Annotated in this window: 56 protein-coding genes (2 of these 56 cut by a window edge); 25 read left to right on the forward strand and 31 right to left on the reverse strand. The window is 43.1% G+C overall.

Features of this window, described 5'->3' with window-relative positions:
- From FAM09_RS07505 to FAM09_RS07515, 3 genes are all read left to right on the forward strand, one after another.
- Positions 1-859, forward strand: the 3' portion of a protein-coding gene (locus tag FAM09_RS07505; protein WP_136576426.1) for a chromate transporter. Its footprint begins 407 nt before the window's first position; the window shows 859 of its 1266 coding nt (coding positions 408-1266); its start codon lies beyond the left edge, outside the window; it ends in the stop codon at positions 857-859.
- A gap of 177 nt (positions 860-1036) precedes the next feature.
- Positions 1037-2326, forward strand: coding sequence for an NfeD family protein (locus FAM09_RS07510; RefSeq protein WP_136576551.1), 1290 nt, complete (start codon positions 1037-1039; stop codon positions 2324-2326).
- A gap of 12 nt (positions 2327-2338) precedes the next feature.
- Positions 2339-3109 (forward strand): slipin family protein, encoded by a 771-nt coding sequence (locus FAM09_RS07515; RefSeq protein WP_136576427.1) that lies wholly within the window; start codon positions 2339-2341, stop codon positions 3107-3109.
- Position 3110: 1 nt separating this feature from the next.
- On the opposite strand, the gene FAM09_RS31390 is transcribed toward FAM09_RS07515, so the two are convergent.
- Entirely contained in the window at positions 3111-3233 is a 123-nt protein-coding gene (locus FAM09_RS31390; RefSeq protein ID WP_262711645.1) for a hypothetical protein, read from the reverse strand.
- Between the two features lie 90 nt (positions 3234-3323).
- Between FAM09_RS31390 and FAM09_RS07520 the strand changes: the two genes are divergently transcribed.
- Positions 3324-5984, forward strand: a complete 2661-nt coding sequence (locus FAM09_RS07520; protein ID WP_136576428.1) for an MGH1-like glycoside hydrolase domain-containing protein — start codon at positions 3324-3326, stop codon at positions 5982-5984.
- Between the two features lie 23 nt (positions 5985-6007).
- Here the strand turns inward: FAM09_RS07520 and FAM09_RS07525 are convergent, their stop codons facing one another.
- On the reverse strand, positions 6008-6226 hold the full coding sequence (locus FAM09_RS07525) for a hypothetical protein (protein ID WP_136576429.1): 219 nt from the start codon (positions 6224-6226) through the stop codon (positions 6008-6010).
- 22 nt (positions 6227-6248) lie between these two features.
- On the opposite strand from FAM09_RS07525, the gene FAM09_RS07530 reads away from it, so the two are divergent.
- Complete coding sequence (locus tag FAM09_RS07530; RefSeq protein WP_136576430.1) at positions 6249-7121, forward strand: phosphatase PAP2 family protein; 873 nt, start codon at positions 6249-6251, stop codon at positions 7119-7121.
- A 45-nt stretch (positions 7122-7166) separates the two neighbouring features.
- On the opposite strand, the gene FAM09_RS07535 is transcribed toward FAM09_RS07530, so the two are convergent.
- Positions 7167-7685: a GNAT family N-acetyltransferase gene (locus FAM09_RS07535; protein WP_136576431.1), complete on the reverse strand. Its 519-nt coding sequence runs from the start codon at positions 7683-7685 to the stop codon at positions 7167-7169.
- A gap of 194 nt (positions 7686-7879) precedes the next feature.
- Entirely contained in the window at positions 7880-8413 is a 534-nt protein-coding gene (locus FAM09_RS07540) for a hypothetical protein (protein ID WP_243751615.1), read from the reverse strand.
- On the opposite strand from FAM09_RS07540, the gene FAM09_RS07545 reads away from it, so the two are divergent.
- Together FAM09_RS07545 and nagA are read left to right on the forward strand one after the other, a co-directional pair.
- Complete coding sequence (locus tag FAM09_RS07545; protein WP_136576432.1) at positions 8412-9287, forward strand: nitrilase family protein; 876 nt, start codon at positions 8412-8414, stop codon at positions 9285-9287. The two genes, FAM09_RS07540 and FAM09_RS07545, sit on opposite strands and share 2 nt — an antisense overlap.
- A gap of 146 nt (positions 9288-9433) precedes the next feature.
- Positions 9434-10531: an N-acetylglucosamine-6-phosphate deacetylase gene (nagA, locus tag FAM09_RS07550; protein ID WP_136576433.1), complete on the forward strand. Its 1098-nt coding sequence runs from the start codon at positions 9434-9436 to the stop codon at positions 10529-10531.
- Here nagA and FAM09_RS07555 read toward each other — a convergent pair.
- The 3 genes from FAM09_RS07555 to FAM09_RS07565 form a co-directional block, all read right to left on the reverse strand.
- Complete coding sequence (locus FAM09_RS07555; RefSeq protein ID WP_136576434.1) at positions 10522-12042, reverse strand: S41 family peptidase; 1521 nt, start codon at positions 12040-12042, stop codon at positions 10522-10524. The two genes, nagA and FAM09_RS07555, sit on opposite strands and share 10 nt — an antisense overlap.
- Before the next feature lie 12 nt (positions 12043-12054).
- Positions 12055-13089, reverse strand: coding sequence for a thiamine-phosphate kinase (gene thiL / locus FAM09_RS07560; RefSeq protein WP_136576435.1), 1035 nt, complete (start codon positions 13087-13089; stop codon positions 12055-12057).
- Positions 13090-13288: 199 nt separating this feature from the next.
- Positions 13289-14065 carry an inositol monophosphatase family protein gene (locus FAM09_RS07565; protein WP_136576436.1) on the reverse strand — a complete coding sequence of 259 codons (777 nt, stop codon included), beginning with the start codon at positions 14063-14065 and terminating at the stop codon, positions 13289-13291.
- Between the two features lie 142 nt (positions 14066-14207).
- Here FAM09_RS07565 and FAM09_RS07570 point away from each other — a divergent pair, with 142 nt between their 5' ends.
- The 6 genes from FAM09_RS07570 to mtgA all read left to right on the forward strand — a co-directional run bounded on the left by FAM09_RS07570 (position 14208) and on the right by mtgA (position 19814).
- Positions 14208-15383 carry a glycosyltransferase family 2 protein gene (locus tag FAM09_RS07570; RefSeq protein WP_136576437.1) on the forward strand — a complete coding sequence of 392 codons (1176 nt, stop codon included), beginning with the start codon at positions 14208-14210 and terminating at the stop codon, positions 15381-15383.
- A gap of 143 nt (positions 15384-15526) precedes the next feature.
- A complete protein-coding gene (locus FAM09_RS07575) occupies positions 15527-15865 on the forward strand; it encodes a hypothetical protein (RefSeq protein ID WP_136576438.1) in 339 nt (112 codons plus the stop codon).
- A 207-nt stretch (positions 15866-16072) separates the two neighbouring features.
- Positions 16073-17611 (forward strand): GH3 family domain-containing protein, encoded by a 1539-nt coding sequence (locus FAM09_RS07580; RefSeq protein ID WP_136576439.1) that lies wholly within the window; start codon positions 16073-16075, stop codon positions 17609-17611.
- Positions 17612-17731: 120 nt separating this feature from the next.
- The gene (locus FAM09_RS07585; RefSeq protein ID WP_136576440.1) at positions 17732-18370 is read left to right on the forward strand and encodes a LysE family translocator; all 639 of its coding nucleotides are present in this window, start codon (positions 17732-17734) and stop codon (positions 18368-18370) included.
- A gap of 84 nt (positions 18371-18454) precedes the next feature.
- Positions 18455-19030 carry a hypothetical protein gene (locus FAM09_RS07590; RefSeq protein WP_136576441.1) on the forward strand — a complete coding sequence of 192 codons (576 nt, stop codon included), beginning with the start codon at positions 18455-18457 and terminating at the stop codon, positions 19028-19030.
- A gap of 79 nt (positions 19031-19109) precedes the next feature.
- Complete coding sequence (gene mtgA, locus FAM09_RS07595; RefSeq protein ID WP_136576442.1) at positions 19110-19814, forward strand: monofunctional biosynthetic peptidoglycan transglycosylase; 705 nt, start codon at positions 19110-19112, stop codon at positions 19812-19814.
- Here the strand turns inward: mtgA and FAM09_RS07600 are convergent, their stop codons facing one another.
- The 3 genes from FAM09_RS07600 to pnuC form a co-directional block, all read right to left on the reverse strand.
- Positions 19815-21434 (reverse strand): ArnT family glycosyltransferase, encoded by a 1620-nt coding sequence (locus FAM09_RS07600; RefSeq protein WP_166437048.1) that lies wholly within the window; start codon positions 21432-21434, stop codon positions 19815-19817.
- 86 nt (positions 21435-21520) lie between these two features.
- Positions 21521-22048: an AAA family ATPase gene (locus tag FAM09_RS07605; RefSeq protein ID WP_136576444.1), complete on the reverse strand. Its 528-nt coding sequence runs from the start codon at positions 22046-22048 to the stop codon at positions 21521-21523.
- Positions 22045-22686 (reverse strand): nicotinamide riboside transporter PnuC, encoded by a 642-nt coding sequence (pnuC, locus tag FAM09_RS07610; RefSeq protein ID WP_136576445.1) that lies wholly within the window; start codon positions 22684-22686, stop codon positions 22045-22047. The genes FAM09_RS07605 and pnuC overlap by 4 nt, the downstream gene beginning before the upstream one ends.
- A 78-nt stretch (positions 22687-22764) precedes the next feature.
- Here pnuC and FAM09_RS07615 point away from each other — a divergent pair, with 78 nt between their 5' ends.
- Positions 22765-23565, forward strand: coding sequence for an SDR family NAD(P)-dependent oxidoreductase (locus FAM09_RS07615; protein WP_136576446.1), 801 nt, complete (start codon positions 22765-22767; stop codon positions 23563-23565).
- On the opposite strand, the gene FAM09_RS07620 is transcribed toward FAM09_RS07615, so the two are convergent.
- The 5 genes from FAM09_RS07620 to FAM09_RS07640 all read right to left on the reverse strand — a co-directional run bounded on the left by FAM09_RS07620 (position 23543) and on the right by FAM09_RS07640 (position 27414).
- Positions 23543-24097: an SRPBCC family protein gene (locus FAM09_RS07620; protein WP_136576447.1), complete on the reverse strand. Its 555-nt coding sequence runs from the start codon at positions 24095-24097 to the stop codon at positions 23543-23545. The genes FAM09_RS07615 and FAM09_RS07620 overlap by 23 nt on opposite strands.
- A gap of 77 nt (positions 24098-24174) precedes the next feature.
- A complete protein-coding gene (locus tag FAM09_RS07625; RefSeq protein WP_136576448.1) occupies positions 24175-25017 on the reverse strand; it encodes a hypothetical protein in 843 nt (280 codons plus the stop codon).
- Positions 25018-25280: 263 nt separating this feature from the next.
- Entirely contained in the window at positions 25281-25916 is a 636-nt protein-coding gene (locus FAM09_RS07630) for a hypothetical protein (protein WP_136576449.1), read from the reverse strand.
- Between the two features lie 341 nt (positions 25917-26257).
- Positions 26258-26854: a NifU family protein gene (locus tag FAM09_RS07635; RefSeq protein WP_136576450.1), complete on the reverse strand. Its 597-nt coding sequence runs from the start codon at positions 26852-26854 to the stop codon at positions 26258-26260.
- 167 nt (positions 26855-27021) lie between these two features.
- Complete coding sequence (locus FAM09_RS07640) at positions 27022-27414, reverse strand: MerC domain-containing protein (protein WP_136576451.1); 393 nt, start codon at positions 27412-27414, stop codon at positions 27022-27024.
- A gap of 127 nt (positions 27415-27541) precedes the next feature.
- Between FAM09_RS07640 and FAM09_RS07645 the strand changes: the two genes are divergently transcribed.
- The gene (locus FAM09_RS07645; protein WP_136576452.1) at positions 27542-28192 is read left to right on the forward strand and encodes an SCO family protein; all 651 of its coding nucleotides are present in this window, start codon (positions 27542-27544) and stop codon (positions 28190-28192) included.
- Positions 28193-28218: 26 nt separating this feature from the next.
- Entirely contained in the window at positions 28219-28635 is a 417-nt protein-coding gene (locus FAM09_RS07650; protein ID WP_136576453.1) for a Fur family transcriptional regulator, read from the forward strand.
- A gap of 444 nt (positions 28636-29079) precedes the next feature.
- Here FAM09_RS07650 and FAM09_RS07655 read toward each other — a convergent pair whose 3' ends face one another.
- Positions 29080-30810 carry a M3 family oligoendopeptidase gene (locus tag FAM09_RS07655; RefSeq protein ID WP_136576454.1) on the reverse strand — a complete coding sequence of 577 codons (1731 nt, stop codon included), beginning with the start codon at positions 30808-30810 and terminating at the stop codon, positions 29080-29082.
- Between the two features lie 87 nt (positions 30811-30897).
- Entirely contained in the window at positions 30898-31587 is a 690-nt protein-coding gene (locus FAM09_RS07660) for a DUF5606 family protein (protein ID WP_136576455.1), read from the reverse strand.
- Between the two features lie 236 nt (positions 31588-31823).
- Between FAM09_RS07660 and FAM09_RS07665 the strand changes: the two genes are divergently transcribed.
- On the forward strand, positions 31824-32246 hold the full coding sequence (locus tag FAM09_RS07665) for a hypothetical protein (RefSeq protein ID WP_136576456.1): 423 nt from the start codon (positions 31824-31826) through the stop codon (positions 32244-32246).
- A gap of 61 nt (positions 32247-32307) precedes the next feature.
- Here the strand turns inward: FAM09_RS07665 and FAM09_RS07670 are convergent, their stop codons facing one another.
- A complete protein-coding gene (locus FAM09_RS07670; RefSeq protein WP_136576457.1) occupies positions 32308-33063 on the reverse strand; it encodes a LytR/AlgR family response regulator transcription factor in 756 nt (251 codons plus the stop codon).
- A 21-nt stretch (positions 33064-33084) separates the two neighbouring features.
- Positions 33085-34032 carry a sensor histidine kinase gene (locus FAM09_RS07675; protein WP_136576458.1) on the reverse strand — a complete coding sequence of 316 codons (948 nt, stop codon included), beginning with the start codon at positions 34030-34032 and terminating at the stop codon, positions 33085-33087.
- Positions 34033-34321: 289 nt separating this feature from the next.
- On the opposite strand from FAM09_RS07675, the gene FAM09_RS07680 reads away from it, so the two are divergent.
- The 3 genes from FAM09_RS07680 to FAM09_RS07690 all read left to right on the forward strand — a co-directional run bounded on the left by FAM09_RS07680 (position 34322) and on the right by FAM09_RS07690 (position 35922).
- A complete protein-coding gene (locus FAM09_RS07680) occupies positions 34322-34756 on the forward strand; it encodes a DUF1761 domain-containing protein (protein WP_136576459.1) in 435 nt (144 codons plus the stop codon).
- 186 nt (positions 34757-34942) lie between these two features.
- Positions 34943-35338 carry a VOC family protein gene (locus FAM09_RS07685; protein WP_136576460.1) on the forward strand — a complete coding sequence of 132 codons (396 nt, stop codon included), beginning with the start codon at positions 34943-34945 and terminating at the stop codon, positions 35336-35338.
- Between the two features lie 83 nt (positions 35339-35421).
- Positions 35422-35922 (forward strand): SRPBCC family protein, encoded by a 501-nt coding sequence (locus FAM09_RS07690; RefSeq protein ID WP_136576461.1) that lies wholly within the window; start codon positions 35422-35424, stop codon positions 35920-35922.
- A 538-nt stretch (positions 35923-36460) separates the two neighbouring features.
- On the opposite strand, the gene FAM09_RS07695 is transcribed toward FAM09_RS07690, so the two are convergent.
- Positions 36461-37042, reverse strand: a complete 582-nt coding sequence (locus FAM09_RS07695) for a DUF1579 domain-containing protein (RefSeq protein WP_136576462.1) — start codon at positions 37040-37042, stop codon at positions 36461-36463.
- A 163-nt stretch (positions 37043-37205) separates the two neighbouring features.
- On the opposite strand from FAM09_RS07695, the gene FAM09_RS07700 reads away from it, so the two are divergent.
- Complete coding sequence (locus tag FAM09_RS07700; RefSeq protein ID WP_136576463.1) at positions 37206-37688, forward strand: DUF6265 family protein; 483 nt, start codon at positions 37206-37208, stop codon at positions 37686-37688.
- 16 nt (positions 37689-37704) lie between these two features.
- Here FAM09_RS07700 and FAM09_RS07705 read toward each other — a convergent pair whose 3' ends face one another.
- From FAM09_RS07705 to FAM09_RS07730, 6 genes are all read right to left on the reverse strand, one after another.
- The gene (locus FAM09_RS07705; RefSeq protein WP_136576464.1) at positions 37705-38796 is read right to left on the reverse strand and encodes an amidohydrolase family protein; all 1092 of its coding nucleotides are present in this window, start codon (positions 38794-38796) and stop codon (positions 37705-37707) included.
- 132 nt (positions 38797-38928) lie between these two features.
- Positions 38929-39882, reverse strand: coding sequence for a 1-phosphofructokinase family hexose kinase (locus FAM09_RS07710; RefSeq protein WP_136576465.1), 954 nt, complete (start codon positions 39880-39882; stop codon positions 38929-38931).
- Between the two features lie 26 nt (positions 39883-39908).
- The gene (locus FAM09_RS07715) at positions 39909-40550 is read right to left on the reverse strand and encodes a DsbA family protein (protein ID WP_136576466.1); all 642 of its coding nucleotides are present in this window, start codon (positions 40548-40550) and stop codon (positions 39909-39911) included.
- A gap of 110 nt (positions 40551-40660) precedes the next feature.
- Complete coding sequence (locus FAM09_RS07720; protein ID WP_136576467.1) at positions 40661-41170, reverse strand: hypothetical protein; 510 nt, start codon at positions 41168-41170, stop codon at positions 40661-40663.
- Positions 41171-41282: 112 nt separating this feature from the next.
- Complete coding sequence (locus FAM09_RS07725) at positions 41283-41864, reverse strand: GNAT family N-acetyltransferase (RefSeq protein WP_136576468.1); 582 nt, start codon at positions 41862-41864, stop codon at positions 41283-41285.
- A gap of 138 nt (positions 41865-42002) precedes the next feature.
- The gene (locus FAM09_RS07730; RefSeq protein WP_136576469.1) at positions 42003-44468 is read right to left on the reverse strand and encodes a hypothetical protein; all 2466 of its coding nucleotides are present in this window, start codon (positions 44466-44468) and stop codon (positions 42003-42005) included.
- A 385-nt stretch (positions 44469-44853) separates the two neighbouring features.
- Here FAM09_RS07730 and tmk point away from each other — a divergent pair, with 385 nt between their 5' ends.
- Entirely contained in the window at positions 44854-45486 is a 633-nt protein-coding gene (gene tmk, locus FAM09_RS07735; RefSeq protein WP_136576470.1) for a dTMP kinase, read from the forward strand.
- 55 nt (positions 45487-45541) lie between these two features.
- Here tmk and polA read toward each other — a convergent pair whose 3' ends face one another.
- The 4 genes from polA to FAM09_RS07755 all read right to left on the reverse strand — a co-directional run bounded on the left by polA (position 45542) and on the right by FAM09_RS07755 (position 51652).
- Positions 45542-48406 carry a DNA polymerase I gene (polA, locus tag FAM09_RS07740; protein ID WP_136576471.1) on the reverse strand — a complete coding sequence of 955 codons (2865 nt, stop codon included), beginning with the start codon at positions 48404-48406 and terminating at the stop codon, positions 45542-45544.
- A gap of 184 nt (positions 48407-48590) precedes the next feature.
- Positions 48591-48770, reverse strand: a complete 180-nt coding sequence (locus FAM09_RS07745) for a hypothetical protein (RefSeq protein WP_136576472.1) — start codon at positions 48768-48770, stop codon at positions 48591-48593.
- A gap of 115 nt (positions 48771-48885) precedes the next feature.
- Positions 48886-50925: an excinuclease ABC subunit UvrB gene (gene uvrB, locus FAM09_RS07750; protein WP_136576473.1), complete on the reverse strand. Its 2040-nt coding sequence runs from the start codon at positions 50923-50925 to the stop codon at positions 48886-48888.
- 274 nt (positions 50926-51199) lie between these two features.
- Positions 51200-51652, reverse strand: a complete 453-nt coding sequence (locus FAM09_RS07755; RefSeq protein ID WP_136576474.1) for a methylglyoxal synthase — start codon at positions 51650-51652, stop codon at positions 51200-51202.
- Between the two features lie 161 nt (positions 51653-51813).
- Between FAM09_RS07755 and FAM09_RS07760 the strand changes: the two genes are divergently transcribed.
- A complete protein-coding gene (locus FAM09_RS07760) occupies positions 51814-52440 on the forward strand; it encodes a T9SS type A sorting domain-containing protein (RefSeq protein ID WP_136576475.1) in 627 nt (208 codons plus the stop codon).
- 532 nt (positions 52441-52972) lie between these two features.
- Here the strand turns inward: FAM09_RS07760 and recA are convergent.
- On the reverse strand, positions 52973-53974 hold the full coding sequence (recA, locus tag FAM09_RS07765) for a recombinase RecA (RefSeq protein ID WP_136576476.1): 1002 nt from the start codon (positions 53972-53974) through the stop codon (positions 52973-52975).
- Between the two features lie 1170 nt (positions 53975-55144).
- Here recA and FAM09_RS07770 point away from each other — a divergent pair.
- Together FAM09_RS07770 and FAM09_RS07775 are read left to right on the forward strand one after the other, a co-directional pair.
- Positions 55145-56011, forward strand: coding sequence for an OmpA family protein (locus tag FAM09_RS07770; RefSeq protein ID WP_136576477.1), 867 nt, complete (start codon positions 55145-55147; stop codon positions 56009-56011).
- A gap of 289 nt (positions 56012-56300) precedes the next feature.
- Positions 56301-57671, forward strand: partial view of an ATP-binding protein gene (locus FAM09_RS07775; RefSeq protein ID WP_136576478.1) — the 5' portion only. Its footprint extends 996 nt past the window's final position; 1371 of the gene's 2367 nt are visible here — the first part of the coding sequence; it begins with the start codon at positions 56301-56303; the stop codon falls past the right edge of the window.

Consider the following 57671-nt stretch of genomic DNA (forward strand, 5'->3'; position numbering starts at 1 on the left):
TATTCATAATAATATTACCAGGATAATAATGATAGTGAGCACTATCACTACTTATTTCCTGTTTAAATCGCCCTGGATTTTTCCGGTGCTGTTGGTGGTTGGTGGTTTTGTTACCAACCTCAGTGATAAGCGCATTCCCGAAAAAGCGCAGTCCGTTAAAAAAATAAAATGGGGAAATATCTGGCTGTTTGCCATCATCTTTTTGCTCGCGGGGGTTGTGAGTGAATTGGCCAGAAAAAACGACTGGCCCAATCGCCGCCCATTGAACTTGTTTGAAAATACCTATCGTTTTGGCAGCCTGGTTTTTGGCGGTGGTCAGGTGCTGATCCCCATGATGTATGAGCAATATGTTGAACGTCCCAAGTCGCCGGTGGTAATCAGGAAAAACCTGAATAAAAAGGAAAATGTGATCAGCATCGAGCGTGATGATTTTTATACCGGCGCCGGAATTGTAAGGGCCATACCCGGTCCTGTATTTTCCATTGCTTCTTTTATGGGCGGCATGGCCATGAAAGACAAAGGCAATGCCTGGCAGGTATTGGGATGTATCATTGGGTCTATTGCCATTTTTTTGCCCAGCGCTTTACTGGTCTTGTTCTTTTTTCCGATCTGGTACAACCTGCAGCGCTATGTTGTTGTATACCGCGCTATGGAAGGCATCAATGCGGTAGTTGTAGGCATTATGGTAGCCGGCACTATCTATATGATGCGCGATATTTCTGTTATTGGCTTTCGTACCGTTAGTATGGTGAACTTGGGCGTTATACTGGGCACCTGGTTGCTGCTTACCTTCACCCGTCTTCCCTCTCCATTGATAGTATTGATCTGTTTCCTGCTCGGTTGGGCATTTCAGATATAAATAATGCAAAACGCAAAACATTAAACGCCGAACTCGAAATGCAGAAAAGCTCAAATATCGGCGTGAATCCCGAAATGCGGGAAAAAGCGTTCAGCCTTCAGCCTTCCGCGTTGAGCCAATCTGTTTTGCTATTCCCGGTCAATTTTAGTAAATTACAGAGAGAGCTGTTTGAATGGTATGAGGCGCATTCTACTATATTTTCTTTTGCTTCTGGCTGGTCCCTGGCCTTTGTATGCGCAAAAAGTACTATCTATAAAATTAGATGCTACCATTAACCCGGCTACTGCCGACTTTATTCATCGCGCCATTACAGTAGCGCAAAAAGAAGGATCAACCTGTTTACTCATTCATCTTAATACGCCCGGCGGATTGCTTAAAAGTACCCGCGTTATTGTAAGCGATATATTGGAATCGCCAATACCGGTTGTAGTATATGTTGCTCCCGGCGGCGCGCATGCCGGCTCTGCAGGTGTATTTATAACTATGGCTGCGCATATTGCGGCCATGGCCCCCGGCACTAATATTGGCGCTGCGCACCCGGTAAGTGCGCAAGGTCAAATGGATACCATTATGAGCACAAAGGCTACCAATGATGCCATTGCATTCATCAAGTCCATTGCAGCCAAACGCGGACGAAATGCTGAATGGGCTGCACAAGCGGTTCGCAACAGTGTTTCACTTACAGAGTCAGAAGCGTTGGAATATAATGTCATCAATTTAATTGCCTCCAATGAACAGGAGTTATTGAATAACATCGATGGGAAAAGCATTACAGTTAGCTCGGGAACCGTTGCCTTGAAAACGAAGAATGCTTCAGTGCGATCGCTCGATATGGGATTGGGTGAAAAGATCCTGAATATCCTCAGCGATCCCAATGTGGCGTACATCTTATTCCTGCTGGGTTTATATGGGCTAATATTTGAACTGTATAGTCCGGGCGCTATTTTCCCCGGCGTAATTGGCGGCATTTGTATCATCCTCGCCTTCTACACTATGCATACATTACCGGTGAACTATGCCGGCCTTGCCCTGATTGTTTTTGGTGTTATCTTATTTCTGCTCGAAATAAAAATAGTCAGTCATGGACTGCTTGGTATAGGAGGTGTCATTTCTTTATTGCTAGGCTCCATGATGCTCATTCGAACGGATGAAGCCTGGTCCATAGGCAGTCTTTCATGGAGCGTGATCATAACAGCGGTTGCTGTAACCTCGCTTTTCTTTCTGTTTGTGGTAGGCATGGGATTAAAAGCGCAGCGGGCCAAACCGGCCCTTGGGTTGGAAGCAATGATCGGCGAGATCGGCCAATCATTAAGTGAGTTGAATCCTGCAGGCACAGTGCGGATGCATGGCGAGATATGGAGAGCGATATCGGCATCCGGACTTATTCCTGAAGGGAAAAAAGTGGTTGTAACCGGGTTTTTGAATTTTACCCTGCAGGTTGAAGCATATAACGAACCATCCACATAAACCTCTTTTAATATGAATTCATTACCTATCTCGGCTTCGGCCATAGTCATAATACTATTCCTGATCTTTGTATTATCCAGCGCCATTCGCATTTTGCGCGAGTATGAACGGGGCGTTGTTTTCAGGTTAGGGCGACTGATTTCTGTTCGCGGGCCCGGCCTTATCTTATTAATACCTGTTATTGATAAAATGGTAAAAGTAAGTTTGCGCACCGTGGTAATGGACGTACCACCGCAGGACATCATCACTGAAGACAACGTATCAATAAAAGTAAACGCGGTGGTGTACTTCAGGGTGCTGCAGCCACAGAAAGCCATTGTAGAAGTTGAGAATTACCTGGTGGCCACTTCCCAGTTTTCACAAACCACTTTGCGGAGTGTACTGGGCCAATCGGAACTGGATGATCTGCTTTCACAACGGGAGAAGATCAACCAGAAGTTACAACAGATCATTGATACGCATACCGAGCCATGGGGAATAAAAGTATCGAATGTAGAAGTTAAGCAAATTGACCTGCCGCAGGAAATGCAGCGGGCAATGGCCAAGCAGGCAGAAGCAGAACGCGAGCGCCGGTCGAAGGTCATTGCTGCGGAAGGAGAATTCCAGGCTTCGCAACGCCTGGCAGATGCGGCCCATATTCTGAGTGAACAACCCAGCGCGCTTACCTTGCGATACCTGCAAACCCTTCGGGAAATTGCCACTGAAAATAATTCAACCACCATATTCCCCGTGCCTATTGACCTGTTAAAACCGTTTTTAAACGTGGAGAAAAGAAATGGCTAAACTAAGGGGTTATCAGTACGCCTGCATATTGATAAACCCTGGTGGCCACTACGTCTTTTATTAATTTTATACTACATTCCAGGGGGTATTCTTTTATTAAATGCCCCCTATACAGTAACTTCATAATGGTATTTATGACCATTAATCATTAATTGATGCTTACCGCCGGTCGCTTGCCAGCGTACTATTTATAAAAGCAGAAGAAAACAGGAACATGAGTGCAGAACATCAACGACTTGCGGTTAATTCCACCAGGAAGATTCCTTTGGAACAATGGGGACCGTATTTAAGTGAACGCCAATGGGGCACTGTTAGAGAAGATTTTAGTCCAAACAGCGATGCCTGGAATTATTTTACCCACGATCAGGCCCGCTTTCGCGCCTATCGCTGGGGGGAGGATGGTATTGCTGGTATTTCAGATTTTTTTCAAAACCTGTGCTTTGCCGTCACAGTTTGGAATGGCAAAGATGCTATATTGAAGGAACGACTTTTTGGCCTGGGTAATTACGAAGGCAATCATGGTGAGGATGTAAAAGAATTGTATTACTACCTCGACAATTTGCCTACGCACTACTATATGGAGTATTTGTATAAATACCCACAGCAAAAGTTTCCTTATGATGATCTGTTAGCAGTGAACAGGCAACGCTCCCGCACCGAGCCGGAGTATGAGATCCTGGATACCGGCATCTTCAACAACAATGAATATTTTGATGTACAGGTAACATATGCCAAGCATAATTCGCGGGATATTGTTATTAAGATCAATGTTCATAACCATCATACCAAGTCAGCGGAAATAACAGTGTTGCCTACCCTATGGTTTTACAATCGCTGGAGCCACGATGCTTCCAAGAAAAAGCCATCCATTGCATGGCGCGATAAAACTTCGGTAAAGGCTACACATCACAGGCTTGACACTTATTATTTATATTTTCAACCACCGCGCGATGCGCTGTTTACTGAAAATGAAACCAACTTCGAAAAAGTAAACGGCAAACCTAATTTATCTCCTTTCACCAAGGATGCATTTCACGACGCCATTATAAAGGGCGAGAATATTACGGCTTTGCGTCAAAAGAAATCGGGAACCAAGTTTGCGCCTGTTTACAAGTTACGCATACAGGGTGGCCGGTCAGAGGCCATTTATTTACGCCTCAGCAATAAAATAATAGATGTTCCTTTTCACAATGGCTTTGAAGACATCTTTGCACAGCGTAAAGAAGAAGCTGACGCCTTTTATGCAAAAGTGTTATCTAATACGAAAAATGCCGGCCTGGCAAAAATTCAACGCAGGGCGTTGGCGGGTTTGTTGTGGAGCAAGCAATATTATCATTTTGATATAGAGCGCTGGCTTACGACCAGTGATCAGATAACACCCGTAAATCCATCCCGGTTAACAGGACGGAATCACGACTGGAAGCACCTCAAGAACCAGGACATTATTTGCATGCCCGATAAATGGGAGTATCCCTGGTATGCGGCCTGGGACCTGGCTTTTCAGTGTATTCCCATGGCCATGGTTGATCCCGTATTTGCCAAGCACCAGCTTACCTTAATAATGCGGGAATGGTATATGAAACCCGATGGGCAATTACCGGCCTATGAATGGAACTTCAGTGATGTGAACCCGCCGGTACAGGCCTGGGCGGCGTTGGAAGTATACCGAATAGAAAAAAAGCAAACCGGCAAAGGCGATATCCCGTTTCTGAAACGCATCTTCCAAAAGCTCATCATCAATTTTACCTGGTGGATCAACCGTAAGGATTCGAACGGTAACAACATGTTCCAGGGAGGCTTCCTCGGCCTGGATAACATCGGGGTATTTAACCGCAGTCACCTGGTGCATGGTGATATGGAGTTAGAACAAGCCGATGGAACGAGCTGGATGGGCATGTATGCGTTGAACATGATGGATATGGCATTGGAAATTGCCATGCACGATATTTCGTTTGAAGATACGGCGACAAAATTCTTTGAGCATTTTGTAATGATTGCCGAAGCGCTGAATGAACAGGGCATGTGGAACCAGGAAGACAAGTTCTTTTATGATACCTTGTCTATTGCCGGTTCTGAACCTTTGCATTTGCGCATCTTCTCTATTGTAGGGCTAACATCGCTTTTCGCGGTATCAACTATTGAAAAGCGCATCCTCGATAAGCTGGATGATTTCAGAAAACGGATCACCTGGTTTGAAAACTACCGGAAGAAGAATAATAAGTTCTGGCCCAATGAAGAAAGAAGTGACGGTAAAACCATTTTATTATCACTGGTGCCAAAAGAGCGGGTCGTGTTCTTATTGCAACGGTTGTTAGATGAAACGCAATTCCTATCACCATGGGGTATACGCGCATTGTCGAAATACCATGAAAAAAATCCGTTTTCGGTAACTATCCGCGGTATCGAGTATAAGATACAATATGAACCCGGCGATTCCACTTCTGATATGTTCGGCGGCAACTCAAACTGGCGCGGTCCGTTGTGGATGCCTATCAATTATATCATCATTCAATCTATTCGTCACTTTGGTGAGTTTTATGGAAATGAACTGGAAGTAGAATGTCCCATTGGTTCAGGAAACAAAATGAACCTGGTACAGGTAGCCGAAGAATTGACCCGGCGGTTGATCATGTTGTTTCAACCAAACCAGCATGGCAAACGGCCTGCACACGGTGCATACAGTTGGTTTTATCAACGCTCCGAAAATGCAGATCTCGTTTTGTTCTACGAATATTTTCATGGCGAAACCGGTGCGGGCTTAGGCGCTAACCATCAAACCGGCTGGACGGCACTGATAGCCGAGCTGGTACATTCTTTATCGGAAAAACAATTTATAACTGAAGAGCCTTCGCCTGCGCAGGTTCAGAAATTATAATACATCAAATAGTTTCCAACAGCTCAATTCTGGAATAGAAAATATAATGCCGGATGATCAACATCATCCGGCAATTTTTTGGGGTTGGCCTGTCGGGTTTGCCATTGCATCTTGTATAGCAAACAAACAAATAAACACCTTACAGGTCTTTCATTTTCAAGGCTGCTCAATGCTTCCACGCTGATGGCATTCCCCACACTGCCCATGGCATAAACATTGCAAAACTGTAAGAGTACAGACATATTTTAACATAAAAGGATAGCTATGAAGAAAGTATATGTAGTTGTTCCGGCTTTCCTTTTTGTCTTCGCATCAGTATGTGCACAGAACGATTCTGCTAGCCTACCAGGCGATACAATTCCCATAATGCAGCCGGACATAAAAAAAGAAAAACCGAGAGAGGTGTATAAGTTGAACCCGGGCGTTGATATACCGGTTACCGCTACGGGAACTATATGGTCGTTATATGCGTTCACAAAAATTTACAGTAAAGATCCTTCTAACAGTGAAACCATATCGGCGCTGAAAAAAACCGATGTAAATGGTTTCGACCGTTGGGCAATACGGCCATATTCGAAAAAGTTAGATGATATAAGTTATATCCCTTTTTATGGATCGATGCCATTGCCTATTCTTTTTTTGTTCGATAACCGAATGAGAAAAGATATCGCCAAGTTGTCGTTCCTGTACCTGGAAGCCATGTCGATAACAGGATTACTCTATACCGGATCAACCTACTTTACCAATAGGTACCGGCCATATGTATACAGTGAAGAAACGCCGTTAGATTATCGTACCCGGGGTGGCGGTAAGAATTCGTTTTATGCAGGGCACGTAGCATTGGTTGCCACCTCTACTTTTTTTATGGCCCAGGTGTATGCCGATTATCATCCTGAATCAAAATTCAAATGGGTTTTTTATGGAATTGCTACCGCAGCTACAGGCGCAACAGCCTGGTGGCGTCTCCGGGGCGGGCAACACTTTCCTTCTGATATTATATTGGGACTAACGCAAGGTACACTCACCGGCCTGCTGGTTCCAAAGCTTCATAAAACCAGATTGATAAAAAATCCGAATCTGTCTATAATACCATTTACCGGGCAAACGCATGGATTGGCTGTAAGATACAAGCTATAAGCAAGAGGTTACTGATAGAATAAAAGCAACTGCACAGAGGTAATATTACATTACAGAAAACTCTATAGGATACTCTACAATCCCCGACACATTGGATAATGCGTTGGGGATTAATTCCAGTGCCATAAATACTTCGGCAGGCGCTTCAAAGGGCGGTTTAATATTCCACCGGTTCGCTGGCAAAAAACCAAACTTTGGAAAATAATATTCATGTCCAAAAACGAATACATCAGTAAAACCCAGATCTGCTGCTTTTTGTAACCCGTAAGTGATCAACTTGGCTCCTATGCCTCGTTTTTGATAATCGGAATGAACTACCATTGAGGTTAATCCCAAACTTAAATGCCGGTAGTCGCCGTTGGAGATGGTAATTTGGGAAAATAAAATATATCCGATTAATTCATCATCTGAGAAAGCCACCAGTGATAATTGAGGAATGAAATTTGAACCCTGGCGAACATGATCCACCAGTTTGGCTTCATTGTCTTGCCCAAATACCAGTTTATTGAGCTCATAGATCTCATCTATGTCGGCCGGTTGTTCAGGCCGGATTGAAATGTTCATTGTAATACCATTTCATAAGTTATAATACAAATTACGAACCACATATTTGAAAGGTGTAGTACCAAACAACTATGTCATATTATTTATAAGATAACGTAAGTAAATTATTAGTTGTATACGAAAGTTGAAGATTTTGTTAATGGTTAGTGAATGCATTTATAACCAGATATAAAAGAACAGGCAGCACCAAAGGTTTATACTTCTAAATCAGCTATTTCTTTGGCATAATCGTATTGAAGATCTTCATGCAGGGTTAACAGCGTCTTATTTATTTTTTGCACCTGGCCTTTATACAAATTGGCAATGATGGGGTTCTTTTGAATGGGGATGCCTGCTTCCTTTATAGATTGGCAAAAATAGATCAGCAACTCTACGGTAACCTGTGCGGAACCTGTATACCTGATATGTGTATTGATATTCCTTAAAATTTTGCGCAACGTTTTTTTAACGTAATACAAATTGCTTTTATTGATCTCTGCAAATTGTTCATCTACTTCTTTTTTGATCGATTGCACATAGCCTTGCTGATCGTGGGCTTCAAAAAGCAGGTACGTTAATAGCTCCTTGTTTTCCTTTTTATATTTTGCCAGCCGCAAACATAATTCAGTCAGTTCGGCGGCATGGGTGTTCAACAATTCCTGTTTTAACTCATGAATGGTGGCGCTTCTCATAGGCACAAAAATAGCAGAAGCAATTTTAATTACCTTTACTACACTAATTCTAATCATGTCTACACTTACCATTACTACTATACAAAGCAATTTGCATTGGGAAAACAAAGCCGCCAATTTGCAAATGTTTGAAGAAAAGATCCGGCAGTTGCAGCGAACCGAAGTGGTCATACTGCCCGAAATGTTCAGCACCGGTTTCAGTATGCAGGCCGAAAAGCTGGCGGAAAAAATGGACGGCACAACTATCGCGTGGATGAAGAAACTGTCGGCCGAAAAAAAGATCATTCTTACCGGCAGTTTGATCATTGAGGAAGAAGGGAATTACTATAATCGCCTGGTATGGATGTTGCCTAACGGACAATACGGGTATTACGATAAACGCCATTTGTTTGCTTATGCCCAGGAAGACAAACATTATACACCCGGCAATAAACGCCTGATCGCTTCTGTAAAAGGTTGGAAGATCAACCTGCTGGTGTGTTACGATCTTCGTTTCCCGGTTTGGAGCCGGCAAAAGCCGGCTGCCTCTTCACTGGCCGACCTGGTAGCGTCGGAAATGGAGGCGCATGATCTGCCAATGGCGCCACCAGAGGAAGTAGGGTCATCGGTTACCGATCTTACGCCCGAGTTCGATGTGCTTGTATATGTTGCCAACTGGCCCGAACGTCGAAACCATGCGTGGAAGACCTTGTTACAGGCAAGGGCCATAGAAAACCAATGTTATGTTGTTGGGGTGAACCGCGTAGGAAATGATGGAACGGGGCTTAATTATAGCGGGGATAGTATGATCGTTGATGCCTTGGGCACTGTTGTATATACCAAAGCCAACGAAGAAGATATTTTTACGATAACCCTGCAAAAGGAAGCATTGGAAGAAGTTCGCAATAAATTACCCTTCCTGAAAGATGCGGACCGGTTTATAATTGCGTGAAACGGCAGCGGGCCTCACTAAATAGGCAAAAGCACCATTAAGATGGTTCGAATTGCAAGATTGTTGTATCTCTGAAATTCGAACAACGATCATTTCACTCAGCACTCCAGCAATCAAACCATCTACCCATCAAACAATCACAAATCATGTTAACGGCATACACCAACGGAAAGATCTTTACAGGAAATTCAATAGAAAACAACAAAGCAGTACTAACAGATAATGAGGTTATCGTTGATGTGATAGACGCTGATAAAATTCCTACGCAGTATAGAACGGAAGACCTGGACGGATTTACCCTCGCTCCTGCTTTTATTGACATGCAGATCTACGGCGGTAACGGAAAATTATTCTCCCAGGAAATAAGTGTTGAATCGTTAAAGGCAACTTATGATTACTGCCTGCATGGCGGCTGCACCCATTTTATGATCACCATGGCCACCAATTCCATTGAAAAATTCCTGCAGGGGTTTGAGGTGGTTCGTGCTTACTGGCAGGAGGGTGGAAAAGGGTTACTGGGCCTGCACCTGGAAGGACCTTATATTAATCCAACAAAAAGAGGCGCTCACCTGGCGAACTGCATAAAGGTGCCTTCCAAAGAAGAAGTGACCCTATTGCTGAAAAAAGGCGAAGGCGTATTTAAAATGATGACGCTAGCGCCTGAGCAATGTGATGATGCAATTATTGAACTACTTCAAAAGCATAACATCTTAATTTCAGCGGGGCACACCAATGCTACCTACCAGCAGGCAATGACCGCTTTTAATAAAGGAATACCTGCCGCCACCCATTTGTTCAATGCCATGTCGCCCTTGCAACATCGCGAACCCGGGGTGGTGGGCGCTATCATGAATCATCCGTTGGTAATGAGCAGCATTGTTTGTGATGGGGTTCATGTGGATTATGCTGCTGTACATATCGCCAAGCAGGTTTTGCAACAACGCCTGTTCTTTATTACGGATGCGGTGGCCGAAACAACGTCGGGCGAATATCAGCACCTGTTCCGTGGCGACCGGTATGCCTTGCCGGATGGAACTTTGTCGGGATCGGCGCTAACAATGTTGCAATGCGTTAAAAATGCGGTTACCCATGTTGGTGTTTCCCTGGAAGAAGCATTGCGAATGGCATCTGCTTATCCGGCGAAATTGGTTCCCTATAAAAAGTTGGGTAAAATAGAGAAAGGCTACCAGGCCGATTTTGTTGTGTTTGATGATCTGTTGGAATTACAGCGGGTTTATTGTTGAGCCACCCCAATTTTATGCATGATCATCCCCCGTATAACGGCCTTTTTAGGATCAATTCCCCGGCGAATGGTTTCGCGGGTTGGCGACACCTGGATATCGGGCAAAATACCGCGGCCTTCTTTAACGAGGTTCTTATCCATTACCAGTCTGAACTTGGGGAGCCGGAAGCGTACCTTGGTATTGGGTAACGTAACATCGGGGATCATCCAGGCCGAATTGCCATAAGCGCCACCGCCCGTTTCTTCCCCAATTACTTTCACGTTATGCTGGCCTTGCAATACTTTTACAAACAAGGTGGTTGCTGAAAAAGAATTGCCGCCGGTAACGAGGTAAATATCACCATTGAAGTGATGCCGTTTTTTTGGACGGAAATAATGCCGTTCGAAATAACCGAAATGATAGAGGCCATCCTTCTTTTTATGCGTTACAAATTGCATAAGCGACCAGTAGAACGGTTGCCAGGAAATGTATTTATGATACCGGCTGCTTCTGCGAACTGCGTATAATGAATCGGCCAGTTTAAATTTTTTATCAGCTAAATACCGCGTTAATAAAGTAGAAATGCCGGCATCGCCGCCGCCGTTGGTGCGCACATCAACTACCAGGTGTTGAATATTGCGGCGTTGCAATTCGCGAAATGACTTACGGAAAAAAGACCGTAATTTATTACCCCTTCCAAATGTATGCACCGTCATATAGGCCGAAGACAGCGTGGTGTCGATCTGCACATAACGAGAGCTAAGAGAAAGCCGAACCTGCGGCACTTCTTTTGGCGGTTTTGGCGCCTGGCCGCCAGCTTTGACAATCTTTTCCAACGAATCCTTCTTCTTAGCGGCGGGATCGAACACCGGTACATCAACCGTTTTTTCTATGCCTGTGCTATCCAGGTATGTTACCGTGATCTGATCTTTCAACCCCAATACATTCCGGTACAGGCTGCCGAAAGCGCCGCTGTTACTGAGCGACTGGTATCTGCCGTTAATGCTATTGCCATCGCCGGAGATATAGTTCATGAAAGTATCTGTGAGCTGGCGAACGCTGTAACCATCGATGGCGGTAACCAGCGTGCCGAATTTTAATATAGAATCCTTTCTGTTAATGTTAGCCGTAACCGCCAAAGAGTCGCTCCAAACCTTGAAGCTCAGGGGAAACATTTTGATCCTGGCAGTATCGAGGTACCTGCCGTATTGTTTTGAATATTTTACAGCCGTATGCCCACAATGAACCTTACTTACAACATAGGAAAGAATGTTCCGGAACTGCAGTTCGGTCATGGAGTCGGAGATGCGGCGAAATCCATCATCAAAATAATAATCCATGCTGTCTTTGGTCGTGAACCAATACAGGCTGGGGTGCGATTCCTCCAGCACGCTCCGGAATACCCCATAATCCTGCTGTAATTGCTTTTGCGTGTATTTATGCTGGGGATCAAAGGTCTTGCGTGATGCAGAGCAACCTATAAGGCAGGTAATTACAATAATAAAAGCAAAGTAGGATATCTTCTGCATCATGCTAGCACAGGTTTATTTTTTGAAGGCGTTCCAGCCCTGGGCTGTAATAGGATGTACCTGCCCGCCTTTGGTATTGATTTTCACCCCTTCAGCAGCATCGGTCATATAGCCAATGACGCTAATCTGTTCATTTAAAACGATCTTTTCGTAATCTGATTGTGACATAGTGAACAGTAATTCATAATCTTCGCCGCCACTTAACGCACAGGCAGTTGGGTCTATTTCAAACTTGAAGGCCGCCTTGCGCATTTCTTCTGCAATGGGTATTTTTTCCTCATACAATACGCATCCCAGTTCGCTTTGTTCGCAAATGTGAAGTACTTCTGAGCTAAGCCCATCGCTGATGTCCATCATACTGGTGGGAACAATATTTTGGGCTTCCAGGAACTCAACAATGTCTTTGCGGGCCTCTGGTTTTAATAGCCGGCCGATCACATAGCTTTCGCCTTCAAGGTCAGGCTGTACCTGGGGGTGTTCAAGATATATTTGCTTTTCGCGCTCCAGGAACAACAGTCCCACGTAGGCCGCGCCCAGATCGCCACTGCAGCACAGCAGGTCGCCTTTTTTGGCGGTATTCCTTCTAACATATTTTCCGGGCGTTACTTCACCTACGGCAGTAACAGAAATAACAAATCCTTTTTGTGAAGAACTGGTGTCGCCACCTACCAGGTCGACCCCATATTTTTCGCAGGCGGCATAAATGCCTTCATAAAACTCGCTGAGCGCTTCTACACTAAACCGGTTACTGAAGCCAATGCTAACAGTGATCTGCGTAGGGGTGGCATTCATTGCATAAATGTCGCTCAGGTTCACCACCACACTTTTATATCCCAGGTGTTTCAGCGGGGTATACATGAGGTCGAAATGAATGCCCTCGATCAGCAGATCGGTGCTGATAACGGTTTGTTTACCAAAATGATCAATAACCGCAGCGTCATCGCCTACACCAAGAATGGTAGAGGCGTTTTGTATTTCTATATTTCTGGTAAGGTGCTCTATCAATCCAAATTCACCCAGGGAACTTATTTCTGTTCTGCTTTCACTCATGGTTCAATTATGATAATATCATTTTAAAGTAAAATAGCAATACCTGCCACGTTGTTAGAACGGGCAGGTTGATAAAGCTATAAAGTTATTTAAATTATCCGGTAGGTACCGGGGCCAATAGGCAATTGACAATAGACAATTGGCAAGGGAGTCTGAAATTCGAGTTGCCTATTGCCAATTGTTTTCTTTGCCAATTGTCTTACGCCTTGTCATTTACCCAATTTAACATATCGTCATGGATTTTTCCGTTCGTTGCGGCGATATGTGGTTGATAGGGAGAATAAGGCTTGCCTTCGAAATCGGTTACTTTACCACCTGCTTCTTCTACAATTAAAAATCCGGCGGCGCTGTCCCAGGCCTGTAATTTATGTTCATAAAAACCATCGAACCGGCCGGCGGCAACCCAGCAAAGGTCCATAGCTGCAGAACCCAGGCGACGAACCGGGATCCCTGCTCTGATGAAGCGGGAGAATGCTTCCAGCGGACCATTGGGTTTATTAATATAAGTATAAGGGAAGCCGGTTACCAGGCATGATTTTCTGATATCGCTTTCGGCACTTACATGAATAAGCTCGCCATTGAGCGACGCGCCCTTTCCTTTTTCAGCGAAATAATATTCTTTAATAAAGGGATTAAGCACGGCGCCCATCAACATGGTGCCATTGTGCTCGAGGCCAATAGACACGCAGCAAATAGGAATACCATGGGCGTAGTTTACAGTACCATCAATAGGATCGATGATCCATTTGTACTGACTGTCCATGATGATCTCGCCCGATTCTTCACTCATGATGTAGTGATCGGGGAACGATTGCTTAATAGTTTCAAAGATGGCTTTTTCAGAAGCATGGTCCGCTTCGGTAACCAGGTTATTGATACCTTCTTTATTGCTGATCAGCAGATTTTTTGAGTTAAAATAATGCTGCATTACCTTGGCGCCCGCTTCTGTGGCGTTTATTAAAGTTTCTTTTAACATGGCGCAAAGATAAGGGAGTAGGATCCAAGGCTCAAGAACCAGGGCACAAGTCTTGAAATTCAGAGGTTACGATAAAATTCAGGAATCCTGCGTTTTCAACCCTTGTACCTTGAACCTTGTATTCTTGTACCTTGTATCTTGCATGCTTATGCTGCTGACGGTCATTATTGTAAACTATAATGTGAAATACTTTCTGGAGCAATGCTTGTGCTCGGTAAGGAAAGCAATTGGGGAAATGACCGTAGCTACCGGCGAGCGGAATGTGGAAGTGTATGTTATAGACAACAATTCAACTGATGGCAGCATTGAATACCTGCAAAATCGCTTTCCATTTGTTCAGTTTATTAAGAACAGCGTGAACCAGGGCTTTTCAAAGGCCAATAACCAGGGTATACAGAAAGCAAAAGGAAAGTACATCCTGTTTTTGAATCCCGATACCATTTTACCGGAAGATGCTTTTACAAAGTGTATTGCATTTATGGAATCAACTGCCGATGCGGGAGCGTTAGGCGTTCCAATGATCGACGGTACGGGGCAGTATTTAAAAGAATCGAAAAGAGGGTTCCCTTCATTGTGGGTATCGTTTTGTAAAATGAGCGGGTTAACGCGTTGGTTTCCCACCTCAAAACTTTTTGCCCGCTATTACTTAGGGCATTTGAACAACCAGGAAACTAATAAAGTAGATATTTTGTCCGGCGCCTTTATGATGGTGCAAAAAGCCGTACTGGATAAAACCGGTGGCTTCGACGAACAGTTTTTTATGTATGGCGAAGACATTGACCTTAGTTACCGGTTGCAGCAATCAGGGCATCAGAACTATTATTTTTCCGATTGCACCATCATTCATTTCAAAGGCGAAAGCACCCGTAAAGACAGCAAGTATGTTAGATTGTTTTACAAAGCGATGGTGCAGTTTGTACAAAAACATTTTCATGGTGAACTGGCCTGGTTATATACCGGATTACTGGAAGCCGTGATCTGGTTACGGGCTGCCATCACTGTTGTAAGCAGGGAGCATGGCGAACGAACGATCAAATATGAAGGAACGCCCGCTTTTTACCTGGCAGGTGATGATAAAAGCGGTAATGAGGTACGTTCTGTATTAACTACTTTTCCTAATTATTCCATCATCGCTATTCCTGAAGATGCAAAGGAATGGATCTTCTGTGAAGGATCTTCTTATTCCTTCAAACAGATCATCGAACAGCTAAAAACCTGTCCCGACTGGTTAAAACCTTTTATACATGCCAGCGGTACCTATACCATTGTAGGAAGCCATTCAAAAGACCAGCGCGGCTATGCGATTGTTATGGAATAGCCTTCTCCGTTACATCATCAAAGTTTATTATATAGTAAATGTTATTATTTACGGGCCACTACTAATTTCAACAAAATTTTTACACGGTAATTGATATGTTTGGCGGGAAACCATTTTTCTTATCAAGCTTAAACTTTTACCGTATGAACCTGCTAAAGAAGTTACCGCTGTTTTTATTACCCTTGTTGTTATTGACCGCCTGCAGAAAAAATAAATTAGAAACAACAGGCACTTTAAAAATCGATTTTCAAAATGGAATTCCTTCGTGCTATTCCATTTATACAGAAGCCTCGTATTATAGTTCAATACGTACCCCTTTGTACCAGGCCGGTTATCGTCCGGCAGCCATTGAGGTCGTATTTGATGGCAACACCGTAACTTTTAAAGGGTTGAATTATGGTAATTATGTACTTTCTGCCTGCTCATATGGAACTTTGGCTGTACAGGTTGTGGCAGGAGGTACCAGAACGTACAAGTTTTAGATTCATTTGGGAACATCATTGTCAACACCTTAAAAACGACACCCTTCAAATCAATTCTACAAATAAATGAATTTCAAAAAGTCGTCCTAACGGGCGGCTTTTATTCTTTTTTAACTTGCCGTACACCCTAATCTTTGCAAAATGTGCAATATATCATGCCAAAAACCTTTAATTTTGGTAATGCCTGACCAAACGGGCAATTATTGAATGGCCCTAATTGATATCTCTTTACCCCGGTCGGTTGCAAGAGCGTTGAGATTGCCTGCCAGGTCACCCAGGCGGCAACAGATCAGGGTGTTGAAGAAATTGCTGAAGAAAGCCCGGTTTACCGAATTCGGTCAAAAATACCGGTTCGATGAAATTCTATTGAGTAAGCACGCCGGGAAGAAATTCCAGCAACTCGTTCCAACCTACGATTATAATAAGATCTATTCTGAATGGTGGCATAAAACCCTGGAAGGTAAAAGGGACATTTGCTGGCCTGGAAAGATCAAATATTTCGCCCTTAGCTCCGGCACCTCCGAGTCTGCGAGTAAATATATACCCATTACCAATGATCTGATGCGGGGTAACCGCATAGTCATGATCAAGCAATTACTTTCCTTACGTACCTATCACGATATTCCGGTAAAAAGTATTGGCAAAGGTTGGTTAATGCTGGGCGGCAGTACCGACCTGCAAAAAGGCCCCGGCTACTATGCCGGCGACCTCAGTGGCATTACCGCCAAAAAAGTGCCTTTCTGGTTTTCGCCTTTTTATAAACCTGGAAAAAAGATTGCCCGTACCCGTGACTGGAACAGTAAGATTGAAGCTATTGTAGAAGAAGCGCCGAATTGGGATATCGGCTTTGTGGTGGGCGTTCCGGCCTGGATACAAATGTGCATGGAAAAGATCATTGAGCGCTATCAACTCAATTCCATCCACGACATGTGGCCGAACCTGGCTTTTTTCGTTCATGGCGGCGTTTCCTTCGAGCCCTATAAACATGGGTTTAATAAACTGGTGGCTAAACCGCTTACGTTTATTGAAACTTATCTTGCTTCGGAGGGATTCATTGCTTATCAGGACCGCCAGCAATCACAAGGCATGCGGCTGGCCCTGAACGATCATATCTTCTTCGAGTTTGTGCCTTTCAACAGCGATAATTTCGACGCTGATGGTAACCTGGTAGAAAATCCTGAAGCTTTAATGATCCACCAGGTGGAAGAAGGGAAGGACTATGCAATTTTATTAAGTACCACTGCGGGCGCATGGCGCTATTTGATTGGCGATACCGTTCGCTTTGTTGATAAAGAACGTTGTGAAATAATCATTACAGGTCGAACCAAACACTTTTTGAGCCTCGTGGGTGAGCACCTGAGTGTTGATAATATGAATAAGGCCATAAAGCTGGCCAGTGAAGAGTTGAATGTAAATATTCCCGAATACACGGTGGCCGGTATTCCCCATGGATTGAACTTCGCTCATGAATGGTGGATAGCCTGTGACGATGCCGTAGATGCGGAGGTATTGCGTGAGAAAATCGACAGCAGTTTGAAAGAACTGAACGACGACTATGCGGTAGAAAGAAAAAGCGCATTGAAGGAAGTTTACCTGAATGTGCTACCTGTTTCAAAATTTATGGAGTTTATGCATTTGAAAGGAAAGATCGGTGGGCAGCATAAATTTCCACGTGTTATGAAGGGTAAGATGTTTGAAGACTGGGCAAAATTCATAGAGACAGGAACTATTTCGCAACCCGCGTAATATTTTTGATTTTGGGTTAATCTCGAAACCCCGAAATCTTCCAAATCTCGAAATCCCCAATATGTTTTCCTACCTTGCGTACACATATATTAAAATTGGAAGATTTATAAGGGTATCAGCATGTGGCAAGCCATAATAAGTGGATTAACACTGGGATGTATTCTTGCGCTCTCTGTAGGGCCTGTAATATTTACCATCATAAAGCAGAGTTTAAATAACGGTCATACCGGGGGCCTCACTTTCGTAGCCGGGGTATGGTTAAGTGATATTATATTAGTAGTGATCAGTAATGCCTTTTCGGCCTTTGTTGGTGAATTACTCGAATACAAAAATATAATCGGATATATCGGTAGCGTATTTCTGGTAGGCGTTGGTATTTATTATTTGTTCTTTAAGAAAGTGACCCTTCGTACCGATGCCGATGGCAATGCCATAAAGTTTAAGGGGCTGGAAATATTGAAGATCCTGTCGAGCGGCTTTTTTCTGAATACCTTAAATCCCAGTGTATTTATCTTCTGGCTGGGCACTGCAACTGCATTTTCCAAATACAGCTTTAACCAGCGGATCCTGATCTTTTCTATTTGCCTGGCCTTTAATATTGCCGCAGATATCTTAAAAGTGGTGTTGGCCGGAAAATTACGTACCAAGCTTACCTTGCATAACATTTCATTAATTAATAAGATCTCAGGTGTTATACTGGCTGGCTTTGGAATAGCCCTTTTTTATGGCACCTATTTTTTATCGGATAAGATCAGGTAAGTGTTACCTTTTACTATTCTTCCAGGCTGTCTTTAACAAATCATTAGTTAAATAACAAAAAGGCACTGTGTAACTTGTTGGCGAATGAAGCAAGCTATACTTTTTATATTACTGGTATCAATAGCGGAAGTAACCTTATCACAATCTTCAGATTTTATTGTTTTAAAAAAGCGCAACAACCGAACGATAAAAACCTATTATCCCGGCGCTTTTATTTCAGCCGTCACATATAATGGTTTTTCTATAAATGGATTCATTAAAGATATCCGGAACGACACCCTGATCATTTTGCAACAGGAACGCCGGTTAATGCCTACTGATTTTGGCGCTACGCTGGATACGTTGTCTTATACTGTAGGCGTCGATTACCATACTATAAAATCTTTTCATTATACCAGTCAATATACCTGGGGAAGAAAAAGAGGGTTTGTTGAGATCAACCTTCCCCGCCTGATGAAGGTGGGCGGTATCGGGTTTCTCATCCTTGAATTGGTGAATACTGCGTACAGAAAAGAATCCATAACGGCTAACAAGAAAATGCTTCCTCTGGGCATAGCGGCCGGCGTTGCGGCTGCAGGCATCTTCATGTCGTATCAGCAAAACCGAAGCGATAAAGCCGGAGGAAAATATAAGGTGGTATATGTGAAAAATACTAAATAGGAAAATATAGTCACCCTATACAACGTTAAGGGAACAGCAATCAAAATTGTATCTTGCAGGCCAAAGCAGTTCCCTACTCATGTCAACTAAAACGAAAGAAAAAGCCCTTCGCATCTGGCGTATTGTTAAACGGACTTTACTCTTTCTATTTCTATTCCAGTTATTTTATATTCTCCTGTTGAAATGGGTTGATCCGCCGTTTACCTTAACCCAGTTGGGCAGCTTGTTTACCGGTTATGGGTTGAAAAGGGATTATGTGGATATGAAAGATGTTTCCTCATATGCCCGCTTATCTTTTATTGCTGCTGAAGACCAGTTATTCCCCGACCACAATGGGTTCGACTGGAAGAGCATTAATAAAGCGATGGAATACAATAAAAAGAAACCCAATCGTGTAAAAGGGGCTTCCACCATCAGCCAGCAGGTGGCCAAAAATGTTTTCCTGTGGCAGGGCCGAAGCTGGCTTCGTAAAGGCCTGGAAGTGTATTTCACCTTTATGATAGAATTGTTGTGGGACAAGAACCGCATCATGGAAATGTACCTGAACGTTTCTGAAATGGGGCCCGGCATTTTTGGGATTGAAGCCGCTGCCCAGAATTACTTTAAAAAGCCTGCTAAAAAACTCAACCGGCAGGAAGCGGCCATGATTGCAGCCTGCATGCCCAATCCAAAGAAATTTACTGTAAAGCCATTATCGCGGCACGTAGCATCGCGCTATCCCTGGGTAATGAAGCAAATGGCCTTTCTGCAAAACGATCCCGATATTCAACGGATCCTGCAATAACTATTTAACGTAAAGATTAAATTCAGTGCTGTTAATAGTGGGGAAGCCCGGTATAACCGTGCCGATACATAACCTGGCATTATATTCCCCGGCAGCCAGCCCGGAAGGAATATTTACCGTTAGTGTCATGGCGTTACTGGTTAATTTTTTAACAACAATGCCGGTATTAATAAATGTTTTTACATCTCCATCTTCATAAAGCACTAACCATATAGGCGTTTCGCTATAGGCAGGTTGCTGAAATAAGGCCCTGTAATTTTCCGGGACAGCAACTTTTGTACTTAACTGCAATGTGCGCCCGGGCGAAAGGGAACAATTTATATTGGAAAACAATACCCGCGAGAAAGAATAAAATCCATGTTGAACGCCATCGTGCGGAAATGGCCATCCAAATGGCTTGAAGAGTTGTTGAAAGTAGTTGCTGTTACCCGGCACAATCATATAAACAGTTTTGCTGATGAGCGAATCTTCTATTGGCCACATATTAAAATTATTGCGGCGATAATACGGCGAGTTCATGGAGAATGCCGGCTTGCCGGTATAGAACCAGAATTTGGATGCCCGTTGGTACGTATTGATGAATACGATCGGCAAGCTACTGGCCTTTTGTTTCATCTCGGTTGCCCATTCCCGGTTTCCATGAAACTCATTCCTTTTTATCCATGAAACAGGCGGAAACCAGGACATGATATACAGCCTTACCGCCAGTACCAACAATAAAGTAATGGGGATACTTCTATACAGCCATTTTTGTAACCGATAATTTTTCACCAGGTATCTATGGCTGAGCACCATTAAGGGTATAAATGCGGCGATGGTCCAATTAGCTTCCACCCTTCCTTTATAGGTGCTTATCAGAAATAAAATATATGTGCCCACCAGCGTGTATTTCATTGCCCGTTCCAGATCTGAAACCGGGCGGTACCGGAAAGCTGCCCAAAGCAGAAACCAACCTATTACGGGGCCGGCAAAAGCAATTTGCCCGAGGATGTATTCAGTAGTAAAAGCGAATCTGTAATTGGAAGCATTCCGTTCGAGCAAATGATATTGAATTGAGGGAAAATTATGCTGGTACTGCCAGTAAAGGTGCGGCGCAAATAACAACAGGCAAATAAAACCGGCCAGCCAGAGGTACTTATTGGTTAATAATCGAAGGTTCGATAACAATACCAACACTATCACCAACACCCCATGATATTTGCTATATAACATGCACGCCATGCAAATGCCCAGCAGCAGGGCGTTGATAACATTCCTGTTTTGCAGGAACCGCTGGTACAGCCAGAAGAAGAGCACTATAAAAAATAACAGTGGTATATCGGGCACTGCCAGTATACCGCCTATTTGTGCCACCCCGATGGACAATGCCACAGCATAAAATAATAGGTCGTCTTTTTTATAGGTAAGTTGTTGAACAAAAAAAATGGTGGCGGTATTCAATAATAAAACAAAAATACGAACGCCCAGCTCGTTATGAAAAATAGCATAACCCGCTCTTATCAATGCTGCGATCATGGGCGGGTGATCAAAATAGCCCCAGTCTAAATAGCGGGAATAAACCCAGTAATAGGCTTCATCATCGAATAATTCTGTATTGCCAGCCTGAATAATACTTAACAAAGCCCAGCAGATACAAAATAACAACCGATGATGTTTATGCAGCGCGGTTTGCATATTACAACAACAGAGCAACAATATAAAGGGTTCTATTGCGCGAATAAATCGTTCACCGCTTGAATGGCCTTTTGAAGCCGTTCATCATAATTTCCAGAGATCTCTACCCAGGGAACGGACTGGTTGATCAGGATATTTTTGTAGATGTTGTAGAGCTGTTGGCGGCGGGTTAAGTCGGGATACTCACGTAAAATATCTTTTACCCAGGGTAAGTCAATATCGCATAAAAGGTATAAGTCATATTTTCTTTTTGTAATCTGATCAAGTATCCAGGGGTGACATTTATCATATACAAATTCACACCATACTTTCATTACATACTGATTTGTATCAATAAACAGCACCCGTGAATGGCCTGCTTTTTCGATGTGGCTTTCTTCTAATGCAACCTGGCCTTTGGCAATGGTAAGTAAGTCATCATAAGTATAGCTTGTGCCGTGTTGCAGAAGATAGTCACGGGCATATTCCGGAACCCAACTGGTGTTATAGTAATTGGCCAGTTGCGCACACAATGTACTTTTGCCCGTTGACTCAGGACCAATGATAACTACTTTTTTCATTCCTGTTTTTTATCATGCAACTGCCGGGCACGTCTTTTCCATTCCAGCAAACCAAAGATGGCCATTACAAACAGTATAAAATAAAAGACACTCGTAAATACGTATTGCTTTACAAAGTATAACGGTATGGAGGCGATGTTGGTTGCGATCCACCAGTACCAGCTTTCCACTTTCTTTTTAGCCATAAGCCACATGCCGGTGAAAGCGGTGGCTGAAGCAAACGCATCAGCCCAGGGAATAGTGGCGGAAGCGAATGCATATTTCATCAAGGTAAGGGCGCTAAAAATAACAACATAAAAGAAAGCGCAGAACAATAGTTGTTGCAACCATTCGCTACGGGTAGAATATTGTATGCTTACCACGTAATGATGTTGCTGGTCTTTTTTTAGCCATAGCACCCATCCGTAAATACTCATGATGGTATAATACAGGTTAACGCTCGCTTCACCATACAAATGACCCTGCACGCTCAGGAATATGTAAATTACTGTACTTATAAGGCCAACGGGATATACCAGGATATTTTCAATTCGTGAAAACCATACACTCGCAATACCCGCAAATACGGCAATATATTCGGGCCACGTGGTGTTGCGCATACCGTCAACAAACTGTCGCAAAATTTCTTCGTAGGTCATTCTTTAAAAAAATGCAATATAGTTCTTCTCCTCACTTTCATGCTGGTTTCCGATATTTGGCAGATAAATACTTGTCAATTGAGTTATTTTGCCAATAAGATCGTTTGGATAACCGGTGCTTCTTCAGGCATTGGCGAAGCACTTACTTATGAACTGACAAAGCTGGGCGCAAAGATCGTTATTTCGGCCAGGCGTGAAGAAGAACTGAAACGGGTGCAGCAACAGGCCGGCCCTTCTAATGTTTACGTACTTCCGCTCGACCTGGAAGCGCCTGCTACCTTCCCAGCAAAAGTGCAGGAAGCCATTGGCGCTTTTGAGCAGGTTGATATTATGATCCACAATGGTGGCATCAGCCAGCGATCTAAGGTAATAGATACATTGCCGGCAGTGCAGCGTAAGGTAATGGAAGTTGATTATTTCAGCTATATAGAACTAACCAGGTTGTTATTACCACACATGCAACAGCGAAAAACCGGGCATATAGCCGTGATCAGTAGTGTAATGGGTAAAATTGGAACGCCCATGCGCTCGGCCTATTCCGCTGCAAAACACGCTTTGCATGGCTTCTTTGATTGCCTGCGGGCCGAGGTTTGGAAAGATAATATTAATGTTACCATCATTACGCCGGGTTATATTCGCACCCAGGTATCATTAAATGCGGTTACTGCTTCAGGAGAGAAACTGAACGAGCTGGGAAAAAATATTGGGCATGGGTATGCTGCCGATAAAACGGCGCAACAAATACTGAACGCAATACAAAAAGGAAAATTTGAAAAATATGTAGGCCGGCCTTTTTCAAAAGAGTGGATGGCTATTCATTTGATGCGATTGTTCCCAACCTTGGCCATTAAGGTTTTTAAAAATGCCGTACCGGAATAGTTCCTTCGTACAGCTCACAAAATTTTTTAAGATTTTTCAATCCTTCGGTAAACTGGCGGTTGAGGTTCTTGTGGATCATATAGCCCATTAACCGGCCCATTGGGTAAGGTAACATGCCGGAGTTTTGCCAGGTCACTTTTGTTTCATCAGTTCCCCATTCTTCAAAAAGCCAGTTGTCGCGGGCGATTGTTTTCAGCGGCCTGATAAATTCAAAGTCAAAATGAATGTGCTTATCATCAATATCCCGTAGCGTTAAGCTGCCTGTGCCTATATTGGTTTCTTTCCACGAATATTTATGCCCCGGTCTTTTAGCTAAACCGGTGATATTGCTTTCGCTGTTAGCGCTTTTCTTATGCCAGGGATTCCATTGGATATGGTTATGAAAATCGGCCACCTTATCCATAACAAAGCCGCACGGCTTTTTTATAATAGCTGATTTCTCTATAAAGTACCCGTCTGGTAAAAATAAAGCGATAATTAACAGAAGCACTATAACTACCACCAATGCTCCCAAAATATACAGAAAGGTCATAAACCTGCTGTTTTGTTGAATTTACTGCATTCCTGCAATACAGCCAAGCAGGTTCGGTAATTTACCAAATCAAATGTTCAAAAGTCGAACCGGACGGTGGCTGTAGCATAAAAAAGATTTTCCGCTTTTTGGGATGAAGTGCCATCTGCAGTAACTACATTTTGCGGTATTACATAAGCGGGTGTAAAAATGAGGTTCATTTTACCAATGCCATATACAACAGGACAGGAAAGCTCATACGACATAATACTAAACCTGCTGCTGCTTTGGGTAACAGTTTCCTGGGAAACCGGAAAGATCAGAAATCGTTTTTCCTGCAGCCAGGTTTTGCTGAAGCGCTGGGTGCCAAAATAACCAAAAACAGCAGGAGCTATCACAATAACCCCTTTTTTACCAACCGAATCGAACCGGAAAGCATGGTCAAGTCCCGCATAAGCGCCAAAATCAGTTTGATTGCTGAATTTCGCATCGGCGCCCCCGTAAATAGCAACCACTTTATTTTTATTCGACAAATTTATCCCAGCTTGTCCTTTTACTACCGACTGCACCAGGCTTACATCAGCATTATAAAAAAAGCGACTGCCAAAAATATTTCCTTTCCAGGTTTCTTTTTTGTTTTTGAACTTATAGCCAGCCTCTACCGTTGTGGCCGCATAAGAAGTGGCTACCGCATTATTGATGAATATAAAGTTCGAGAACACGTACAATCCATTCGGTAATGTGATACCGACAAAAGGATAAATGCCCTGGCTTTTCAAACTATCTGTACGGCCATAATAATTCAGTGTAGAATTATACGACACGCCTGCAGTAAAAGTTATTTTCTTTTTAGGAGCAGTAGATGTAGAATCGGTTTGTTGTTGTGCCTGTAATGCCATGCTAACAATAGCAAGCGGAAAAAGGGCAATTACTTTTTTCATCTGAAAATATTTATTGTCGTTTAGCCAAGATGGACCTTACCTTCCGGGGTGCATCGGGAAGGACGATTCATAAAACAATTTGTAAGTGCAGGTTGAAAAAATGGGGCTGACTAAATAGTTACCTGATTGTTTGATGGTTCTATTGTTGGAGTTATGAGCGGTAGAATCGCTGCTTGAATTCAGAGATTACAACAATCAAACCATCTAAAATAGGTCTATAAACCTTTATAGTCAGCCCCCGGAAATGAATCACTGATGGCCTATTATTGCTTGCTGGCTTTAACAGCCGTAGCACTACTTGCCTCGGTTGAAGAAGATACGCTTGTATTGGCAGCGGTTTCTTTAACTGCATTAGCTGTGTTGGTGGTAGTTGATTTTACTTTGCCGGCTGCTTCCTGGGTTTTTGTAACGGCAGCACCTTTTGTTTGTTGCACTTTTTCAACGGCAGCGCCACTAACTTGTTCGTTAGCCTGGCTACTTGTGTTACCGCTTACACTAACTGTTTTATCGGCGCCCGCTGATACGGCAACGTTATTATTGCTATTGGCTGTACCTGCTTGAGTTGTTGCATTGCCTTGCACATTGACGCCAACATTTGTATTAGCATTGGTATTATTTGCTACATTGGTAACATTACCGGTAGTATTGGCAACACCTTTCTTAGCGGAAGAAGTGGTATTGGCTGTAACTGATTTTGTTGTGCTTACTGTTTTCTGTGAAGCGCTCTGAACATTTGCACGGGTCGATTGAACCGCATTTCCGGCAGCACCACTGGTACTAATACTGGTAGCAGAATGCAGGGTAGCCGAAGTTGTGGAACCCAGGTTGATCTGTGCTTTTGAGGCAGAGGTAATAATGGTAGCTGCTGCAGTAGTAATAAACAGGATGTGTACTTTCATAATTCTTGATTTTAGATTAATAAATAGTCGTTTTTATGGTTATGACATACGTTGCCCTCTTCCACCGGTTGCATAAAAAAATGCCGCCTGTTGAAACAAATCAGTGCCATTAAAATCTAGCTGTTCAGATAAGGGGTAAGCCTAAGAATAATACGGGTAGTACTGTATGTAGTTACTGTTTGACCGTTTCTATGGATAATGGTTTAATCGTGAAACGGCAAACGTGAAATTTGTGCATTGTAATAATTATTTTTCTCGCTCTCATTCACATACATACAAAAAAAAGACCTTCCCTTTTGGGGAAGGTTTAAACAAGCGTTAAAATATGTTAACGTAATACGTTATTCTGCTTCTGCCACTACTTCTTTAACTTCAGGGATCATCCGCTTCATCATGCCTTCAATACCAGCTTTTAATGTTATCATCGATGAAGGGCAGCCGCTGCATGAACCTTGTAACATCAGGTTTACAACGCCATCGCTGTAGCTTTTAAATTGAATAGCCCCACCGTCCATTTCAACGGCAGGCTTTACATAATTTTCCAGTAATTCTTTAATGCGTTTAACCACATCGTCATCATCTGCGGCAACTACATTCGAGCTATCCTGCTTAATAGTAGCTATTTCTTCTTCGTTGATCACCACTTTTCCTTCTTCCAGGTATTCTTTCAAAAACTGGCGAATGGTAGGAATTACATCGTTCCACTCGGTTTCAGCGGTTTTTGTAAGCGTTACAAAATTGCTGGCAATAAATACGGCTCTTATAAAGGGAAAACCAAAAAGTTCAGTAGCCAGTGGCGAGGCCTTGGCATTTTCCAGATCCGGAAAATCAATGCTTTTACCAGGATACAGTAATTTGTTAGCCACAAACTTCATTGTCTCCGGGTTAGGCGTCATTTCTGTATAAATACTTATGACAGGGCTTCCTGTTTTGATCATGATACTTCCTTCTTTTAAGTTGACTACAAAAATAACAAAAGCCCGCTGCAATTGTTTCTTATTTTGAAAAACTTTGGACTGTGAAAAATAACACGGATGGCCCGGAACTGGAATTTACCCGGGGTTGAAAGCAGGTAGCAACAGTTCGGTAGTTCGTAACAGCTAGTTTAGTGGTCACAGTCATCTTCATGAGCGTGGTTGTGTACCCGGCAGGCCCTGAAATTCATTAAATGGGCAGCCACGATCAGCAATACGGCAAAAGGTAGGATCCACAATTGGTATTTATGCCATATTTGCTTGGCTATCAGGCCACTAATGCCAATTGAAAACATAATAATGGGCAATGTGCTGTGGTGATGTTTTTTATAACCATGGCGTAAGGAATAAACGCCAATGCCAAAGGCCAGAACGATCATAAAATACTCAAACGCCTCATTATCAATGATATTTATGCCTAAAACAGGCAAACTGGTTAACAGCAGGGGTAAAATTGCGCAATGGATAGCGCAAGCCAGTGAAGCTGCCACCCCCATTGCATCCCAATTTACTCTAAAATTCATGGCCACGAAGATAAGAAGTAAATGCACTGGCATGCAACTTTGTTGCAAAAAGATTCGTTATAAAAATAAATTCATTGGTGGCGAAATGGGTAACCGTACCTTTACGGCCTGAAAAATTATTCATGCTATGAGCCGGAAAGTGATCTTCTATATTGCTTTTTTCGTGGTGTTGGTGATAGCCTTTTATGTGGCCTTAACCCAGGTTATACCAGGCTTTGGGGAAGTGAAGCTGCCGGTGGTAAGCCGGGTGCAGCCCTTCAGCTTTACCAATCAGGATGGGCAGGCAACCACCCAAAGAAATGTGGAAGGCAAAGTGTATGTGGCCGAATACTTTTTTACAACCTGTCCAAGTATATGCCCCATGCTGAATACCAATATGCTGAAGGTGTATGATGCATATAAAGATGAACCAGGCTTTATGATCCTGTCGCACACGGTAGACCCTGATAATGATAATGTAGCCCGGTTGAAATGGTACGCCGATTCGTTACACGTAAATACGCAGCGCTGGGTGTTTTTGACCGGAAGAAAGGATAGCCTGTACAAAGCAGCCCGGAACAGCTACCTGTTAGATGACCCCAATAATAATCTGCAGAATATAAGCGACCAGTTTTTGCATACCCAGTTTTTTGCCCTGGTAGATAAAACCGGACGGGTACGGAAAATTTATGACGGTTTAAAAAAGCAGGAGATTGAAGAATTGAAAAAAGACATAAAGCGATTGTTGAATGAACGCAGCTCCGGTGAGCGGTTTTCAAATAATTTGTTTGGCAGTTAATACTGCAAATGGTTAATGTTTTTACAATGGATGCACAGATAGACGAAATACTCCGTAAAAATCAACTGAGTGTAACCGGTAGCCGCAAAAGGATCCTGGAATTATTTTTAATGAGCAATGGAGCGCTGGCACATGGCGATATTGAAAAAAAGACCGGTGAAAAATTTGACCGGGTCACTGTATACCGCACCCTGCAAACATTTTTGGAAAAAGGCATTATTCATAATATTCCTACCGCCGATAATTCAGTATTATATGCCCTGTGCAAAGATGATTGCAGCGAAGGGCACCATCACGATAACCATGTGCATTTTATTTGCAGCGAGTGCGGAAAAACAATTTGCCTCGCCGATGTAACTGTTCCTGAAGTAAAACTTCCTGGTGGGTTCTTACCCCACGAATACCAGATGGTGGTAACCGGTTTATGCAAGGAATGCCGGTAAAAAAACTGACTGCCATCAGTTAAATTATTATCTCCGGTTAGCCGGCAGCGGTGTATTAACTGCCGATTCGTACTATTATCCCGGTGTGCAGTAACCGGTATTTTTATTTTCTATAAAAAAGAATAGTAAGCCCCCAGATTAAAGAATGATTAAAATAGCATAGTATTTCGCAAAACACTAATGCTCAAACAATTTTGCTTAGATTAAATGGAGTGCTTCACGGCACTATTTGCGATTTATTTGTGGAGCTTAAATGAAGATTAAATAACTAAAAAAACAAAGCCCCGATGTAGAAACACCGGGACTTTTGGTTAAGGCTCTGATTAGTAGCTATTTTATGATGGCAGGTAGCAGAACTACCTAGATCAATTTATTTTTAGTGCTACAAATATAATAGAATGAATTAATATTTCGCATACCATGAACTGGGTATTTTTTTCCCGGCTAGGGATGAACGTTTAGTTTGTCCATTTCTCCTTTTACAAACTGCATTAACTGTTTTATATAGTCGGGCGAAAAATTAAATACAAGTCCTGCTGCGCTGTAGAGTTCAGGCAAAGTTTTAGTTCCACCCAATTGCAAAGACATCATATAGTTGTTAATTGCTGCTGCTTTGTTCTGTCTGAATTGCATCCACAAACCAATGGCGCCTAACTGTGCAATTCCATATTCTATATAATACAAGGGAACTTCAAATAAATGCAATTGTCTTTGCCAGGCGTACGTACGATATTCTGTAAGCCCTTCCCAATCAATTACATTGCTCTGGAATTCGGTTAAGATCTCCATCCACTTTTTCGCTCTTTCCTCTGCTGTGTGCGCGGGATTTTCGTATACCCAGTGCTGAAATTTATCTATTGTGGCAATCCAGGGGAAGATCGTGATCACTCTTTCCAACTGGTGCTCCTTTGCCCGTATCAGGTCTTCTTCTTTATCAAAGAACACATCCCAGGCATCCATGCTGAACAATTCCATCGCCATGCTGGCCACTTCGGCTATCTCCATGGGATACTCTTTAAAAGAAGTTAACTCCAATGGATGGGCGAGAAATGAATGCACCGCATGGCCGCCTTCGTGCACCATGGTGGTAACATCACTCATTTGGCCAGCCGCATTCATGAATATAAAGGGGGCGCCTGTTTCGGCGAGCGGACAGTTGTACCCGCCCGGGGCTTTTCCCTTGCGGCTGTCAAGGTCGAGCCGTTTCATTTCGCCCATTTTCCGCAGGCAGTCTGCAAAGAAGGGATGCACCCGATCAAAACATTGAATGCTTTTTTCCAACAATTCACTGCCAGTGCTAAAGGGGTTTAGTGGAGTTATTCCTTCCGGTTCTGCTTCCGAGTCCCAGGGACGCAAAGTGGGAAGGTTCAGTTTTTTCTTTTTTCGGTCGTTGATTATGTTTACCAGGGGTAAAATATGCTGTTTAACCGCTTCATGAAACTGAAAGCAATCTTCCTTGGAATAATCAAAACGGCCGAGCTCTTTAAATTTATAATCGCGGTAATTATCGAAGCCGGCATTTTTAGCTACTTGGTGTCTTTTTTGAACTAGCTGCGTATAGAGGTTGTTCAGGGTCTCCTTATCTTGCAGGCGCCGTTCGTTAATTTTACGATAAACGCTTTCGCGTAAATTACGGTCGTGATCTTCTAAAAACTTCGAAGCCTGTTGCAGAGTATATTCCTTTCCGTTTACTTCAACCGTCATTTTACCGGCAATAGTTCCGAACTGTTGCGCTAACACAGCCAGTTCCGATTGCAGGGGAATATTTTCTTCGCGGAACAGCTCGATGCTTTTACGAACACTGCGCAGGTAGGTAAAGTATTTCTTCTGGTCAAGCTCGGCTACAAACGGGCTTTCAACCAGTTTTTTATTCAGTTTATCGGCATAGGGTTGAATTTTAGGCTGGATCTCTGTTACAAAGAACACGAATGCTTCTTCCAGCGCCTTGTTTTCAGTATCACAGGTCATTTTTATCTGACGCCAGCAGGCATCTTCACTCACCACGGCTTCCAGCTCGCTCATATCGTGTAACCATTTTTCCAGATCAGCCTTTGAATTGACAGGTCTGTCGAGGAGATTTTTAAAATAAGGTTCAAGATTATCCCAGGTAGTTACCGTAAAATCCTCCGGCAAAAAGTGCCGGGGCAATTTTTTTATGTCTGCAGTATGATTCATTAGTTCACCTTTTTAAAATAAGAAAGCTACAAACTTCCGGTATAAAAACCAGCAGCCTGTAGCCTTAGTTTATTAAAGTTTATTAAATTACTTCTTAGCGTCTTTTTTTGGAGCTGCTTTCTTTTTAGCGGGTGCTTCTTCGGCATCACCTTCTTCCTTTTTGGCTTTGGGAGCTGCTTTTTTCTTGGGAGCTGCTTCTTTCTTTTCTTCGCCAGCATCACCTTCTTCTTTTTTAGCTTTAGGAGCTGCTTTTTTCTTTGGAGCCGCTTCTTTCTTTTCTTCGTCGCCTGCTACTTCTTTTTCTTTTTTAGCAGCTTTAGGCTTTTCTTCTTTTACGGCAGCTTTTTCTTCAACAGCAACTGCTTCTTCAACCAGTTCTTCCTCAGGAGCTGCTTCTCTCAGCTTGATCTCAATATTATTCGACTTCAGCACGCCAAACCACTTTACCATCTTCTTCATATCGCTTGAGTATACGCGGTCGAAATCCAGATCGGGGTAAACTTTTTCGAAATACTTTTTAACGGCGGCATTATCTTTTTCATCGGGCATTTTTTCGCCGCTGCTGTCCATGGCAGTAAAAATATCTACCAGGTTAACATTATCCCGAACTGTATATACTTCAATGCTTTCGAGATGAGAAAAATTATGTATCCTGCTCGAAACAAATTTTGTGCTTTTGTCTTCCAGTGACCGTACAATAGCGCCATCAGATTTACTGCTCACCAATTCGAATAATCCTGGTAAACCCGTTACGGCAACAATTTTAGCGTATTCCATATCAATCAAAATTTTTAAGGAGTTGCAAGATAATCTGAATTTGGCAAACGGTGTTCCAAAATAGTCTGAAAGATAAGGACCGGGCTAATTCGCACCCTTTACCGGGCATTTTGGTCCCATAAACTGACCTGCGGGCTTTTTTTGACTTTTTAGGCAATAATTTTTATCCCGGCGAAGGTTTTCGCACAAAGCGGCATCCAACTATCATCTACTTTCCTAAAACTAAATCTCATAGTATGAAAAAAACGATATTATTATTAACGATCGCAATAATTGGGGTATTAGGTGTTCAGGCGCAGGGCGGCGGTGGATTTCAACGCCGTACTCCCGAAGAAAAGTTAAAACTTACCAAGGAAAAACTGGTGGATCTGAAGCTGGATAAAGATCAAATCATTAAAAGCGATAGCGTTTTTATGGATTTCTTTAAAGCGCAGGATAAAATGTTTGAAGAAATGCGGGCCAGCGGCGGCGCCCCCGATCGGGAACAAATGCGTGAAAAAAATCAAAAACTGATTGGCGAGCGCGACGATAAGCTGAAAAAGGTGTTTACAGAAGATCAATTCAAGAAATGGAAGGATGAAATAGAACCCACATTACGCCCGCAACGCGGTGGCGGTGGCCCCGGTGGAAATCGTAGTGGCGGCGGCGGAAATAATTAATGGCTCTGATGCACTCGTTATAGGATGTACCCCGGTAGTTTATATTATCGGGGTTTTTTAATTACTGCCCCATCCATTGCTTAAATGCGGCCGCATTTTCCTGGCTGATTATAATATCCTCGGTAACCAGGGGAGCCACTTCAAGCAACAACTTACTTTTAGAATATGCCTTTATTCGTTTAATAGCGCTCATATTGACCAGGTATTTCCGGTTAACCCGGTAAAAAACCGCGGGGTCTATCTGGGTTTCAATATCGGCCAGTGACTGGTCCATGATAAATTTCTGTCCGCTACTGTCTACCATGCAAACCAGTTTATGGGTGGCATAAAAATAAGCCACCTCTTCAGCTTTAATACTAATGTAATCGGTGCCGCGCTTTACCAGGAACCGCTTTTTATAACCTCCCTGGGACTGTGCCGATGGCCATTGGGCCAAAGACTGGTAATTGCCGGTAAAATGCTGTTTTAATTTTTGGTACTTTTTAAGGGCCGCTTCCAGTTTTTCAGGCTTTATTGGCTTCAACAGGTAATCGATGCTGTTATACTCAAACGCTTCCTGCCAGTATTCGTCGTAAGCGGTAGTAAAAATAATCGGGCACTCTACATTGATCTCTTCAAATATTTTAAAGGACAACCCATCACTGAGTTCAATATCCATGAAAATTAATTCGGGGGCGGGATGCTGTTGCAACCAATCGATGGCCTCCCTGATACTGCCAAGCACTCCTTCAACATAAACCGGTTGATCGCACAGAGCAAGTAACGAAAGTAATTTTTCTGCTGCAGGTTTTTCGTCTTCAATTATAACACATTTCATCTGGAAGGTATTTATTGTTTATCAGGCAATTTTTAAAACCGGTAACGAAACGGTGAAATCACTGGCCGATTCTGTAACACTGATCTCTTTACTGGTAGTTAATTTATAGCGTTCGCCCAGGTTATTTAAACCGATGCGCGAAGAGGCTTTGCGTAAAATTTTTTTTCGTACCTGGTTATGAATGATCAATTCATCTTTTTGCATTTCAATGGTAATTACCAGGGGAACAGCATCAGAAAATTCATTGTGCTTGATGGCGTTTTCTACCAGGATCTGCAAAGAGATGGGCGGTATAACATACTGATCATACAATGCCGGATCGAGCATGATCTGTAATTGTACAGCTTCTTCAAACCGGATCTTCAATAAAGAAAAATAATCGTTTAAAAATAACATTTCTTCATGCAACAACACCAACTCGCGGGCTTTATTCTGAAGAATGTAGCGATATACATCTGCGAGGTTATCATTGAACTGTCTGGCTTTTACCGGATCTTTTTCAATCAGGTACGATAACGTATTCAGCGAGTTAAAAATAAAATGCGGGTCAATTTGATTTTTGAGCGCTTCAAGCTCCGCTTCTGCGCGGGCTCTTTCCAACTGTTCTTTTTTAAGTTTTTCACTTTCTGCTTCCCGCACCAAAAACACGGTTTCATAAATATGCGTAATAAACAACACGCAGATCATAATGATCAGGGTGGTGGTGGCAATTACATCCCAATTAACTTTGCCCGCATTAAATAATTTATACCAGATCACCAGCAGCAATGCACTGATGGGAATGGTGTAGAAAGATATTGTCAATACCAGCACCACTATTTTGCGTACCGGTTTATTGAACCAGTCAAAATAACTGCGTAGCGTAAAAAGAAGATAGCGGTTCCCCTCCCATATTATAAAGGCAATGCCAATGGTATACAGAAAGCTGAGTTTGATTTGCCAAAGCGAAAGAGCTGCTTGATTGATCATGCCGGTAACCAAAGGTATAAGCACCCCAAATGCCGGGATGAGAATTACCCTGAACCCGATATCATTCAACCTTTCGGAAGCACCGGTTTTTTTTATCGGCTTATTATTGATATTGATCCCCTGCTTTTCCAGCCTGATTCCTTTTTAGTTGAGCGTGTAAAAATTAGCAAATAGATTTGAATTAACCATAAAACCTGTCAGGTCTGGGCAATCAATCAGCCATGAAAAATAAGTTGGATTAAACAATCTCTGCTTCATACCTGACGGGTTTTACAAAAATTATTTGCTTATGACAATGCCACTGATAAACTGGTGGGCGGTGTTAGTTGCCGGTATCTCTGCTTTTGTAGTAGGCGGTATCTGGTACTCGCCCGGTCTTTTTGGTAAAGCCTGGATGAAGGATAACAATTTTACTGAAGAACAAATAAGAAAAGGCGGTAACAAAGGAAAGATCTTTGGCTTTACGCTTATTTTCTCCCTGCTGATGGCAGTAAACCTCGCTATGTTCCTTTCTCCGGCAGCAGATTGCCCGCCTCAATGTGCACCCAAACCCGATGTGGCCTGGGGTGCTACCGCTGGTTTTCTCGCCGGCATCTGGACCTTCTGCGCTATTGCTATTCATAGTTTGTTTGAATTAAAACCCTGGCGATTGATCTTTATTAATGGGTTTTATAGTGTTGTGGCATTAGTGCTGATGGGCGCCATCATCGGGGCCTGGCGATAGAAAAGTGGAGGTATGGCAACAACTGTTTTAGTTAGCCAATATATAACAACCGTATAGCCATGAAAAAACCCTGAGGGTTGTTGAGCATATTAATTGCTTTATTAGGTGTGGCACACTTTGTTAAGCCGATCCATGTAAGCGTGCCACACCTTATTAATTATTATTAACGCTTAAAATCGCCGCTTTATGACCAGTGCAATTAGTTGGTTTGAAATTCCTGTTCTTGATCTTAACCGGGCACAACAATTTTATGAAGCCATATTGGGTGTTCAGTTAATTCCTATGGACGACTTTCCAAATATTAAAATGCGCATGTTCCCTATCGATGATCCTATGACTGGTATTGGAGGTGCACTCGTGCATACGGGCGACAGTTTTTTTAAACCTTCTTCAACCGAAGGGCCGCTGATCTATTTAAATGCTAATCCCGATGTACAACGGGTGTTGGATAAAGTAGAAGCAGCCGGCGGAAAAGTGATCATACCCAAAACGGAGATCTCTCCCGAGTATGGCCATATGGGTGTTTTTATTGATAGTGAAGGCAATCGCATTGGGATACATTCCGTGCCGGCCATGAAGTGATTGAACTGTCATTTTTTTGTTTGGGAGATCACAGGTTTACAGCCCGGGATGTTCCCAACATGCGATAATTAAAATGTAAGCGTATGTCGACTATTGACTGGAGCCGGTTTGTAACGCGCATTAATGTAAGTGCGCCTATAGAAACCTTGTACCTTGCCTGGGCAACGCGTGCAGGTATGGAAAGCTGGTTTGTTCGCTTGAGTGAATACAGGAATAATGATGGAAAAGAAAGGGCCGCAGAAGAACAGGTAATTGTAGGCGATACCTATAAATGGTTGTGGCACGGCTATTCAGATGAAGCTGTTGAACATGGGCAAATACTTGATCTGAACAATAAAGATTATTTCAAATTCAGTTTTGGCAAAGCGGGTATTTGCTCGGTGAACATAAGACCAGAAGAAGGTGAGCATATTGTGGAATTGATACAGGAAGACATTCCGATTGATGAACAGGGAAAGCTCAATTTTCATGTTGGCTGCAAAACCGGCTGGACGTTTTACCTGGCTAACCTGAAATCGATTGTTGAGGGAGGTATCGATTTGCGAAATAAGAATGTGAAGCTGAAGCAGGTATTGAATAGCTGATCTTCAATAAACTACATCCAGAAAGGGCGTTTATATACCAGTCCCGGGGTTTAAAAACTCCGGGACTTTTGTTTTGAGCCTGTTAACCGGGTATTTATAGCGACCATTTCGCCCTGCTTCCCTGTACGCATAAAATCGTAAATCAAATCGCTTGGTTTTTCAGGGTTATGACCTGTGACACTTTTGGGTTCGGAGTGGAACTTTAACTGGAATCACAGGGACCTCATAGGGACCTAACAGGGACTTCACAGGGACCTCACAGGGACCTCACAGGGATTTTATCCTTATGAGGTCCCTGTTTGGTCCGGGTTAATACCTTGTTTGGCAAAGTAAAAAACAAGTAAGGCTCTTGTAAAACCCACAGCAGGTTAGGATTTGACTTTTTGAAATTGAGCAAACAGGGGCCAACTAAAAAGGCCTTCCGCCGCGCGTGGCTCACCCTGCTTTAGTGCATAAAATAAGGGTGAGCCAACCTTAAGAGGCGGACCCACCCTTGCATACCTGACTTTTTAGTCAACCCAGGGCGCTATTGTAAGAATTATTTTGCCCTGGTGAATATAATTTCCATGGTCTTGAATTCCTTGCCATCCTGCGTCATAAACATTTCCAGTTTTTGTGTATTGTCGTTAACTACATTAAAAGTTTGTCTTACATCCATTTCTTTTCCTGTCATTGGGTCGGTTGTTTTTCCCTTTAAAGTAGCGGTTTTGGTAGCATTGTCCCAGGGACCTTCCATATACATAATACCGGTTCCCATGTTATCGATCCAGGTACTGATAAACATTTTACGGGCATTGTCCCAGGCTAAAGTGCCCTGGCCTTCAAAAGGCTGGCCCATCATTACACCGGAATGAGTGCTTTGCTGATACCTTCCACCCATAATCATTTTATTTACACAAGTTGCGGTACTTTTGGTTGGCGGAGCTCCCGGTTGCATCCAGAACGTTAGGTCCTCTTTCCATTTTCCATCCCATTTTGCAATCATTTTATGTACGTCGCCAGGGGTCATGTAGGCACTCCATGCTTTCATCATTGAATCCTGCTGTGTTTGTTGCGCACTGGCCGTAAAACTGTTGATTATAAACAGAACGGCAGAGGCCATAGTAACAAGCTTTTTCATATCTGTTAGTTTTTGTTAAAGATAAAGGATCAAAAAAAGTACCAATATGTGTAAGCTGATAAATATCAATTAATACCGGATGAAGCGGGAATGCGCGCAGACGAAAAAGAAAGAAAGCAACATGTCTTTTTGTAATTTCATAAGCTATACTAAAAACCGGCATATGAAAAAATGGGTTACTACTATATGGTTGTTGCTGATATTATTGAATGTGTCGAAAGCGCAACCGGGTTTTTCGAACAGGGAATTCAAGCCGCTGCATAAACTAACCGGTTTATGGAAAATGGATTCACAACGCGGTGCTATATACGAAGAGTGGGAGGTAAAGAACGATAAAGAATTGCTTGGCCGCAGTTATAAAATCAGGAACAACGACACCGTACTGCTTGAAAACGTAATTATTTCTTTGCAGGGCGATGCTATTTTTTACACGCCGGTTGTGCAGGACCAGAACAATCGGCAGCCGGTTCTTTTCAAGTTGATATCCTGCAATAACAACCGCTATGTGTTTGAAAACAAAGAGCATGATTTTCCGCAGCGGGTAATTTATGACCTGGCTTCAGCAAACGATTTGCGCGCCCGAATTGAGGGCAGCAAGAATGGAAAGGAAATGGGGTCAGATTTTAATTATACACGGGTGAAATAGGAAGAAATGCCACTAGTTATTCTGGAAATTGCGATTTATCAATGTTAGGTATAATGCGCAAGGCGTTTTTGTAATATACTTTCTTCAGAATAGCATCGGGCAATCCCATGCCATACATGGCCCAGAAGGCGTGGTATTTTTTGTGATAAGGAAAATACTCATCTTCTGTTTCCAGCACCCTGAAGTAAGTGGCATATTCTTCAGGTACCCAGCTATCTTTTCCAAATAAGATCCGGTCCTGGTATTTTTCAAAGAACTGTCGGGCCATGCGGGGTTGCCGGCCCAGTTCTGCAATCACAGCGCCAAACTCCACACACACATTTGGCATGTCGTTTAATAATTGTCCAAGCTTGGTGAGGTTGTTTGGATACCAGCCAAAGTGCGCGGCAATAAATGTGGTGCGGCTGTGTTTTTTAAACATGCGGTGTTGTTCTTCTATCAGGATCTCCCAGGGGGCAGGATCGGTATCACTTCTTTTTCTGGCGGGGTGTGAAGTAATTTCCAGCCAGCGTTCGTTGTGTTCATCTTCGGGCTCCCAAAAAGGTTTGGGATCGGCGGTATGAATGAGGACGGGAATTTTTAATTCACCACATTTAGCCCAAATGGCATCGAGCCGGGGATCATCTACGGTGACGCGTTTGCCGGAATTGTCTTTTACAGAAAGTCCGAGGTTTTTAAAGATCTTCAATCCGTTGGCGCCGTACTTAACATCTTCTTCCAATTGTTTAACGGCTTTTTCCGTCCAGCCCGGTTCGCCAATGCCGTTAAAACTGATATTGGCAAAAACTATAAATCGTTTGGGACTGGTTGAACGAATATTGTCGATTTTGTTTTGAAGCCGGTTGCCATTGTCGCCACTGAGGTTTACCATCACCGCCATGTTTAATTTATCCATTTCTTTTTCCAGGCTTTTGAGGTCTGATGCAGACATGCCTCGCTGGTGATTGTGTACATCGATAAATGGAAAACGGGCGCGGCCTGTTTTATGTTCCGGAACCACAAGCGTAGAAGTGGGCGTGTATTTTTCAAAATCCATGTGTGCGGAAGTCTGGGCAATGGCAGATTGAAGTATTAGTAAGGAACCGGCAATGATGAATAACTTCCTCATACAAATAATTTCCACCAAATTAGGAGCAATTGGTAAGAATGAAAAACCGACTATATAAAAAGAATGAAGAATAAAAAATGAAAAACAGAGAAATGAAAAAGGTAAATAAAGCCTTATTGCCACGTTGCCTTTTTAGTCGAGGTTCATTTTATATTTATCCGCATATTTATTTATCCATTCATACAGGCGGTATACATCGTCTTTTTTGAATAATTGTGTGCCGGGGTTCATGGTGGCAGCGGTTCCGCAGGCAACGCCAAACCGCACCGTTTCTGATAATGATTTTCCCTGAGCCATCATCCATACCATGCCGGCTACCATACTATCGCCAGCTCCTACGGTACTTTGCTTTTTTACGGTTGGCGTAGGCACATGCTCGCATCCTTCGCGGGTAACCAACAAAGCACCTGACGGCCCCATAGAAACTACCATCACTTCGCACCTGCCTTCCTTAATGACCTCCATTGCTGCATCATCTACTTCATTCAATTCAAGATGCTCCCTGCCTACCAATGCACACAGTTCACTTAAATTGGGTTTCAGCAAATACACACCTTCTTTGGCGGCCAACTGCAAAGGTTTTCCTGATGTGTCAATGATGTACCGCGCATTTAACTGCTTTACCACTCTGGCCAACTGTCCAAAAAAGTCCTCTGGCAAACCGGGTGGCAAGCTGCCGCTGGCGATTATAATTGATGGCCGGGGTTGCAATTGTTGTAATATGTCGAAGCAGGTGTGTGCTTCCTTTTCAGTAAGCGACGCTCCCGGCATTACAAAGCGGAATTGAGAATTGGTATCCGTTTCGCGCACAACAATATTTTCACGGGTCTCATGTGCAACGGGAAGACATTTAAAATTGATCTGTTGTGCTGTAAGATAGTTTTCGATGAGTTTACCATTCATACCACCTGATGGGAAAATGGCCAGGGATTCGCCGCCTAATTCTTTTATGGCCTTGCTTACATTAATGCCGCCGCCCCCTGCCTCGGTAATGAGTTCACTGCAACGCATTTTCTTCTCCGGTACCAGTTTATTAACTGAGGTACTTTTGTCAACCGCGGGGTTCATGGTAATGGTAACAATCATGGGCTGATTTTTGAATGCCTGAAAATTTATTCCTGTAACGCGCTTTCTATCCGCTGCTTCAATACGTCATACGTTGTATAACCTGATGCCAGCATAACGAATTTCGATTCATTTACCTGCAATAATACTGCCGGGTATCCTTTTACCTGCAGTTGTTTACACAGGTCAAATTCATACTGTGCTTTTTCTTTATAAGCCGGGTCTTTCACCAGTTTATAAAACGCATCGGCAGGTATTGCATATTTCTCCAACAAATGCCGGTAGGCCTCATCATCGCACAAGTCGCGCCCTTCATATTGCAATGCATATTGCAGATCGGCTGCAAACGCTACCTGTTTATCGGGATGATATTCTTTAAACACACACATGGCAATGGCCGGCTTTTCTGAATCAGGGAACCAGTCGCTCCTATCAGGGTTTTTAATATGCCATAGAAAATCTTCCCCAAAGGTAACGCCTGTATGTTCGGTTACTGTTTTGCAATTGTTTAAAAAGTAACCGGCCATCAAACTTATTGGCTTTGGTGATTCGGGAAGGATCATTCCACCCGAAAGCACTTCAAATTGTACTTTATCCCTGAAGTCCGTTGCTATTTGCAACATAACCCCACTAAACCCATAACACCAGTTACAATACGCATCGTAACAATAAAAGATTACTGGCTCCATAATAATGTGAAATTACGTCGTTCTTGTGAATATCAAAATAAAAACGGCTATCTATGCGGTTCACAGATAGCCGTTTACGATAGTTGTAAATTTATAATTTCTTTTCTGCCTTATTTTTTACGTTTCCTGTAAATAAGAATGGCTTCTTCCGTTGTATTGGCGCTGCTTTTAACCAGGCCTTTTAACGTGAGTATATTTTCATCAACACCGATCACTACAAATACTTTCGCATCATTACCTGTTACATCATTCAGTTTTAAAACAGTGGGTCTTCTTTCATCTACTACTCTTTTTCCCAGTTCATATTTCACTTCTTTTACCAACTCTTCTTTAAGGTTCCATTTATAGGTTTTTACTTCGTTGGTGCATCCGCTCTTGTTGGAGCCATAATAGGTTTTTGCATTGTAATCTGGTAACAACTCAATTTGCTGATCTTTTCTGCATTCATCAAATTCCCAAAAGGCATCTGAAGAACGATAACCATCTTTATTGAGATCAACAGGGCGTTTAAATTTTACTGATTGTAATACCCACAAACCCGTAAACTGCGAAGTATCGTACTGGGCGTAGAGTGTGTAAATGAATAAAAAAAGAATACAAGAAGCTAAAATTCGTTTCATAGTATAAGATTAAGGGTATAATTCACAGAAACGATTTTCTGTAAATAGAACGCCGAAAGATCAAAAATATTTCTCTAAAATCGAAATGTTTGCTTAAAAAAAACTATAGCAATTATTTATTAATCAATCCTTCAAGCAACGTTTTTGTGAGTGGCCATTCTGGCTGAATAATACTATACACAATCGTATTGCGGAATGTTCCATCGTCATTTTTGCGGTGGCATCGTAAGAGTCCTTCTTTAATGCCGCCGATCTTTTCAATGGCTTTTTGTGACCGGTGATTGGCTTCTCTTGTTTTGAATTCTACCCGCATGATATTCTGTCTTTCAAAACATTGGGCCAATAGTAAATATTTACTTTCTATGTTAACCTTTGTACCCCAAACAATTGGTGATAACCAGGTAGGGCCGATCTCAAGTTGTTGATTAACCGCATCAATATTTAAAAAGCCCGTGCTTCCACAAATCACCTGGTTTGCTTTGTTCCGTATAACATACGTTAGCTGTTGTTCCTTAAGATTTTTCTCCTGCAATTTTTTTATAAAAATCCCGAACGACCAATTGTTAGTTATGTTATAAGGCAGGTTTTTCCAGATCCTTTCATCTAAGGCAATTGACGCTAACCCTGTAATATGATCATCGGTTAACCTTTCAAGATCAATGTAACGACCGCCTATGAATTGTTCAAATTGCATGCAATTGTTATGTGTGTTTGAGCTTTATTTTGTACATCGTTGCATAATACCCAATCAGGGGATGGTTCTTTCTGCACGATAAAAAAAATCCTCCCGGTTTAACCGGGAGGATTGCAAAATATATTTTATAGGATCAAATTAGAAAACCCTTCTGCCACGGCCGCCACCTCCACCAGAAGAACCGCCGCCATTATTATTGTTTCCGCCGGAAGGTCTTGAAAAGCCGCCACCATTACCACCGCCGTTGTGGCGAGGTTCAATATTTCGTGGCGCTGAAATATTACCCTGGGGAGCCGGCCGGCTTTGTTGCTGCTGGAAGCCGCGGTTACCACCAAAGCTACCTCTGTTACCATTTGATGATGGTTCGTACGCGCGTTGTTGTGGAGCGCGGTTCTCAAAGCGATTTCCGCCGGGTTGATCAAAGCCTCTTACCGGTTGCCTTTGCGGTTGCTGTACCCGGTCGTTTTGAGGGTTTGGAATGTTGTTGTTATTGTTATTATTCCAATTGCGGTAACCATTAGAAGGATTGGTTATTCTCTCCCGATTCTGCGGTTGTACAACAACTCTGTCTGAACTTCCCGGGCTTCTCCAATCCCTGCTATTTCCACTGGCCGGGTTCGTACGTTGCCGGTTATACATGCCGTTCTGTTGATTGAAATTTCTGCTGTTGTCAATTCGTTGATTGTCAAAATTGCGACTATCATTATTGAACCGGCTACTGTTGTTAGCAACATCCATCCGGCGATTATTACCGCCATAGCGGTTACCTCTATCAGGTGCATAGCGGCGGGGATTATCCCTGCTTACAATACCGCCCCGGTTGCGATATATATTGGTATTGTTATAATAATTATTAATAACTGTTACGTTGTTGTATTGACGATATGATCTGTAGCTGTTATAACCATAGTAACCACCCCGGTAATAATAAGAAGGGCCGTAATAACAGGGGCGATAAACGCGTGGTCCCCACCAGCCGCCATAACCCCAATAACCCCAGGGATTACCAAAGCCTATGCTTACATTAAACCAATCGTAACCAAACCCAAGGCCAAATCCCCAACCGAACCAGGGATTGTAACGGATGCCAAAACCCCAGGTATAAGGACGTGCATAGTAGTAATGGCCGTACCAGGGCCGGTAGTAATAACCGGTTCCATATACTACAGTTGGTCCATATACATACGCATTCAAATAACCCGGCGTATAACCCATATAAACATAATCGGGCGTTACATCATAGATGTCCACATACTTCATGTAGTATACGGGGTAACGGGGTGGAATAAGTGCTACGGCATAAGGACGGTTTACGCAAACTACCCAGGGGCCTACTGCATTGTACGATTCGAACCAGATACCATTATCAACGCAATAGTACCGGCCCCGCCAGCGAATTACCGATACCGGCGTATTGGTAGCATAATACATATCGGTTCCATCAATAGCTTCAAATTGAGGGTCGCCATCATAATCAACATCTGCACGTACTTTACTGCGTTCTACTTTGGCGGTCTGGGGTATTTGTGCTTCGGCAATGGCATCCTGCGCTTCTTCGGTTCCGGCTACACTGGCCAGCACATTGTCTTTAGGTGATCCTTTAGGAATTTTGGCGAAATCGGCGGGTAACTTATCTGCCGCTACATACTGCCAGCTACCGCTGAGGGTTTTGGAGCGGAACCAACGTCCAGACAACAACACATAATACTGTTGTGAATTGATGTCCATGAAAATATCGTTCTCAGAGTTAGACACATACAGTAATCCAGTTCCCTGCATCGCTGCAAAATTGGCTTCACCTTTCGACTGGATCAATTCTGCGGGCTCGGTGGTCACTACAATATTGTAAATGGTATTTTCGTCTGTTTCTTTTCCTTCTTCCGGATTTTTTTTATCAGCTTCTTTGATCGCAGCTTCTATTTTGTCAAGGTTGGAAGGAATATCGGTGATGAGCTTGAATGGACCGGTTGCTGCGGGCGCTGTATACCAGTGCTTACCACCATATAAGTAGAACTTGCTGTCACGGTTTTTTATAAGAACAAAAGGTGTATTAACAACCGCCTCAACACCCCAGTCTTTGTTGGCCTGCAGTTTAGGCGTACCGTCTATTGAAACCAGGATAGAAGGAACATTGGTATAAATAACTTTAGGCGGCGTGTTGCTGATCTGGTTGGCCAGACTGGTTTGCTGTTTATTCAGATCCAGGGACGATTGCAGCTCGCTTTGTGCAAAAGAAATGTTCCAGGATGGAACTTTTTCTTCAATGGTATTGGCGATGCTTTCCAGCTTATCGTCGTTGGTTTCGCCGGGGAGCTTGATGTTGTTGATATAAATGGATTTAACCTGTACCTGCTGGCCCTGGGTTTCCGTAGTGGCTTTTAACCAGGCTACGCCAAACACCGGTTCCGATTTGCCATTTTCCAATACAGAAATAGCGGCATGTGCCTGTAAGGTGTTATCAGCAAACGATTCGGGTTGCCATTGATACAACTTAATGATGGTGCCTTCGGAAGTTGTTGCTGTTTTGGGCCAGTTTTCCTGGGCCATAACATAGTGAGTGATCATGCTACCCACCAAAACGGCCACCAGTGTAAAGATCTTCATATAGGGAAGTTTATATTTTTAGAAAAATCCATTACGGGGAATTCTTACTTTAATTTACTACCATTCGACGGCAGTTTTAGTTAGGGGTTTGTAAATATCCCAACATTGACAAAATATTAGACAAAACAAGTGTTAAAGGGGTGGTTTTTGCGATTAAATTAATGAGTTTTTAACAGGACGGTTGTTGCAGAATTGGAATCTTACGTGAGGTTACCAGTTACCGGTTTTCTGGGGTTTTAATTCCATGATTAATGCTTAATATTATGCATACTGCCAGTACAAGCATTTGCGCTTGTTAACTTCCTGAACTTGTCAACTCATCAACGGCAAGCCTTCAAACTTGCACCTATTTGATCTTTTACGTGTATTTTTGGGCGACTTAGATATGAAAAAGCGGAATAACCTATTTATTGCCCTGGAAGGAATTGACGGAAGCGGTAAAAGCACCCAAACAAAACTGTTGACCGAACAATTAACCAGTCAGGGGCATAAAGTATACAGCACCTTTGAGCCTACAGATAACCCCATTGGTAAATTGATCAGGAATATCTTAAAGGGTAATACGAAAGCCGATCACCGGATCATAGCCGGTTTGTTTGTAGCGGATCGTTTAGATCATTTGTTGAATGAAGAGAATGGCATTGTTAAAAAACTGGAAGAAGGCTTTACGGTGATCACCGACCGGTATTGTTTTTCATCTTACGCTTACCAGGGCACACATATGAGTATGGATTGGGTGATACAAGCCAACTCCATGAGCGCCGATATTCTACGACCCGATATCAATATATTCATAGACGTTGCCCCCGAAACAAGTATACAACGCCTGCACGCCAACCGGGATAACATTGAACTGTTCGAAACGCTCGATAACCTGAAACTGGTGAGAGCAAAATATATGGAAGCGTTTGAAAAATTAAAGGCAGTAGAGCATATTGTTATTGTTGATGGCAATCGTTCTCCAGACTTAATCGCTAAAGATATCTGGCAGCAGGTGCAGTCAATGATGGTGCAATAAAAAAACAGTAACCGAATTACAGTTACTGTTTTTATAAGGAAATTTTCAATTTGTATCAATGTGCTTCCAGCCAGTTTATGCCTGAACCTATTTCAGCTTCAACAGGCACTTCATTGGGTAAGGGCAGCGCCGACCGCATACATTCGAGAATGATGGGTTTGATAGTTTCTATTTCTTCCTGTACCGCATCAAACACCAATTCGTCATGCACCTGAAGGATCATTTTTGATTGGAATTTATGCTTGCGGAATTCGTGATAGATCTTAACCATCGCCAGTTTGATCATATCTGCCGCCGTACCCTGAATGGGTGAGTTAATGGCGTTTCGTTCTGCAAACCCGCGTACGGTAAAGTTGGAAGAATTAATGTCGCGCAACCAGCGTTTACGGCCCATGATCGTTTGCACAAAACCATTTTCACGGGCGAAATTGATGGTATCATCCATATACTTCTGGATGCCAAAAAACTGCTTTTTATAATTGTCAATGATCTCTTTGGCTTCTGTGCGGCTGATACCGAGGTTATCAGCCAATCCAAACGCGCCCTGTCCGTAGATGATGCCAAAGTTTACACTTTTGGCTTTGTAACGTTGTTCTTTGGTAACGGCTGATTCTTCTACCCCATACACTTTTGCTGCTGTGGCGGTGTGAATATCCACGCCTTTTTTAAATGCTTCGCACATGGCAGGATCGCCGCTGATGCCGGCAACAATGCGTAATTCAATTTGCGAATAGTCGGCGGAGATCAACACGCGGTTGCTATCGCGCGGTATAAATGCTTTACGAATTTCGCGGCCTCTTTCTGTGCGAATAGGAATGTTCTGCAGGTTGGGGTTATTGCTTGCCAACCGGCCTGTTACGGCCACCGCCTGGGCATAGGAAGTATGCACGCGACCAGTTTTACGGTTGATCAGTTCGGGCAACGAATCAACGTATGTTGATTTGAGTTTGGTAAGTTCCCTGAACACCAGGATGTCTTCTACAATCTTGTTCTGATGCGCGAGTTTCATCAACACATCTTCGCCCGTTGCGTATTGACCGGTTTTTGTTTTTTTGGCTTTGGGATCAAGTTGCAGTTTTTCGAAAAGCACTTCGCCTAACTGGCGGGGTGAAGCGAGGTTGAATTTAATGCCGGCTTGCTTGTACACACTGTCTTCTGCCACCGCCGCTTCGCGTTCCAGCTCTTTTGAATACTCACGCAGAAAATCCACATCCACTTTTACGCCTTCATATTCCATATCCATCAACACTTTTGCCAATGGGTTTTCTACTTCGTGAAATACTTTTTCTACTTCGCGGCTTTTTATGAGCGGGGCGAGCACCTGTTTTAACTGCAAAGTAATATCAGCGTCTTCTGCCGCGTAGTCGCTTATCTTCTCTATAGCAACATCGCGCATGTTCAACTGGTTCTTACCTTTTTTACCTATCAGCTCTTCTATTGGTACCGGTTCATATCCCAAAAAGCGGGCGCTGAGCATATCCATACTGCGTTTACCATCGGGTTCTATTACATAATGCGCAAGCATGGTATCGAAGGTTTCGCCCTTTAATTCGTAGCCATACCATTTCAAAACCAGCATGTCGTATTTCAGGTTCTGGCCAATCCACAAAACTTCTTTTTTATTGAAGACGGGTTCGAAGTGCTTTAAGAGTTTATGTGTTGCTTCCTGATCGGCGGGACAAGGAATGTAATACGCTTCACCTGGTTTGAACGAAAAGCTCATACCTACCAATTCCACATCATTGGCATCCATGCCAGTGGTTTCGGTATCGAAGCAGATCTCTTTTTCTTCCAGCAATTCTTTTACGAGGCTATTAATAGCGGCTTCTTCCTGAATAGTGCGGTATTGATGCGCAGTATTGTGAATGTTTTTTCCGGCGGCGGGAACTACTTCCTCTTCCTGTGCACCCCCTTCTTCTGTGCTTTCTGTTTTTGGCGCTTTTGCTTCCGGTTTTGCTTTTCCGGTTTCTACCACATTTCCAAACAAATCGGTTTGCACTCCTTGTGGCACTGCCCCCGGCACGATCGTTATCTCTTCACCCAGGATGCGTTTGGCAACCGTTTTAAATTCCAGTTCTATAAATACTTCTTTCAACAGCTCGCGGTTCCATTCTTTCAGACGGAAATCTTCTTCATGAAACTCTATAGGCACATTGGTAATTATGGTAGCCAGTTTTTTAGAAAGAATTGCGGCGTTCTTTCCATTGCGAACCTTTTCTCCCAACGCACCTTTTATTTTGTCTGCATTTTCCAGCACATTTTCCAGGGTACCATATTCGTTCAACAGTTTCGCCGCCGTTTTTTCACCTACACCGGCTATGCCCGGGATATTATCCACTGCATCGCCCATTAACCCAAGGATATCGATCACCTGGTGCACTTCTTTGATATTCCATTTTTCACAAACTTCTTTAGCGCCCAGAATTTCTGCATCGCCACCCTGGTAACCAGGCTTGTATATTTTTATGTTGCCGTCTACCAACTGACCATAATCTTTATCGGGCGTAACCATATATACCTGGTAGCCTGCGGCCGCGCCTTGTTTACTCAAAGTGCCAATAACGTCGTCGGCTTCGTACCCATCTACTTCAAGAACCGGGATGTTAAAACCGCGAATAATTCTTTTTATATCGGGAATAGCTGCCATCAGGTCTTCGGGCGCATCCTGGCGGTTGGCTTTGTAATCGGTGAATTCGGTATGCCGTTCGGTTGGCGCCTGCGTATCAAAACAAACAGCCATGTGCGTTGGACGTTGGTTATTGATGAGGTCGAGCAGGGTATTGATGAAACCAAATTGTGCGTTGGTGTTTTTGCCTTTTGATGTTATGCGGGGATTGCGGATAAGGGCATAGTAGGCACGAAAGATGAGTGCCAGGGCGTCGAGCAAAAATACTTTCTTGTCTGTTGATTGATTCTCCATATAGTTCCTCCAATTAAAATTCTCAATGCCCCGAAGTTAGGAACTATGAAGCTTAAAAAGACGGTTAATTAGCCCATCGGCCCGATAGTTATATCGGTATAACACCCGATGGCTAATTAACCTAATATGGAGTTTCATTCACCCGTTAATGCAGGTGTATGAAGAATAATTAATGTATCCGGATTTACTTCTTTGAATATGACGAAGCATTGCCAGGTGCCGTTTTTGCAGACACTGCATGTGCAGTTTGGTCAGCTTGCGGCATGGGTTCATCTTTTGAAAAAGCAACCAGGTAAATAGCAAATGCCAGAATGGTAAATGCAAACAGGTTGAACAAACGACGGCGCAGACGACGGGCTCTCATGGCTTTAAAAAGATATTGGGTTTAGGGGTTGATTTCTAACGCATTAAAAACGGGGGTATGTGGAAAATATTATGTTATACCTAAAGAAATTTCAAATCAAAAAAACACAAGATGCCTACGCCTTCATTTCCTGCAACTGCTTTTGCAATGAAAACATTTCGTCGCGTAAGCGCGCGGCTTCCATAAAATCCAGGTCACGGGCGGCTTTCTCCATTTCTTTTTTGGTTTTGGCAATCGCCTTTTCCATTTGCGGAATGGTTTGATAAACGGTTTGCTCTTCTGCCGCCGTGGTAACGAGTTCTTCATTCGGCGCCAATGCATATGGGTTGGCAGGATCGTACCCTTTTATATCCAATACGGAGGTTTGGGCAAATACCTGGTCGCGCGATTTCTTAACCGTCTTAGGCGTTATTCCATTTAACGTGTTGTGTGCAATTTGTTTTTCGCGGCGGCGATTGGTTTCATCGATGGTCCGTTGCATACTTTCCGTCATCTTGTCTGCATAAAAGATCACCAGACCGTCAACGTTACGGGCAGCGCGGCCGGCCGTTTGGGTCAGCGATTTTTCATTACGCAGAAAGCCTTCTTTATCGGCATCGAGAATGGCTACCAGCGATACTTCCGGCAGGTCGAGCCCTTCACGCAACAGGTTCACACCAACCAGCACATCAATTTCTCCGAGTCGCAGCTGGCGCAAGATCTCCACCCGTTCCAGGGTATCTACTTCGCTGTGAATGTATTTCGATTTGATATTGATGCGGTGCAGGTACTTATCCATTTCTTCCGCCATACGTTTGGTAAGGGTGGTTACCAGTACGCGGTCACCTTTCTTCACCCGTTTATCAATTTCATCTAACAGGTCATCGATCTGGTTCACGCTGGGGCGAATTTCAATGGGCGGATCTAACAACCCGGTTGGTCGTACCACCTGTTCAACCACTATGCCACCTGTTTTCTCCAACTCATAATCGCCGGGTGTGGCAGAAACAAATATGGTTTGATCGAGCAGGGACTCGAACTCGTGAAAATTCAGCGGCCGGTTATCCAGCGCCGATGGCAACCGGAAACCATAATCAACCAACACCAGTTTACGGCTTCTGTCGCCGCCATACATTCCACTTACCTGCGGAACGGTTTGGTGGCTTTCATCTATCACGCACAAAAAGTCTTTTGGGAAATAATCCAGCAGGCAGAATGGCCGGGTGCCGGGGTGGCGGCGGTCAAAGAAGCGCGAGTAGTTTTCTACCCCATTACAATAACCCAGTTCACGGATCATCTCCACATCGTAATTCACCCGTTCGTTGAGGCGTTGCGCCTCTATAAATTTTCCAACGCTTTTAAAGTAATTAACCTGGGCGGCGGATTCATCCTGTATTTCGTGAAGGATCTGTTGGATCATGTCTTTCGGCGCCAGGTACAGGTTGGCCGGAAAGATGGCGGCATTTTCCACCATACTGATCCGTTTATTGGTCTTGATGTCCAGGCTTTCGATGGTCTCAATTTCATCGCCGAAGAAAGTGATGCGGTAACCAAAGTCAACGTACGGCAGGTTGATATCTACCGTATCGCCCTGCACCCTGAAGTTGCCCCGGTTGAAGTCGCCCTGGCTACGCATGTACAGAGAATTAACGAGGGCGTGCAAAAAGCCCTGGCGGGAAATCACCTGTCCCTGGTGAATGCGGATGATCCCGTTCTCGAATTCGGCCGGGTTACCGATACCATATATACAGCTCACGGAGGCCACCACAATAATATCCCGGCGGCCACTAAGCAATTCGGTGGTTGCCTGCAGGCGCAGTTTATCCAGTTCTTCATTGATACTCAAGTCCTTCTCTATATATGTATCGCTGACGGGCATATAGGCCTCGGGCTGGTAATAATCATAATAACTAACAAAATACCCAACGGCATTTTCCGGGAAGAATTGTTTGAATTCTCCGTACAACTGGGCCACCAGTGTTTTGTTGTGGGTAAGCACCAGGGTAGGTTTTTGAACCTGCTGAATAACATTGGCGATGGTGAACGTTTTGCCAGAACCGGTTACCCCAAGCAAGGTTTGATATTTTTCGCCATCGCGCAGGCCTGCTGTAAGCTGGCGAATGGCCTCCGGCTGGTCGCCGGCTGGTTGATATGGAGCGAATAATTTAAAAGCCATAGATTTCTACCTCTACACAAATTTACCGTATAGACCCTTTCCAAAGTTGTTGAGCTTTGGAAAGGGTGACGTTTATTTAAAACGATTTTGACTTTTAAAGGTTCAGAAATTTAGCTGAACCCTGATATGTATTTGGATGACCCTGCCTGGATGAACCGTTGCAAGTTTATAACATGTTCCCGGGAGCGCCAGGTGAGCGCTGGATAAGGTGCGATATAAATAATCGGGTAAAGTTGTGCGTACTGCTGTATTCGCGCGGTGACTATAATAAACGTTAAATTTTCCGGTTCAGGTAAGTCGTATAGTCAGGGATGTTGGCCATATATTCTTCACTCATTAACGGTGAGGTAAGTATGAAATCGGCTGTAGCCCGGTCGTTGGCAACAATACAGTTCCAGGCAATGGCTACCCGCAAAAGCGCTTTTACATCACTGTCGTGCGGTTGTGCTTCCATGGGGTCCCAGAAAAAGATCAGTACGTCGATATCGCCACTGGCAATGAGAGCGCCAATTTGTTGGTCGCCACCCAAAGGCCCGCTGAGTAAGGATTTCACGGGACGGTCCAGACTATTCTCCAACAATTTACCGGTAGTTCCGGTTGCTAAAAGCTCATGCCGGGCTAATACTGTTTTATTAAACTCTGCCCATTCTATCAGGTCTTTTTTCTTGTTGTCGTGCGCTACCAAAGCAATGCGTTTACGGGCGTTTAATTTTCTAACTCTTAGCATAAACTTGTGTTCTTAGTTATTTGTGTATATGGAACAAGGTAATTGACTTTTGAAAAACTTTAACTGCTCACAACGAATTTTATTAGCGACATCAACGTTTTCCACATTCGGGCATAGTAATTGTTAATACTGAAGTTCTTGATTTTGACCCATTAAATTCAATGAAGAAAGGCGTACTGGTATATTTAATATGCCTGCTTGTATATGTATGTACAGCGCAGGAAGGCACGATGGTTCCTCCATCGGCTAACATCTTTCCTATAGATACCTCTGTTGCTATTACTAATCTTTCTTTGAACATTATCGAAAACGCACGGGTTGTTTTAAACTGGAAACAGCCGGAAGATACCACATTTACATTTGCTGTTATAGAAAGAAGCAGTGGCGGTCGCAATTTTGAAGTAGTAGCTGTATTAAAGCAATCTGAGATAAAACCCGAAAATGAATGGATTGATGATGCTCCGGCCAAAGGTCGTAGTTTGTACCGGGTCCGTTTTTCTGGTAAAGACGGGCAGCCTGGATTCTCAAAATCAGCAGAGGCTTTGATTGCGGGTGATATTTCTTTTCGTTTTTATCCCAACCCGGTTGATAATATATTGATCATTCGATCTGAGAGTTTGCTCGATGTGCAGATTGTTGATGCCGTGGGCAAGCAACGGGTTAGTATTAACAACCTGCAAGGGCTTCAAACCATCAATGTAAGTGCACTTGAAAAAGGAATTTATTTTCTGCGGATAAACAATCATACAACTGGTCTTCTTACCCAGGAAAAACTGCTAAAGAATTAAAGAAAGGAATGAAGAATGCCTGCTCAACCGATAATAGCAGGGTTTATGGTCATCCATTTCAAAATGTCAATAACTTTCCTGTTTCGTATCCCCACTATTGAACGCTGTGCTGTGTTATAATATATAGTAAATTGGTTTACTGTACATTATAGACATAAAGGATGCATGTATTTATACGGAAAAACAGGTATTAAAAGCACCAATTACCTTGGTGTTTTTACTATTACCACAAAATGGTATTGCAGATATCAGAATTCAACACTATTTTTACCTCGGTTTTTCATAGGATATTGGATTTTAAAAGCGGGGTTGAATTTCTATTCAGACCCCTTTTTTATTTTATACAACTGCCATACTAACCAACCCGATATATATCACTTACATAAAGAGTTTGTTGCAAAAAAAATCGTCCCGGGAAACCGGGACGATTTACTTACTAACCCATATAATTCAACTGAACCTATTATTATCAGCAACTGTGCGTAATACCCGTTTTATTTGAGGGGGGTACTACGTGGCTGCTGTATAACTATCAAGCTTGTTGCATTTCTTTGATCTTTTCCCTGATCTTCGTTTCAATTTCATTTGACAGTTCAGGATTGTCGATCAGTAATTGTTTAACAGCATCTCGTCCCTGGCCGAGTTTGTTGGAGTCATAGCTGAACCAGCTTCCGCTTTTGTTTACGATTCCCAGTTCAACGCCCATATCCAGTATTTCACCGGTTTTTGAAACACCTTCGCCAAACACGATATCGAATTCTGCGGCACGGAAAGGAGGAGCTACTTTATTTTTTACCACTTTTACTTTAACGCGGTTACCGATGGCTTCATCACCGTCTTTAATTTGTGCTGTGCGGCGAATATCCAAACGAACCGATGCGTAGAACTTCAGCGCATTACCACCGGTAGTTGTTTCGGGGTTACCGAACATTACACCGATCTTTTCACGCAACTGGTTAATAAAAATGCAAATGGTATTTGTTTTATTAATGGTAGCGGTGAGCTTACGAAGGGCCTGCGACATAAGGCGGGCCTGTAAACCCATTTTGCTGTCACCCATTTCACCTTCCAGTTCGCCTTTAGGTACCAGGGCGGCCACAGAGTCGATCACTACTACATCGAGGGCGCCTGATAATATAAGACGGTCAGCTATTTCAAGGGCCTGCTCACCGTAATCAGGTTGAGAGATAAGCAGGTTATCTACGTCTACTCCCAGTTTTCTGGCGTACAGGCTGTCAAAAGCGTGTTCCGCGTCAATTATAGCGCACATACCGCCTTTTTTCTGTGCTTCGGCAATAACATGTATTGCAATAGTTGTTTTACCGGAAGACTCAGGTCCGTAGATCTCAACAATACGGCCTTTGGGTAAACCGCCAACGCCGAGGGCTGAATCAAGGCCAATGGAGCCGGTGGAGATCACTTCGATAGGATCCTGTGACTTTTCGTTCATCATCATCACACTGCCCTTACCGAAGTCTTTTTCGATTTTATCTATAGTAAGCTTGAGCGCTTTTGCTTTTTCGTTCTCTGCCATAATGGGTTGTTTTTAGTTCTTTCAAATTTACCGATTGCCAAATGTAGAGAAAATTATATTATCAACACTAATTATTTTAGTATTTGTGCACTAATTATTTTGGTGAGGGGGATGGGGGTTACCGGTTACCTGTACCGGTTGCCAGGTAGCAGGTACAAGTTTCAGGTTACAAATTGCAGGGGGAAGGCATAGATTGGAGAGACTGAATGTGTGATATTAGTTGGGGGGTTCGCGAATTAAAGCCGTAACAAAACAAAAAACCCTGCCAGCGCGACTTAGCAGGGTTACCCACATGAAATTTCTGAGAAAACTACTTCAGGAAAAGGCAATGGCTGAAACCATGTGGGGACTAAACAAAGTGACAATAATTCCTGATACCAATCAATACCACTTAGTGGTATTTTTTAGTCACGGCCTGTGTTTATAGAATTATACATTTTAACCTATCCTCAATATAGAAGGCATTATAATGACAATCTGCCAATTATAGATTACAAGCAGAAAATTTTTCATGTATGCATTGGGACCCTGCCGCCAGTAAAAATTGCAGCTAATTGCGGGGAACTAACAAACAAAATGGTAGTTTTCCATTGAAGGGTAAATTAAAAGATTATATCCTGGATATATTTAAACAGCGCTTCTTAAAGAGGCAGTGACAACAGAAAACGCTTCGGAAGGAGAAACCCGGTAAATAGCTAAAGTATTTTGTTAAAGATGTCAGAAATCAGAGAAGCGAATGGGTTAAAAATAAAGGAGAAAAACAGCATTGCTTTTTTTTGTGATCGGGTTTGTGATCTTTGGAAAGTGTTTAATACGCACGTACTATGTATAGCGTTTGTAACTAAACGTAAGTAAAAACAGTCTTTTGATTGTTGCGATAATGTAGATATATAATTAATTTTCTTTAAGGGCATCCATACATGACTATACCGGCCCATGAGGTGGTTGCATCTGTTAAAAAAATATTGTCACTTTTTTCATTGTAGCACCGGTTAGCAAAAAAAATTTATTAAAACGATCTTAAATTCCTGTTTTATACAAATTTACCTGCATGTTAATTGGTTTGATCAATACCTTTGCGGCTGCCAGGCACAATACTTGCGTTAGGGGGCAATAATGGGTGATGATGGAGAGGAGGTGTTTGGTTAAATAATTAAAACAACATAAAATATGAAATGTAAACAGGTGTTATTTACAGGACTTTCTTCTCTGTTACTTTTTTCATGTGTTAGCTCAAAAAAATATAAAGGCGAAGTAGCAAAGTATGAACAATTGAATGGTAACTATATCAAGTTGCAGGGTGATCTGAAGAGCTGCGAGGATGCAAAAGCAGAATATGCCCGCAATAAAGCTTCCCTGGAAAGTGAAATTGACAACCTGAAAAAGCAAAACGACTTTTTAAAGCAAAACAATACACAGGCTTTGAAACAACTGCAAGACCTGTCAGTTATTTCTTCATCGCAAGCCGAGAGCATAAAAAAATCTCTGGACAATATTGGTGCAAAAGATGCCTATATCCAGGATCTGCAGGCTTCTATGGCGCGTAAAGATTCTTTGAACATGGCCCTGGTGATGAACCTGAAAGGCGCTATTGGTAACCTGGCCGATGAGGATATCAATATTAAAGTTGACAAAGGCGTAGTATACATCGATATTTCTGACAAGCTGTTGTTCACCAGCGGTAGCTATGTTATTACCGATAAAGCAAAAGAAGTATTGGGTAAAGTGGCCAAAGTGTTAAAGAACCAACCTGATATTGAATTTATGGTAGAGGGTCATACCGATAATGTAAAATTTGCTAAAGGGGTATTGCTCGACAACTGGGACCTGAGTGTGCATCGTGCTACAGCAGTGGTTCGTGTACTGCAAAACCAGTATGGATTACCGCCTGCTCATATAGCCGCCGCTGGCCGGGGTGAATATTTACCGGTAGCACCAAACGATACCCCTGCAGGCCGCGCCGCCAATCGCAGAACAAGGATCGTGATCTTACCGCAATTGGATCAGTTCTTTAAATTGCTTGAAACCAAGAAATAAAGGGTAATCTCAATAAATCTATCAATAAGAGGCTGTATCGAATGATGCAGCCTTTTTTTATTCGTGTACGGAATGGCGGAAGGTAATTTGAGGCTCCCGTTATTGTACGGCTATTGTATTAAGTGATTTTACCTAATAATTATCGAATGATGTTTAATTTTAATCAACAAAACCGCTATTATTTTCCCAATCCCTGTGAATGCGATAATTTGTTTGTCCATTGATCATTTTTTCAGGTGCGATTCGTTTGAATAAAGAATCCCTGCGGAAATTTTCCTGACCGGTAGTTATGAAACATTTCAGATGGATCATTTTGGCTGCCCTTATAATAGGTGGTTGTTTGCCGGTTTGCCTGGCAAAGGATGAACCATTGATGGGAATAACTGCCCGCAAAGGTATACTGGACCTGCGTTCCGTGAATTTAAACGATCAATTTATCCCTTTGTCAGGCGAATGGCAGTTTTACTGGCATCGGTTACTGAAACCCGGAGACACTACCTCCGCCTGGCCCGATTATGTTGCATTTCCTGCGTTATGGAATAAGATAAAATTGCATGGCCAAACGCTTCCTGCTGAAGGCTATGCCACCTATTCACTCACTATACTATTACCAAACAAGCGGCCGCAACTGGCATTGCTGATGCCGGATGTCTACTGCTCATACCGGTTGTTTTTAAATGGCTCCCTACAGTTGTCCAATGGCCGGCCCGATACCACGGTTGAGCGTGCCGTACCTTTCTGGTCTACTGAAACAGTTACGCTTCCTGCTACCGCTGATACATTGCATTTGCTTTTACAGGTTGCCAATTTCTGGCATTCAAAGGGCGGCCCCTACAAAACGCCTGTTATTGGCAAAAGAACTACACTGAATTTAAACCTTCAACGCGACAAAGCTTTTGATCTGTTGTTGGCCGGCTGCCTGTTTATGGGCGGATTGTTCTTCTTTGGGTTTTATGCATTTGGCAGCCGTGATAAAGCGATCCTGTATTTTTCGCTTTTCTGTATTGTGTATAGTTACCGGATGATCGGTACCAGCCTGTATGTTTTGCATTCCATCTTTCCTGACTTAAGCTGGTTTGCGACCATACGTATTGAATATTTAACCCTTACCCTGGGCGTGGCCTTGTTTTCGCGATATTTCCACAGCGTATACCCGAAAGATGCCAACCGCATTATTGTGAACTTGGTAGTATGGATCTGCCTTGTCTATGTATTTCTCATATTGGTTACTCCCCCCCGGATCTTTACCAAAGGAATTATGCCGTTTTTGGGAGTTATGTTCTTTTACATCGGGTTTGCATTTTATTCCTGTATCCGGGCGGTGAAATACAAACGCGTGGGGGCGGTGTTTGCATTGATGAGTTGCGGCGTTATGCTGTTGGTATTTTTAATCATCAACCTGCATTATTTTCAGTTGGTAAGTGCCGAAAAATGGATCGTTTTCGCCGGTTATGTGCTGTTCTTCTTTTTACAATCACTGGTGTTATCGCACCGGTTTGCCTTTACGCTTAAAAAAGCGGCTGATGAAGCTCAACAGGGATTGAGGACCAAAACGGAGTTCCTGTCAACCATGTCGCATGAAATACGCACGCCTTTAAATGTCGTCATCGGCATGGCGCACCTGCTGCTTCGTAATACGCCGCGTAAAGACCAGGAGAAA

The sequence above is a fragment of the Niastella caeni genome, assembly GCF_004834005.1.
GTDB lineage: Bacteria > Bacteroidota > Bacteroidia > Chitinophagales > Chitinophagaceae > Niastella > Niastella caeni.

Excerpts from the sequence above, each read along its gene's own strand:
- FAM09_RS07510 (WP_136576551.1), top strand. The coding sequence starts at position 1,037 with ATGAGGCGCATTCTACTATATTTTCTTTTGCTTCTGGCTGGTCCCTGG.
- FAM09_RS07515 (WP_136576427.1), top strand. The coding sequence starts at position 2,339 with ATGAATTCATTACCTATCTCGGCTTCGGCCATAGTCATAATACTATTC.
- FAM09_RS31390 (WP_262711645.1), bottom strand. The coding sequence starts at position 3,233 with ATGAAGTTACTGTATAGGGGGCATTTAATAAAAGAATACCCCCTGGAA.
- FAM09_RS07520 (WP_136576428.1), top strand. The coding sequence starts at position 3,324 with ATGAGTGCAGAACATCAACGACTTGCGGTTAATTCCACCAGGAAGATT.
- FAM09_RS07525 (WP_136576429.1), bottom strand. The coding sequence starts at position 6,226 with ATGTCTGTACTCTTACAGTTTTGCAATGTTTATGCCATGGGCAGTGTG.
- FAM09_RS07530 (WP_136576430.1), top strand. The coding sequence starts at position 6,249 with ATGAAGAAAGTATATGTAGTTGTTCCGGCTTTCCTTTTTGTCTTCGCA.
- FAM09_RS07535 (WP_136576431.1), bottom strand. The coding sequence starts at position 7,685 with ATGAACATTTCAATCCGGCCTGAACAACCGGCCGACATAGATGAGATC.
- FAM09_RS07545 (WP_136576432.1), top strand. The coding sequence starts at position 8,412 with ATGTCTACACTTACCATTACTACTATACAAAGCAATTTGCATTGGGAA.
- FAM09_RS07540 (WP_243751615.1), bottom strand. The coding sequence starts at position 8,413 with ATGATTAGAATTAGTGTAGTAAAGGTAATTAAAATTGCTTCTGCTATT.
- nagA (WP_136576433.1), top strand. The coding sequence starts at position 9,434 with ATGTTAACGGCATACACCAACGGAAAGATCTTTACAGGAAATTCAATA.
- FAM09_RS07555 (WP_136576434.1), bottom strand. The coding sequence starts at position 12,042 with ATGATGCAGAAGATATCCTACTTTGCTTTTATTATTGTAATTACCTGC.
- thiL (WP_136576435.1), bottom strand. The coding sequence starts at position 13,089 with ATGAGTGAAAGCAGAACAGAAATAAGTTCCCTGGGTGAATTTGGATTG.
- FAM09_RS07565 (WP_136576436.1), bottom strand. The coding sequence starts at position 14,065 with ATGTTAAAAGAAACTTTAATAAACGCCACAGAAGCGGGCGCCAAGGTA.
- FAM09_RS07570 (WP_136576437.1), top strand. The coding sequence starts at position 14,208 with ATGCTTATGCTGCTGACGGTCATTATTGTAAACTATAATGTGAAATAC.
- FAM09_RS07575 (WP_136576438.1), top strand. The coding sequence starts at position 15,527 with ATGAACCTGCTAAAGAAGTTACCGCTGTTTTTATTACCCTTGTTGTTA.
- FAM09_RS07580 (WP_136576439.1), top strand. The coding sequence starts at position 16,073 with ATGGCCCTAATTGATATCTCTTTACCCCGGTCGGTTGCAAGAGCGTTG.
- FAM09_RS07585 (WP_136576440.1), top strand. The coding sequence starts at position 17,732 with ATGTGGCAAGCCATAATAAGTGGATTAACACTGGGATGTATTCTTGCG.
- FAM09_RS07590 (WP_136576441.1), top strand. The coding sequence starts at position 18,455 with ATGAAGCAAGCTATACTTTTTATATTACTGGTATCAATAGCGGAAGTA.
- mtgA (WP_136576442.1), top strand. The coding sequence starts at position 19,110 with ATGTCAACTAAAACGAAAGAAAAAGCCCTTCGCATCTGGCGTATTGTT.
- FAM09_RS07605 (WP_136576444.1), bottom strand. The coding sequence starts at position 22,048 with ATGAAAAAAGTAGTTATCATTGGTCCTGAGTCAACGGGCAAAAGTACA.
- pnuC (WP_136576445.1), bottom strand. The coding sequence starts at position 22,686 with ATGACCTACGAAGAAATTTTGCGACAGTTTGTTGACGGTATGCGCAAC.
- FAM09_RS07620 (WP_136576447.1), bottom strand. The coding sequence starts at position 24,097 with ATGACCTTTCTGTATATTTTGGGAGCATTGGTGGTAGTTATAGTGCTT.
- FAM09_RS07625 (WP_136576448.1), bottom strand. The coding sequence starts at position 25,017 with ATGAAAAAAGTAATTGCCCTTTTTCCGCTTGCTATTGTTAGCATGGCA.
- FAM09_RS07630 (WP_136576449.1), bottom strand. The coding sequence starts at position 25,916 with ATGAAAGTACACATCCTGTTTATTACTACTGCAGCAGCTACCATTATT.
- FAM09_RS07635 (WP_136576450.1), bottom strand. The coding sequence starts at position 26,854 with ATGATCAAAACAGGAAGCCCTGTCATAAGTATTTATACAGAAATGACG.
- FAM09_RS07640 (WP_136576451.1), bottom strand. The coding sequence starts at position 27,414 with ATGAATTTTAGAGTAAATTGGGATGCAATGGGGGTGGCAGCTTCACTG.
- FAM09_RS07645 (WP_136576452.1), top strand. The coding sequence starts at position 27,542 with ATGAGCCGGAAAGTGATCTTCTATATTGCTTTTTTCGTGGTGTTGGTG.
- FAM09_RS07650 (WP_136576453.1), top strand. The coding sequence starts at position 28,219 with ATGGATGCACAGATAGACGAAATACTCCGTAAAAATCAACTGAGTGTA.
- FAM09_RS07655 (WP_136576454.1), bottom strand. The coding sequence starts at position 30,810 with ATGAATCATACTGCAGACATAAAAAAATTGCCCCGGCACTTTTTGCCG.
- FAM09_RS07660 (WP_136576455.1), bottom strand. The coding sequence starts at position 31,587 with ATGGAATACGCTAAAATTGTTGCCGTAACGGGTTTACCAGGATTATTC.
- FAM09_RS07665 (WP_136576456.1), top strand. The coding sequence starts at position 31,824 with ATGAAAAAAACGATATTATTATTAACGATCGCAATAATTGGGGTATTA.
- FAM09_RS07670 (WP_136576457.1), bottom strand. The coding sequence starts at position 33,063 with ATGAAATGTGTTATAATTGAAGACGAAAAACCTGCAGCAGAAAAATTA.
- FAM09_RS07675 (WP_136576458.1), bottom strand. The coding sequence starts at position 34,032 with ATGATCAATCAAGCAGCTCTTTCGCTTTGGCAAATCAAACTCAGCTTT.
- FAM09_RS07680 (WP_136576459.1), top strand. The coding sequence starts at position 34,322 with ATGACAATGCCACTGATAAACTGGTGGGCGGTGTTAGTTGCCGGTATC.
- FAM09_RS07685 (WP_136576460.1), top strand. The coding sequence starts at position 34,943 with ATGACCAGTGCAATTAGTTGGTTTGAAATTCCTGTTCTTGATCTTAAC.
- FAM09_RS07690 (WP_136576461.1), top strand. The coding sequence starts at position 35,422 with ATGTCGACTATTGACTGGAGCCGGTTTGTAACGCGCATTAATGTAAGT.
- FAM09_RS07695 (WP_136576462.1), bottom strand. The coding sequence starts at position 37,042 with ATGAAAAAGCTTGTTACTATGGCCTCTGCCGTTCTGTTTATAATCAAC.
- FAM09_RS07700 (WP_136576463.1), top strand. The coding sequence starts at position 37,206 with ATGAAAAAATGGGTTACTACTATATGGTTGTTGCTGATATTATTGAAT.
- FAM09_RS07705 (WP_136576464.1), bottom strand. The coding sequence starts at position 38,796 with ATGAGGAAGTTATTCATCATTGCCGGTTCCTTACTAATACTTCAATCT.
- FAM09_RS07710 (WP_136576465.1), bottom strand. The coding sequence starts at position 39,882 with ATGATTGTTACCATTACCATGAACCCCGCGGTTGACAAAAGTACCTCA.
- FAM09_RS07715 (WP_136576466.1), bottom strand. The coding sequence starts at position 40,550 with ATGGAGCCAGTAATCTTTTATTGTTACGATGCGTATTGTAACTGGTGT.
- FAM09_RS07720 (WP_136576467.1), bottom strand. The coding sequence starts at position 41,170 with ATGAAACGAATTTTAGCTTCTTGTATTCTTTTTTTATTCATTTACACA.
- FAM09_RS07725 (WP_136576468.1), bottom strand. The coding sequence starts at position 41,864 with ATGCAATTTGAACAATTCATAGGCGGTCGTTACATTGATCTTGAAAGG.
- FAM09_RS07730 (WP_136576469.1), bottom strand. The coding sequence starts at position 44,468 with ATGAAGATCTTTACACTGGTGGCCGTTTTGGTGGGTAGCATGATCACT.
- tmk (WP_136576470.1), top strand. The coding sequence starts at position 44,854 with ATGAAAAAGCGGAATAACCTATTTATTGCCCTGGAAGGAATTGACGGA.
- polA (WP_136576471.1), bottom strand. The coding sequence starts at position 48,406 with ATGGAGAATCAATCAACAGACAAGAAAGTATTTTTGCTCGACGCCCTG.
- FAM09_RS07745 (WP_136576472.1), bottom strand. The coding sequence starts at position 48,770 with ATGAGAGCCCGTCGTCTGCGCCGTCGTTTGTTCAACCTGTTTGCATTT.
- uvrB (WP_136576473.1), bottom strand. The coding sequence starts at position 50,925 with ATGGCTTTTAAATTATTCGCTCCATATCAACCAGCCGGCGACCAGCCG.
- FAM09_RS07755 (WP_136576474.1), bottom strand. The coding sequence starts at position 51,652 with ATGCTAAGAGTTAGAAAATTAAACGCCCGTAAACGCATTGCTTTGGTA.
- FAM09_RS07760 (WP_136576475.1), top strand. The coding sequence starts at position 51,814 with ATGAAGAAAGGCGTACTGGTATATTTAATATGCCTGCTTGTATATGTA.
- recA (WP_136576476.1), bottom strand. The coding sequence starts at position 53,974 with ATGGCAGAGAACGAAAAAGCAAAAGCGCTCAAGCTTACTATAGATAAA.
- FAM09_RS07770 (WP_136576477.1), top strand. The coding sequence starts at position 55,145 with ATGAAATGTAAACAGGTGTTATTTACAGGACTTTCTTCTCTGTTACTT.